This is a genomic window from Paenibacillus glycanilyticus, from assembly GCF_051200795.1.
Classification (GTDB): Bacteria; Bacillota; Bacilli; order Paenibacillales; family Paenibacillaceae; genus Pristimantibacillus; species Pristimantibacillus glycanilyticus.
The window spans coordinates 1,571,315-1,628,985 of record NZ_CP195155.1; the positions used below are offsets into that span (position 1 = coordinate 1,571,315).

Sequence of the window (57,671 nt, forward strand, 5' to 3'; positions counted from 1 at the left end):
AGACGACATCCTCTTTCCCGCGGATCATGGCAATAACGGCTCCGATCAGAATGGCGAAAGTCGTGACCTTAATGCCGCCGCCCGCGGATCCCGGGGAGGCCCCGATAAACATCAGAATAATAAGCAGGAATTGGCTCGCATTGCGCATATCGGCGATATTCAGCGTATTCGCGCCGCCGGACCGCGGCGAGATCGACTGGAACAAGGAGCTGTACAGCTTGCCCGCAAAGCTAAGAGGCTCCAGCGTGTTTGTATATTCGAATATAAAGAGGAGAACCGCTCCTCCCAAGAACAAGAGGCCGGACGTATACAGCACAACCTTGGAGTGTAACGACAGCTTGCGTATCTTCGGATAGTCAATCACTTCGGCCAGAACGATAAAGCCGATCCCGCCAAGAAAAATAAGCAGCATCAGGACTGCGTTAATAATCGGATCGTCCACATGATTGGTAAAGCTGTTAAAAGGACCATGAATCGGTCCCATTATATCGAGGCCTGCATTCGTGAACATGGATACGCTATGGAAGACGCCGTAATATAAGGCTTTGTCAAACGGCATCATAGCCGACCAGCGCAAGGTAAGGAGCAGGGCACCGGCGAATTCAATCGTAAACGCGTAGATCAGGACGCGGCGGATAAAACGGACAATCCCTTCAAGCGAGGTATGGCTCATCGATTCCTGCAGCCACAGCCGTTCCCGGAGCGAGATCCGTTTGCGGAAGGCGAGAGCGAATAAGGTGGCCATCGTCATAAAGCCAAGTCCGCCGACCTGCATCAGCATCAGGATGACAAGCTCGCCGAAGGCAGAGAAATGGGTCCCGGTATCGACAACGACAAGACCGGTTACGCAGGCCGCCGTTGTGGCGGTAAAGAAGGCATCGATAAAAGGCGTTTGCATGCCGTCTTCCGAAGCGTAGGGCAACGAAAGAAGGATAGAGCCGATCATAATAATAACAATAAAGCCTGCGGTCAGAATTTGCGGAGGACTGATTTTGGTTAGCATGGATTTCTTCAAGCCGTGTATCACCTTTCATGGAAAGCCTAGGACTTATGCGAAAATTCTAAGTTCCCGACGTTATCTGGTATAATTAGTATAAAGCAAACGGTACAGGAGGACTACAGCTACTATGAAATCAAGATACATTGCGAGTTTGTCATTGGCCATTATGTTTATCGGCTTTATCGTAACCAGGTTGTGGCTGCCGGACAATTGGTGGACGCGGCTCCTCGAGAGCGGCTTTGAAGCCGGTCTTGTCGGGGGAATTGCGGATTGGTTTGCGGTTACGGCTTTGTTCCGTCATCCGTTCGGCATTCCGATTCCGCATACGTCCCTGCTGCTGAAGAACAGGGACAAAATCGTCAATTCTCTCATATCGGCGATGGAAAACGAGCTGCTGAACAAGGAAAGCATCAGCAAAAAGCTGAAGGAGCTGAAGCTGTTCAGAGGATTGGCATCGGGCATTACGGGACTGATCGGGAAGCGCAAATTGAGGGTTGGCATTCTGCGGTTCGCCCAGTCCTCGCTTGAAGAGGTTCCGCTCGAGAAGCTGAGCGCCAAAATTCAGGAGCTTGCCGTGGATTATATCCGCAAGCAGGATATCGTTCCGATCGTAGACAAGCTGACGGACAAATTCGTCTATGAAGGCTGGGACGAGAAAGCATTGGATTTCGTTCTTGCGCAAGGACAGGAATGGGTGAAGAAGCGGGAAACCGAGCAATTCTTCGGAAGACTGGCGCATAGCAAGATGGAAGAATTGCAGGTAGGAGGATTTATGGGCTTCGCCGTGCAAGCCTTTGTTGGCTTTATGAGTCCGGAGAAGCTGGGGCCGATCATTCAGGGCATGCTGCTCTCGAGTATCAAGGAGCTTGGCACGCCGGGCAATCCGAACAGGCAGAAGCTGCTGGATGAATTGAAGAAGCATGCTTTGGCCTTGTCTTCCAATGAAGAGCTGATGACCCGCTTGAAGGCTGGACTGGAGTCCGGCGCGGAGAGCGTTGGAGTGGAACGGTTTATCCATCTTCGTCTGGAAGAGCTCCGTCAGCTGCTGCTCGATAAGCTGGAGGAGGAATGTCTGAACGGGGGACGCATTCTCGTCAAAGCCTTCCGCTTCCTGGTCGAGCAGGCGAAGAGCAGAGAAGAGTTAATCCATCGCTGGGAACAGTCTATTCTGGCTTATTTGGTCAGCTGGATCGAGAAGAACCATTACCGGATTGGCGTGCTGGTGCGGGATAACGTCAACCAAATGGATGATCAGGCGCTCGTTCAAATGCTGGAGCAGAAGATCGGCAAGGACCTGCAGTGGATTAGGGTGAACGGCGCGGTGTGCGGCTTTATCGTCGGCATCATCCTTTCCTTCTTCTAATGAGGGCGTATTGGAGGATAAATAAGTGACCGTATTGCTGGTAAATGAAATGGCAAAATCCAAGTTCGATAACCGTAATGAGTGGCTGTTCACCGGCGTTACGGCAGAGATCCGGCCGGAAGACCGGATTGTTCTGCTAGGAGGCTCCGGCCAAGGGAAAAGCACGCTGCTCCGTATTCTTTCGCTGCTCGAGCCTTTCGATAAGGGCGACCTTCAATTGGATGGGCAGACATTCGCGGAATGCAAGCCGCAAAGCTGGCGCAAAAAGGTTACCTATGTGGCGCAGAAGCCGGTCATGCGAAGCGGCACGGTTGCTCACAATCTCCGTACGGTCAGCGAGCTGCATAATAAGCCTTTCGAAGAAGAACTGGCCCGCAGCTATATGGAGGCTGTTGGCCTAGGGAAGATGGATTGGGACAAGCAGGCTTCGGATCTCTCCGGCGGCGAGCATCAGCGGCTTGCGCTTGTCCGTTCCCTGCTGCTTCATCCCGAGCTGCTGCTGCTTGATGAAATTACGTCTTCGTTAGATCCGGCAAGCAAGAGAGCCGTCGAGAAGCTTCTAATGGATTGGGCGGCTGGACAGGCCAATGGATTGGAGAGAGCATACCTGTGGATTACGCATGATCTGGATCAGGCACGCTTGATCAGCAATCAAGTCTGGTTTATGGCCGAAGGAAGGTTGCTTGAGAGGAGCGCTACAGAGGTGTTTTTCGAAAATCCGGCTACGGAACAGGCGGGCTTGTTTATACACAGCTTGCAGGAAACAGGGGGGAGAAGCAATGAATAATATGGCCCTCCTATGCACCGTATGCTTTGTTGCGGTTGCGGCCTTAATCTCCATGAAACAGAAGCTTGGGCTCGAGAAGGAAATTCTGATCGGCACGATCCGGTCGGCGGTTCAACTGCTGTTTATCGGCTACGTTCTTCATTTCGTTTTCGAAACAAGCCATCCGGCTTTCATCATTATTATTATTTTATGCATGATTATGGTTGCCGCATGGAATGCGGGAGCCAAGGCCAAGCACGTCCGGGGGATCCGCAGCCGGATTGCTATAGCACTGGCCTGCACGGAAGGGGTAACGATGGCGATTCTGCTTGGCCTAGGCATTATAGATCCAACGCCGCAATATATCATACCTGTCAGCGGTATTATTATTGGAAGCTCGATGATCGTATGCGGCTTGCTCTTGAACCAGATGAAGAGGGAGATGGAGACGGCCAGGGGCGAGATGGAGATGCTTCTTGCCCTGGGGGCAACGGAAAAGCAGGCGGTCCACGGTTCCTTGCGCCGCTCTGTCAGAGCCAGCATGATTCCGACGTTAGACGGCATGAAGACGGTTGGACTGGTGCAGCTTCCCGGCATGATGACAGGGATGATTGTAGCGGGAGCGGATCCGATTGAAGCGGTCCGTTATCAGATCCTCATTATGTTCGTGCTGGCCTCCTCCGCGGCAATGACCGCAATGGTGCTCAGCTTGATCAGTTACCGCTTATGGTTTACGAAGGATGCCAGGCTGCTGCCTATGCTTCCGGAAGATAATTGAGGTTAAGAAAAAGAATTTGTAAATTATATTGAAAGTTGCGAACATGCGTTCTATAATTAGGGGGCGGCAATTCTTATAGAAGAAAAAAAGCCTGCCTTTTCCGTATCGGAAAAGACAAGCCGTAACCAAAACTACATTTATTCAGAAAGGGTCGCCGCCTGTTCCTCCAGGCTTATCCACTCCTGTGACCACTTCTCGATTTCCCTTACAACAGGCTCTAGTGCACGGCCCTTTTCCGTTAGGGAATATTCGATGCGGACAGGAATTTCCGGATAAACAACGCGGGTAACGATTCCTTCAGTCTCCAAATCCTTGAAACGTTCGGATAACAGCCTGCCGCTGATCGGAAGCGCGGCTTGAACAGCGCAGAAACGCTGCGGGCCGGCTAACAGCTGATAAATAATTAGGCCGATCCAACGTTTTCCAATGAGATCCATCCCTTTCTGCACGCGCGGACAAAGGTCAGATTGCTCCATAACGATCACCTCTGGTTCATTTCCATTCCATTATAGTCACATTGTTAAATGAATACAAGCAAACTTTTGTTAGGCTTGTAACTTGACGTCACTTCATTATGAAATTATAATTAGTTACTATTAGTAACGAAGAATTCTGATGAAGATATCCCTATTCCAGCCTACATGGGCGAATGCGAGGATGGACCAGCAGCCTGTTGCGCTATGGCTTCATTCTCAATATACTGGTATCTACTGCAAGAATTTGGTCAATTATTCGTGGTTTATTATTCAGCTAAAAAGAAGGTGCGGTAAACATGTCTAATGAACATATCTTATCGATATTAAAAAATAAAATTAAAACCATCGACAAAGGCGATCATGCGATCCATGTCGTAGGTCCAATCAAGCTTCCCGTCGAGCTGGACGGTGAAACGGTAACATTCCAATGGTACAGCTGGCTCCGCCGCGATATTCAAAAGAGCGAATCCGTGGAAGAGCTGATTACGGAGCTTAATCAAGTTCATTATGCGGACTTTCAGCAGTCGAGCGTTCTGGTATACGGCGACTTCGAGCATGAGGAGGAAGTGCTTATCCGCATGCACAGCATCTGTCATACCGGCGATATCTTCGGCAGCCAGCGCTGCGACTGCGGCTTCCAGCTGAAGCAGTCGATGCGGATGATTATGGCCCACGGAGCAGGCGCATTGTTCTATCTGGCCAACCATGAGGGACGCGGTATCGGACTATTCAGCAAAGCGATGGCTTACCTGCTCCAAGAGGAAGGCCTTGATACGGTAGATGCCAATCTTGAGCTTGGTTTTGCCGAGGACGCTCGTGACTACAGCGAAGCTATTGACGTATTGAAGCTTCTTCGCCAAGCGCCAGTATCCATCATTACGAACAATCCGCGCAAGGTGGAAGCCCTTCGCGACGCGGGGATGAACATCACCTCCCGCGTGCCGTTATGGGGAGAGGCATCCGTTCATAACGAGAAGTATTTAACTACCAAGGTCGCCCGTTCCGGTCATTTCGAACGGGAGCTGGCGGTAAAATAAGGAACAGGCCGAGCAGTCGGCCTGTTTTTTTTGCGCAATGACCGAAACCAATCGATCTATCCTGTCGTCTAATGGATATGCTCAATCTGGCATACACTATATGGAACGGAAGGTTGGGTGTAAATGAACTCTCGTCTAAAACAATTCTTATATAGACTATTTACCGTCTGCATCGTGATCGGATTAATGGGGTGCAGCAAAGGGGAACCAAATGATAATGCAGCCCGGGCTGACCGGGCTGTCAAGCAACCCGCAACCACGGAAGCCGTTGAGAAAAGCTCTGAGCAGGATGCTCTCATACATAAATTCAAGACGGTGGTCAGCACGGCGAAGGAAGCTTCCGATATCGTATCCTTTCTGAACGAGAATTTGAACAAAGCGGGGCAGAATAATGCGGACCAGATGGTTAGGGAGCTTTACGCCTTTTACGCGAAGGATCTGCCGACCTCCCAGGAAGCTTTTTTTGGCGATAATGTTCAAAATGTGCTGACGCAAATGGACTGGCCGATCACCTCGGCGAACGCGGCGTCCATTACCGACGAAGCGGTCAGGCAGCTTGTGGTGACCAAGCTGTCCGGCGGTTACAAGCTGGTATGGGTAGAAGGCACCATCTATCCGATTGTAGACTATAGCAACCAGCAGAAATACAGCATGTATCTGTCCAAGCCGTTAAACAGCTATATCGCTTTGAAAGCCGCGGAATCCGACGAACCGGCTGCCATGGATGCCGGGCTTGTTATTTCGTGGAACGAATTAGCGAGCAGAGCGGTGATGGCCGAGACCTTTCTGAAGCAGTATGCGGATTCCCCGGAATACACGGAGGTTGAGAGCATCTATCTGGATACTTATTTGAGAATGTATATAAACGGACTTTCGAATACGCCAATTTTCGATTCAAACCATTTGAAGATAATACCGGAAGTGAAAGCAAGTTATAAGAAAGTGGCGGCTGAAAATCCGGATACCGTTACCGGCATTATGGCGAACCGGTTTTTGGAGATATTGGCGAAGTCGGATGATGTCGGCATGATGCGCGGGCCTGCTGGTACGCAGCTGCTGCCAGAGGTGAAGAAATTCCAGAAAAACTACCGCCAGACGGCTTTAAACCTGTTGAAGGAAGCCTAGAGCGCATCCAAAAAACGACAAAATTATTTTGCGTTCCGCATCTATTTCAAGTATGATTGGATGTAACATAAACGAACCAGAAGGAGTAGGACATGAACTCGAAAACTAGCCATTGTAAAATTGTCGATTGTACGATCCGCGACGGCGGACTTGTGAACAACTGGGATTTCAGCGTTGAATTCGTTCAACATCTCTATAATACATTGAACGAAGCCGGCGTAGACTATATGGAGATCGGCTACAAAAACTCGCCAAAGCTGCTGAAAGGCGCCGATTCGGCTGGTCCTTGGCGTTTCCTGGATGACAACTTCCTGAAGCAAGTCATCCCTAACAAAGGCAATACCAAGCTGTCTGCTCTTGTCGATATCGGCCGCGTAGACGAGAATGACATTCTGCCGCGCAGCGAGAGCCTTCTTGACCTCATCCGCGTAGCCTGCTACATCCAGGATGTAGATAAGGCTCTGCAATTGGTTCAACTGTTCCATGAAAGAGGTTACGAAACTACTCTTAACATCATGGCGCTCTCCAACGTGATGGAGAATCAGCTGATCGATGCCTTTGAACTGATCAAGGAAAGTGTAGTGGACGTTGTCTACATCGTAGACTCGTACGGCAGCCTGAAGCCTAACGATTACAGCTACCTGATTGAGAAATTCCAGCATCATCTGCCTAACAAACGCCTTGGTATCCATACGCATAACAACATGCAGCTTGCTTTCGCAAACACGCTGCTTGCCGCCGAAAAAGGCGTAGAGCTGCTTGATGCTTCCGTATACGGCATGGGCCGCGCTGCAGGCAACTGCAACACGGAGCTGCTTGTCGCTAACCTGCAAAACGCGAAATACAATGTGCGTCCGGTTCTTGACATGATCGAGAAATACATGATTCCTCTCCGCGAGAAGGAAGAGTGGGGCTACATTATCCCTTACATGATCACAGGCATGCTGGATGAGCATCCACGCTCGGCGATGGCGCTTCGTGATTCCGAAGACAAAGATAAATGCGTTGACTTCTACGATCGTTTGACGACTCCGGAAGTTGCTCATAGCAAATAATGGTGGGGCTGCCTTGGTTTAAGGCAGCCTTTGTTTTTTAGGGATGAGTGCATGCTCAGGTTGGATCATGCTGCGCTGCGTGTTGCTCAGGTTGGGAATGTTTCTTCTTCCAGCTCACCGAATTGCAATAGTAGTAATTCACCCTACAGCAATTCGTTGTTACTGTTGTTCCTCTGAATAATGAACTTACTCATCTGATGAGTATTCAGAGGAACAAAGGCAGGCGCTTCGCTCTTCCAGAAGATACATTCCCTCTCTTCGCTCACTCCGCGTGTTTCCCAACCTTCGCACTGTTCCCACAAAGGGGCTGCCTTAAAAATAGGCAGCCCCTTTGTGGTGGGGGCGAGGAGGCGCCTGGTGGATTCCAGGCGCCGTGCCGGGACAAAAAACATATAGTGCGACTTGTGGATAAAGTTGATTTTCCGTGCCTGAAGGATAAAGAAAATCATAACCGACTAGGCGCTAATGAAACGTAGTATCGTTATTTGAGGTAAATGGGCGGTTTTGGAATTCTAACGAAACGACATAGCGTTATTTGCTTGATTTGAAGGGAATACGAGGATGAAACGGGTGAATAACGATACCAGGTTTCGTTAGAACGCCAGGAGCGGGTATTTTGTATAAATAAGGTTACCAGGGTTCGTTAGATGTAAAGAGTGGCGCATGAGGAGCAGCTGTAGGTGGGAGTGATGAACAGGGCAGGTTATTGTTAGTGTCGAAAGTGCCGAAGTTTGGCTCCTATTGCAGGAGCTCGGCTTAACGAGATTATTAAAGTATCGGGGCGCATGGCGAGTGGAGAATGGGAAGCGGCAGATGGTAGATGAAAGGGCAGTGGAAAGGCAATGGAAGGGGAAGCACAACTAGTAGGTACGGGAGGGCAAACGAAGAAAGACAACCTTGAGAGACAGGCATTGATTGAAAAAGGTATAGAAAGTTGCGGAAAAACAAAGTAGAAAGGAGCTGCCGGCTATGACAGCTCCTTTCTGGTGCAACAGGGATCTTAAAGTGTTTTTTTCATGGTTACGTGAGGGATGCTCTCTTCCAGGAATACGTCGGAGACGGTGCGGTAGCCCAGCTTGGAGTAGAAGGCTTCCGCATGCGTCTGGCCGTTAAGCTTTGCTTCCTTGAGTCCGTCTTCGCGGGCAACCGACTCAAGTGCTTCCACAACGGCGCGGCCGAGTCCGTATTTACGGTGGGAGGCAAGGACGCAAATGCGCTGCAGCTTTGCTACGCCGTCAACCACTCTTACGCGGCCAGCGGCTACGGGCTCATTGTTGTAAAGGACCAAGACATGCTTGGACGATTCTTCGAATTCATCGTATTCGTTCTCGGCAGGCACGCCTTGCTCGTCCACAAAAACTTTTTTGCGGATGTCGTAAACCGCCTTCAGATCTTGTTCACTGGCAACCAATCTTGAAGTAATTGTCATGTTGTTCTCTTTCTCCTTCCCTATGTACAAGAGACTAGGATTGGCGCAGCTCGCCGTCGCCCCGGATCGCTGCGGCCTGATGCGGCTCGTTCGGGTGCAAATAGGCGGTCCCGTTAAAGGCTCGTCCGTCGGTTGCCGTTGCGTATAATTCGACCCGGATATCCTCGCTTTGTCCAAACCATTGAAGCAGTTCGGTATCTTTTACTCCGTTAACATCCACATACCATAGCTTTGATCCGTAATCCGACACTAGCACAAGCTCAGCGGATCGGAACAGAAGCTCCTTCATCTGCTGCCGGTATACAATCTCAATGTTCTTAAGTTGAATAGTTTCCATTATTGCAGCCCTCCATGAACTGGCATAAAACGGCCCGATCTTCAGCCGGGATGCCTGCTTCTGATTGTAATGTTGATTGCCGGTTAATGCAACAATCCCTTCGTTCCCTTCGTCTATTTAGAAAATAAAGGGGGTTATGGAAAATGATTAAAAACCAAACAAAAAACAAGCTCATGTCCATGATCGTTTCAATGCTCGTTATGTTGCTTATTCTGGCCGGCTGTTCGTCAAGCCGGAACGATAACGCCGCTGACCGGGCGGCTCCGGATCGCGGGACGGATAGCAGTAAAGCTGAATCTTCAGCGGATGACCGGGGGAACCGGGTTGAGAATAGGGCTGAAGAACCTGAATCCCACCGGGAAGAGGTGCGCCGTCAAGGGCGGACCGACGCGCCAATTCGGGCAGGCCAGCTGACTGCCGGCGAGTGGGATGATCTTGCCGCATGGGACCGGTTCAATAATTTGCTTAATAGTTATGAAGGCAGCGACAGCTCCGCGCATTGGGGCTTTGAATATTTTAACCGGCTGGAGGTATCGGTGACCTCTGACGGCCGTGCCGTGTCCGATGCAAGGGTAAGGCTGATCGGTCAGCAGAATCAGACGGTCTGGGAATCCAAGACAAATGCCGAGGGCAAGGCATACGTATTCGCGGGATTGTTCCGGGATAACGAGCAGCCTTATCAGAGAACGCGTTATTCGGTTGAGGTAATGGCCGACCAGCAGAAGAAAAAGGTATCGAACATCGAGGTGCCCGGTCAGGGAGCCTTGAAGGTAGATCTGGACGGGGAGCTGCCGGAATCTAATCAGGTAGACGTCATGTTCGTGATGGATACGACCGGCTCCATGCAGGATGAGATGGATTATTTGGAAGCCGAGCTGAAGGATGTGATCACCCGAGTGGGCGAGAAGCATGCCAATCAGCTGGATATCCGGATGAGCACGAATTTTTACCGGGATACTCATGATGATTATGTGGTGAAGGCAAATCCTTTTACAGCCAATATCGATCAGGCGGTAAAGCTTATTGCCATGCAAAAAGCGCAGGGCGGCGGGGATTATCCGGAAGCGGTGGAGCAGGCATTGCGCAATGCGGTCAGCGATCATAAATGGAGCGAGAACGCGCGGGCAAGGCTTCTGTTCCTTGTGCTGGACGCGCCGCCTCATCATGAAACCCAGATCATGCAGGAAATGCATAGCGTATTGGCGGAAGCGGCCAAGGCAGGGATTCGCATTATTCCGGTTGCCTCAAGCGGCATTGATGTGGATACGGAATATTTGCTCAGGTTTGCCGCGGTTGCAACCGGAGGCACCTATTTGTTCCTGACCGACGACAGCGGCATCGGCAGCGATCATCTGGAACCGGCGGTAGGCGAATACGAGACGAAGCTGTTAAATGATCTGTTGGTTGAAGTCATTAACCGGTATGTTCAATAGGTAAAGGATAGAGCCTCTGACGGTCCGTTTAGACGGGATAAGGGTTGTCCTCGTTGTAAAAACAAGAGTTGTCCGGATAAACGGGCAGCTCTTTTTTGTGACTATAGGATGGTCGTTATCGCGTATTTCTTTTACAATGGGGAAAAAGAGCAGAGCCGGAGGTGCTGATCATGTCTGTTCACGTAACGCCGCTTGGCGACCGCGCGCTTGTCCTCCAACAGGATACGCAGGGAGCGGACGGCTGGAAGCAGATGGCCGACCTTGCATGGACATTGAAGCAGCAAGCCGAAGCGTGGGTGGTTGATATTGTACCGGCATACGAGACGGTTACCGTCCTGTATGACCCTGCCAGGCTGTGGCGGGAGATTGAGCAAGGGCCGGAGGCTGCCGTTCTGCTGCCGTATCAGCTCGCGGAACGGAAGCTGCGTGATTTGATCGAGAATGGAAAAGCAGCCTCGGAACGAGGAGGAAAAGGCCGCAGATTCGATCTTCCCGTGTATTACGGAGGCCAATACGGTCCGGATCTGGAAGAGTCGGCCGAACGTTCGGGGCTGACGGCGGCGGAGTTCGTCGAGGAGCATTCGAGGGTGGAGTATACCGTGGCGATGATTGGGTTTATGCCGGGCTTTCCGTACATGAGCGGGCTTCCGGAGAACCTGGAGCAGCCGCGAAAGGCCGTGCCGCGTGCTATTGTCCCGGCAGGGTCTGTGGGAATAGCGGGAAAGCAAACCGGGATTTATCCGCTTGCTTCGCCCGGGGGATGGCAGATCGTCGGCTACACGCCGATCCATATGTTTGACAAGGAACGCAGCGAGCCTGTGCTGCTTCGGGCAGGCGTCCGCGTCCGATTTATTCCCGTTACCGGAGGTGACTTCCGCTTATGACGGATCGAAGCATAACCGGGATTACGGCGATAAAAAGCGAAGCAGAGAGCTTCAGTGGATTAAAGGTATTGAAACCCGGCCTATCGACCACGATTCAGGATTTGGGCAGGGAGGGCTACCGTTCTTCGGGCATTGCGGCCGGAGGGGCGATGGACCGGTATGCGCTGCGGATGGCCAATCTTCTAGTGGGCAATGAGGAAGGGGAAGCGGGACTTGAGGTAACGCTTGTTGGGCCGGAGCTGAGGGTGGATACGGATCTTCTCATTTCCGTTTGCGGCGCCTATCTGGAGCCAACCATAGACGGGGAAGAGCTGCCGATGTGGCGGCCGGTCTTTGTTCCGCGCGGCGCGGTGCTTCGCTTTGGCCGCGCCGTAAGCGGCTGCCGCGCCTACGTGGCGGCAGCGGGGGGCTTCGGCGTGCCGCGCGAGCTTGGCAGCCGCAGCACGGATGCGCGCGCCGCGCTGGGCGGGCTCGCCGGGCGGCGCCTTGCCGCCGGCGACGCCTTGCCCTGCGGCGCGGCGCATGGCGCAGCTGCCCCGTCCCGGTGGGCAGCCGCATGGGCAGCGGCGCTTTCGCGGCAGGGCGAAGCCTCCGCCGCGAAAGCGCCGGAAGGCGCGGGCCGCCGCCTGCCGTGGGCGGCCGCGCCATGGTTCGCGCCGCCGGGAGCCTACGGCGGCGACGAAGACGGCATCGTGCTTCGCGCGATGCCGGGGAGCGAGCACGGGCAGTTCAGCGCAGCTGCCCGTGAAGCCTTCTTCCGGGAGCGGTATGCCATCGCTCCCGCCTCGGACCGCATGGGGTGCCGCCTGATCGGCACCCCGCTGGCAAGAGAGTCCCGTGCGGAGCTGCTCTCGCACGGGGTAACGCCCGGCGCCGTCCAGGTACCGCCCGGCGGCGGGCCGATCATTCTGGCCGCCGACTGCCAGACAACCGGCGGCTACCCCAAAATCGCGCATGTCGCGACGGTCGACATGCCGCTCCTGGCCCAGGCGAAACCGGGCGATACGATCCGGTTCCAGCCTGTTACCCTGGACGAAGCGCAGCGGCTGGATCGCCAGCGCGAGCAGGATATCCGCTATCTGGCCGCCGCGATCCGCAGCCGTCAGCCTTAAAAGAAAGGAGCACCAGCATGGTAAACATTGATACGGACAAGCGCGCGGTAGATCTCAACTGCGATTTCGGGGAAGGCTACGGCAGCTATTCCTTCGGACAAGATGCCGAGCTTCTTCCCTATATAACAAGCGTGAATATCGCCTGCGGCTTTCATGCCGGCGATCCCCACACGATGCATGCGGCCGTGAAGCAGGCTTTGTCCGCGGGCGCCGCAATTGGCGCTCATCCCGGCCTGCCTGACCGGCTTGGCTTTGGCCGCCGGGAGATGCAGGTAACTGCAGCCGAGGTGTATGATTTTGTTTTATATCAGGTTGGCGCATTGCAGGCTTTTGTTCGGGCATTAGGCGGGGAAATGGCTCACCTGAAACCGCATGGGGCCCTTTACCATATGGCTAACCGCGATAAAGCGGTCTCTGAGGCGATTGTCAAAGCGGCCTTGGCTGTTGATGAGCGCCTCATTATTTACGGTCAATCCGGCAGCCTCCTGCTGGATACGGCCAAGCAATACGGCCTGCCTTCCGCATCCGAGGTATTCGCGGACCGGGCTTACGAACCGGACGGAAGTCTCGCTCCCCGCGGCAAGCAAGGAGCCGTTCTGCATGATGCGGATCAAGCGGCAGCCCAAGCGGTAGCGATGGCAGCGAAGGGCATTGCTTTTACGCCTGATGGCGCTCCGGTAAACGTGCAAGCCGACACGATTTGCCTGCATGGCGACGGTTCACACGCGGCTCTGTTTGCTTCCCGCATTCGGGAGGCGTTGATCCAGGAGGGGATTACTCTCCGGGCGCCGGGCAAGGCATAAGATATGTTTGTACGCGACAGGCTTACCGTGTTTGTGTATGGCTCCTTGCTCCCGGGTTTGATCAACCATTTTGTCATAGCGCCTTTTCTTATCGACAGCAGGAGCGGCATGATTTCGGGCAGGCTGGTGGACGTTGGGGCTTATCCGGCTGCGGTCAGGGATCAGTCGGCCAGAACGAACGGTGCGGTAATCGAAGGCTTATGGCTTACGATCGACCGTGCAGGACTAGCTGTGCTCGACGAGCTGGAGGAGTTTTACGGGATCGAGGAGAGCAATGACTACGAACGGGTGTGGGTCCGGGATGCCAGAAATCCAGAGCTCGAGGGCTGGGTCTATATTTGGCCGTCAGACCGCAGCTGCCCGCCGGTTCCCGGTTCATCGTGGCCGGATTATTTAAATAGCTTGACCACTAAACCAAAGCTTTCATGAAATGTAAAATTACTGCTAGACTGGAATCACATAATCTCCTAGAATTAGATATGATGTAGAGGTATGATCTAGGGCTAGGGGAGAGATTAACTATGACTGAAGATGGGATTACGGGAGAGTTTTTTGAAGGTTATAAGGTCACATTCCCTATGGGACGATATGATGTATCCGTCTATATGACAAAGGTATATTATGAAGCCTGGAAATACTTCAGAGATGCTGAAATTACGGATGTATGGGTAGAAGAGGTTAAGCTGGACTTGGTGAAGTTTCTGAAATAACACGATAAAGCTTGAACGGGAGAATGTACTTTTGGTACATTCTCTTTTTTTGTTCTTCAAAAATGTGGAAATCCCAAATTTTGTACTAGATCAAAATAGGCCAAATCTCCTAAAATAAGGACAGTTAATGAGGTTATTTATGGAAGGAGTGGAATAAAACGAAAATTCGTTGACTGTTATAAAATCCGCAGCCGTGCATGTATCCAATTACCAATAAGAGGTGTAGTTATGAAGTTGACCGTAAGCGGAAATTATTTATGGGATTTTTGGCTGTGCTTATCGTTTTGGCCGCAATCGTATTTGTCGGCTACTCCAAAATTACGACGGTTGACCGCGCCTATGGCAAGTTGATTGATGACAAGGCGAAGAAGTTGATCCTGATTCAGGAGCTAAACGTAGCGATCAAAAAAGAGCAGCTTAGCGCAAGGGGGTATTTGATTCTGAAGGATGATTCCTCCTCGCAAAATTTCAATGCTGCCCATGAAAGCTTCCTGCAGCTAAGCAAGGAGCTGAGCGCCATCGTAAAGCTTCCGAAAGCAAAGGAGCTGCTTGAGCAGCTGATTGGGCTGGAGAACCGGTTCCATGAGGCCGCCACTCGGGAGATGCAGCTGAAGGATCAGAATAAGACCGATGAATACATGGAGCTCGTAACGAAGCAGGGTCATGAGATTTCCTCGGCTTTTGACAGCAAGATGGACGAGTTGACGGATTATCAGCAGACGGTTATGGATGAGGGGCATCAGGAGACGGCGGATCTGGCAGCGAGCACAAAAACCTCCATGCTGGTGTTGGGCTTGGCCGCTAGTCTGATCGGGCTTGCGGTTGCGGTATATATAGGCAGGAAAATTAGCAGACCGGTGGTGGAGCTCTCCAAAGCTGCGGAAAAAATAGCGGCTGGCGATTTAACCTCAACGGAGCTGAACGTAACAAATAAAGACGAGATCGGAGATTTGGCCGTTTCCTTCAAGAGAATGCGCCGCAATCTGAGAGAATTGATTCAGACGGTCAATACGAATGCAAGCCAGGTAGCGGCATCGGCCGAAGAACTGACGGCAAGCGCCGAACAGACCTCGAGGGCAACGGAGCAGATTGCCGTTACGATGACTTCGGTTGCAACCGGGGTAGAGACCCAGTTCAATACGGTTGAAGAGGCATCCCGGACGATCGCCGAGATTGCGGCGGGGGCGCAGGAGATTGCCCATAGTACCCAGGTAGTGTCGGATACTACGCTGGACGCTTATTCGAGAGCCACCGAAGGGACGGCTTCCGTTCAGACGGCTATCGGACAAATGAACGCGATATCCCGCACGGTAAACGGGCTGTCACGAGTCATCGGAGGGCTTGGCGAACGTTCGCAAGAAATCGGCCAAATCAGCGGAGTAATTACTGGGCTTTCGACGCAGACCAATCTGCTGGCGCTTAACGCGGCTATCGAAGCGGCAAGAGCAGGCGAGCATGGGCGAGGATTTGCCGTTGTCGCGGCAGAGGTCAGGAAGCTGGCCGAGCAGTCGAGCCAGTCGGCGCAGCAAATCTCCGAATTGATCGCTTCGATCCAGGAGGAGACGCTCCGGGCGGTACAAGCGATGGAAACGGCGACTAACGACGTCGGCGACGGGCTTCGGATGGTTAACACGGCAGGCGAATCCTTTGATTCGATCCAGCAGTCCGTTAATATCGTATCCTCCCAGATTCAGGAGGTCTCCTCTTCCGTACAGCAAATGGCGGCGGGTGCCGAGCAGATGGTGCAATCGATGAAAGCAATCGCGGAGGTGTCGGAACATACGGCATCCGGTTCCCAGGAGGTATCGGCCTCCGGGGAGGAACAGATGGAGTCGATGAAAAATATTTCCGGCGCCGCTTTATCTCTTTCCCAGATGGCGGAGCAGCTTCAGATGCAGATTGAGAAATTTAGAGTGTAAAACAACTAACGAAACTACAACACGCTATTGCCCCGAAATTGGATTTTCTGTTGTTCTAACGAAACCTCATATCGCTATTTAGTTACTTTTTGCAGATTCCAGCCCTTATTCGGCCCAATAACGTTACTAGGTTTCGTTAGAATCCGAAAGATGTTGATTTTTGCCAAATAAGAATACGTAGTTTCGTTAGCGGAACAAACGTGGGATAGTGAATGGCCGGATAGTACGTCATGTGTGTTAAAAAAACCTCGGACACTCCTTATTCAAGGAGCTGCCCGAGGTTTTTTACAGCATTAAGCCTGAAGCGTCATGTCTTTGCGCTCCGCCAGATGCCGTTTTACCCGGATGGCCATCAGGGAAGCGAAGAAACAGGTGAAGCCAGCGATAACAAAAGCCTGCGTGTAGCTGCCAAGCCAGTCGCGCATAACGCCTGCGCCGTACGCGGCGGTTGAAGCGCCGATCTGGTGAGCTACCACGATCCAGCCGAAGATCATGCCGGACTTTTCTTTGCCGAAGGTTTCGCCGGCGAGCTTGGCGGTAGGCGGTACGGTCGCAATCCAGTCCAGGCCATAGAATACGGAGAAAATGACGAGCATAGCCGGAGTGGCGTCAAGCGCGTAAGGAAGGAACAGCAGCGACAGCCCCCTCAGACCGTAATACCAGAACAGCAGCCAGCGGCTGTCGAAGCGGTCGGACAACCAGCCGGATATCGTGGTGCCAAAGAGGTCAAAGATTCCCATCATCGCGAGCAGTCCCGCAGCGGCAACCTCCACCATCCCGTGATCCCCGCAGGCGGCAATCAGATGTGTGCCGATCAGGCCGTTTGTAGAGAAGCCGCAGAAAAAGAAAGTGCCGGCGAGCAGCCAGAACGTTTTGTTTTTCATCGCATAGCCAAGATTCTGGATAGGAGACAGGAACAGATTGCCGCGGAACGGCGTAGGCTTAACGATTTCATCCGTACCGTAAGGAGCGGCACCCACATCGGAAGGATGATTTTTCATCCAGATGGCAACCAGCACAAACACCGTCACGATACCAGCAACAGCCGTATACATCGCGGAGCGCCAGCCGTAATCGGAGGTCATTTTGGCAAGCAGCGGCAGGAACAACAGCTGTCCGGCAGCGGCGCTTGCCGTCAGCATACCGACAACCAGCCCTTTTCGCTTCACAAACCACAGGTTGCTGACGGTAACGCCAAGCACGTTGGCCATCATGCCGGTTGCAAGGCCGGAGACGAGGCCCCACAGCAGATCGAACTGCCATAACGCTGTAATGAATGGCGTAACGGCAAGGCTTGCGGCCAATACCGCTAGAGCGATAAGCACGACCTTACGGATGCCGAAGCGCAGTAACAGGGCAGCGGAGAACGGACCAACCAGACCGTATAGTAAAATGCCGATGGATGCTACGCTGGAGATTTCTCCCCGGCTCCAGCCGAATTCGTCCTGGAAAGGGATCATCAGTACGCTTGGCATGGAACGAATGCCTGCCGATACCAGCAGGGTAACGAAGGTGAGCAGAACGATTATCCACCCGTAATAAAACTTGCTCTTGACCTGATTCATGTCGCACCTCGACTTAATTTGTTTGTACATACAAACGTATGGACATAAATAGTTCGGATAAAGGAACTATGGCAGAAGCTTTGATTTAAACCCATTTCGAGTTGCAACAGTATGACTTATTGCAGTTACGGGCCGTTATTTCTCCAGCTGTTCGCTTGTTGTTTCCAGAGATAGCGTCAGCTGCGCCGCAGCTTCATTGCCAAGAATCGCTTGGTACGATTCAAGCAGCTTTTTGGAAGCGGCACGAATCGCTGGCTCCAGCTCGCGGCCTTTATCCGTCGGATAGACCAGAACGGTTTTCCCTTGCACCTTGCGCTCGACAAGCTGTTTGGCTTCAAGCTTATCAATAAAGCGGGTTAAGGTAGAAGGGGTAATATACAGCTTCTCGGATAATTCCTTTTGCGTAATGCCGGGTTTGGCGACACTGAGACGAATGACATAGCCATAACCGGGTGCAAGCCCCGTGGTAGCAAAAGCATCGTCTGCCATGCGGGTAATCGCTCTGCTTAGGCGGTTCGCCGTAAAATATAAGCAGGTATGCAGGAAAGCTTCGGGATTTTCCACTTGTTGTTCAATATCCGCAGCCGTTGCCGGGTCGATGTCTTTTGTCATATCCTATGCCCTCCTTGGGGTTTGATGACTTCTATTTTGTATGTACAACAAAAATAATTCAAATTCAATTTCCTGTCAATAGAAAAACGCCCCCATGCCCAAAATGGAGGCGTTATGAATCTACTTATGCTCGTCCTCGGACTCGTAAGCGATTAAGCTGATTGTTGAACCCATCTGGCCGGTTAGCTTTTGCTCTAATTGTCGGATCTCTTCAAGCGCTTCCGTATGGCCTTCAAGCTCAGCAAGCTTGAAATGATTATTGGTCATTGGTATTCCTCCTCTCTAATTTTCATTGTGCTCGCGGTTGAGCATTCTTATACGAATTGTTCTTTCGCAAGGTGTCTAGTACACTTGGAGGGGAGTCCACTATGCGATTACCCGGGAAATGTTATCTGCGTTAATCATTTAGAGCATTAGTGATGTGCGATCATTCATTAAGTTAATGCTTACGAATAGGTGATCGCTTACGAATCATGAATCATCACATCCAGCCTACATCAGGCTGTATAGGTGACAATTCTTTAGGTGATCGCTTACGAAGTATGAATCATCACGAGCAGCTTTTAAGCTGCTTGTGTTCTAATTCATTTTAGGAGATGCAAAAATGTCCTACAAATCCCTGAAATTTTTAATATTATGGATCCCTACTATCGTCGTTGGTTTATGGGAGTACGTCCGGCACGTCTTTCTGCTTCCGTACGTTTCCATGGAGCTGGGGAATTTTTTGGCGCCGGCTCTTGTATTTCTGTTTACGTTAACTTTATTGCGCGGATTGTTCGGCAGGCTGGAGCAGACGCAGGAAGCCCTTCAGCGGGAACGGGTGTCCAAGGCGTCCTTTCAGCAGCGGGAGCAGCTGGCCCGCGAGCTGCATGACGGCATCTCCCAATCGTTATTCCTGCTCTCCGTTAAGCTGGATAAGCTGGAGCGTATGGAGCTTGGAGATGATGCAAGGGACACAACCGTTCAAATCCGGCAGACCGTTAAGCATGTGTACGAGGATGTCCGGCAGTCCATCGCAAATTTGCAGTCCCCGGCTGTAGTCGTTGACGATTCATGGCTGACCGCGATTCATGGCGCGGTGAATGATTTATTGCAAAACAGCGGCATTCGCGCAAAGCTCGATTGGCAGCTGCAGGAAGGCGTATTATCCAACAAACAGCTGGTCGAGCTGCAGTCGATTATTCGGGAAGCGCTTATGAACGTCAGCAAATACGCGCAGGCGACCGAGGTTCGGGTCATTAGCCGGCAGCAGGGCGATGAGGATTTTGTATGCGAAATAAAGGATAACGGGGTTGGGGCGGAACCTAGCCAGATCGATGCAAAGGATCGATACGGCATTCGCATGATGCGGGATCGCGCTGAGCAAATGGGCTGGCTGTTTGACATAAAAAGCGCGGTCGGCGAAGGAACAACGGTACGCATTCAATCCGGAGGTGAAGGGAAATGAGTGAAGCAAACGGGCAGATTCGCGTTTTTTTGGTCGATGATCATCCCCACGGAAGGGAAGGTATGCGGGAAATTATCGGAGCGGATCCGGAATTTACGGTTGTCGGAGAAGCGGCCAGCGGCGAGGAAGCCATCGCCCGCATCGATGACGTGCTGCCCGATCTGGTGCTGATGGACATCAACATGCCGGGTATGGGCGGGCTTGAGGCGACGCAGCAGCTGAAATACCTCTATCCGTCCCTGAAGATTGTTATGGTGACCGTCTCCGACGACATAACCCATCTGTTCGAAGCGATCAAGCGGGGAGCCCAAGGTTATCTGTTCAAAAATCTTTCTCCTTCCGCCTGGAGGGAATATCTCCGGGCCGTTGTGGATGACGAGGCGCCGATGTCGAAGGAAATTGCCTTCAGGCTGCTGCAGGAATTTACTTCGGCTGCTTCGTCCAACGGGACAAACCCGGCAAAGACCGGTGCAAGAACTGGCGTTGCCAGTGATGCTTCGGCAATGACAACGCCGCTTACTTCCCGAGAGAAGGATATTCTTGAACGGGTGGTGACGGGAGAATCGAATAAAGAGATTGCGGTTGCCTTCGGATTGTCCGAGCATACGGTCAAAAACCATTTGAAGAACATTTTGCAGAAGCTTCATCTGGATAACCGCGTTCAGCTTACCCGTTATGCCTATGAACAAGGGCTGCTCGAAAAATAAATTTGCCTTGGCAGCGAATGGTTGCAAGGAAATAAGGAAATGCATATAATATAGATTATTGTGTCCAAGTGTAAAAATGGATGAAAGCTTTGATGGAGATAAGTAAGCAGGGCTTCCGTACAGGGAGAAGACGCCATGGATTGCGAGCGTCTTTACGGGATTAGGCTGCCGAAGTTCACTCCGGAGCAGACGCCTGAACCGCTGCAAGCCGCTAATGGCTTACGGCGAATTAGGGAAGGTCCGGTTCCCGCCGTTAACGGGATTTGAGGGGTTGCTGTTATTATGGCAATCCGAATTAGGGTGGTACCACGGTCTTTCGTCCCTTGCGGGGAGAAAGGCCTTTTTTTGTTGCTATTTTGTTTTAAATTCCACAGTGGAGGCGAGATTTTACGATGAAAGAACGTTTGGAAGCATTGCGCGTAGAAGCGCTGCAAGAGCTGCAGCAGGTTGACAGTCCGCAGCAACTGAATGATTTGCGAGTAAAGTACTTGGGTAAAAAAGGGGCGCTGACCGAGATTTTGCGCGGCATGGGCGGCCTGAGCGCGGAAGAGCGTCCGGTTATCGGCCAAGTGGCCAATGATGTTCGCGCCGCAATCGAAGGCGTAATCGACGAGAAGCAGAACGCGTTCCTCGCTGCCGAGACGGAAAACCGTCTTCGCGCGGAGACGATTGACGTCACGCTGCCGGGCAAAGCGTTGCCGACGGGCGCGGTGCATCCGCTGAACAAAGTCGCGCAGGAAATCGAAGACGTATTTATCGGACTTGGCTATTCCATTGCCGAAGGTCCGGAAGTCGAGACGGATTATTTCAACTTCGAAGCTCTTAACCTGCCGAAAAATCACCCTGCCCGCGATATGCAGGATTCGTTCTACATTACGGAAGACATTCTGATGCGCACGCATACGTCGCCGGTACAGGTTCGCACGATGCAGCAAATGAACGGCAAGCCGATCAAAGTCATCTGCCCGGGCAAAGTTTACCGCCGCGACGACGACGACGCGACGCATTCGTTCATGTTCAATCAGATTGAGGGCCTTGTCGTTGGCCCTAACATCCGCATGAGCGACCTGAAGGGCACACTGCTGCAGTTCGTTCAGCAAATGTTTGGAGAGCAGGCGCAAATCCGTCTTCGCCCAAGCTTCTTCCCGTTCACGGAGCCAAGCGCGGAGGTTGACGTAACCTGCGTGCAATGCGGCGGCCATGGCTGCCGCATGTGTAAGCAAACAGGCTGGCTTGAAATTCTCGGCTGCGGCATGGTGCATCCGCGCGTTCTTGAGATGGGCGGCTACGATCCGAAGGAAGTGAGCGGCTTCGCGTTCGGCATGGGCGTTGAGCGTATCGCGCTTCTGAAATACGGAATCGACGATATCCGTCACTTCTATACGAACGATCAGCGGTTCTTAAGCCAATTCGCGAGAATGTAAAGGGAGGGGAAACAAGCGATGAAAGTATCTTACCAATGGTTAAATGAATATATCGATTTGACAGGCTATACAGGCGAGGAATTAGCCGAAAAAATGACGCGTGGCGGCATCGAGATCGACAGCGTGGAATCCCTGAATAAAGGGGTTTCCGGCGTTGTTGTCGGTTACGTGAAATCCCGCGAGAAGCATCCGGATGCCGACAAGCTTAGCGTATGCAAGATCGATGTCGGTACGGACGAAGAGCTTCAGATCGTGTGCGGAGCGAAAAACGTGGACGCCGGCCAAAAGGTGCCGGTTGCGATGATCGGCGCGAAGCTGCCGGGAGATTTCGCAATCAAACGCGCGAAGCTGCGCGGCGTGGAATCGCAAGGCATGATCTGCTCCGCGAAGGAGCTTGGCATTAACGACAAGCTTCTGCCGAAAGAGCAGCAGGAAGGGATTCTCGTGCTCCCGGAATCGACTCCGGTCGGCACGCCAATCGGCGAAGTGCTTGGCATCAACGACGAGGTGCTTGAGCTGGATCTGACGCCTAACCGTTCGGACTGCCTTAGCATGCTGGGCGTTGCTTACGAGATTGGCGCCTTGACCGGCCGCGAGGTTCGCGTTCCCGAACCGGCCGTCAACCATGCGGCAGACCATGCGGACAGCCATATTGCCGTATCGATCAGCTCTCCGGAGCAATGCTCGCATTACAGCGCGCGTTACATCAAAGGAGTGAAGGTTGGCCCATCCCCGCAATGGCTGCAAAACCGCCTGATCGCGGCGGGTATCCGTCCGATCAGCAACGTGGTTGACGTAACAAACTTCGTTATGCTGGAATACGGCCAGCCGCTGCATGCTTTTGACGCGGATGCCATTACGACGGGCCGAATCGACGTTCGTCTGGCGAAGCAAGGCGAGAAGATCGTTACGTTGGATGATCAGGAGCGCACGCTTGAGCCTCATATGCTTGTTATTACGGATGGGGAGAAGCCTGTTGCCCTCGCTGGCGTCATGGGCGGAGCGAATTCCGAAGTAAACGAGAAGACGGTTAACATTTTGCTGGAGTCGGCGAAGTTCGACGGCGGCACGGTCCGCAAAACCTCCCGCCAGCTTGGCCTCCGTTCGGAATCGAGCATCCGCTTCGAGAAGGAAGTGGATCCGGCCCGCGTTATTCCGGCGCTGAACCGCGCGGCTGCTCTTATTGCGGAGCTTGCCGACGGTCTTGTGGCAGAAGGAATCGTGGAAGCGGTAATTGCAAAATCGGAGCCGGCCGTTGTTGAAGTAACGCTGGACAAAATCAACGGCTACCTCGGAACGGAGCTGTCGCGCCTTGAGGTTCAAACGATTTTCGACCGTCTGCATTTCAGCTACCGTCTGTCCGATGCCAATGACCAATTCGCTGTAACGGTGCCGACGCGCCGCGGGGACATTACGCGCGATGTTGACTTAATTGAAGAAGTAGCCCGTTTGTATGGCTACGACAATATTCCTACTACGCCAATTCACGGCGATGTGACGCCTGGCGGGCTGACCAAGCCGCAGACGATCCGCCGCGAGCTGCGCAGAAGATTGACCGATGCCGGCCTGCATGAAGTGATCACGTATTCGTTCACGGGTCCTTCCCGCACGGAGCTGTTCCCCGAATTGACCGGCAAGGATCTGAAGGCGGTGAAGCTGGCTATGCCAATGAGCGAGGACCGCAGCGTTCTGCGTACTACGCTGATCGCTCAATTGATCGAGACGGCGACGTATAACCGCAACCGCAAAAATGAATCGTCCGCTATTTTCGAGATCGGCAGCGTCTTCCATACGGAAGAAGAGCAGCTTACGCGCCTTCCGAAGGAGAAGCAGCGCCTGGCGGTATTGCTCACGGGCAACCGTGTAGACGCGCAATGGAACCGTAAAGCGGAGCCGGTTGATTTCTACGACGCCAAAGGCGTTCTGGAAACCGTGGTTGACGTTCTTGGCTTGACCTCGAAGGTTCGTTACGAATCGGCTCAGCCAACGAACTTCCATCCGGGCAGAACGGCAGCGGTTATCGTGGACACCGCTCATGGACCGGAAACGATCGGTTACGTCGGCCAGCTGCATCCGACTTTGCAGCATGAAAGCGACCTTGCCGATACGTACGTGGTAGAGGTGGAATTAGGCACGTTGTATGAGCTGGCTGATTCCGGCATCGAGTACAAGGCGCTTCCTCGTTACCCTGCTATGCAGCGCGATATCGCCGTAGTGCTTGACCAAGCTGTGCCGGCTGCGAAGCTGACGGACGTTGCTTGGGCCGTTGCAGGCGAATTGCTTGAGTCCGTTCGAGTGTTCGACGTGTTCACCGGCGAGAAGCTTGGATCCGGCAAGAAAAGCGTTGCCGTAGCGCTTGTTTACCGCCATGTGGACCGCACGCTGACCGACGAAGAAGTGACCGAGCTGCACGGCAAAGTCGTAGCCGAGCTTGAGCAATCTTTTGCCGCAGAATTAAGAAAGTAGGCAGGAAACCTTTTAAGCCGCATCGAAATAGTTCCTTGTGAACTTTCGATGCGGCTTTTTTATGCTGAAAGGCGCTAAAAAGGGTTCAAAAGATGAGTTTTTTCACATATTTGAAACTTTCGCAATCGATTTTTGTTACATAGATGAAGGCAAATGTTTGGATTTGCGTACGACTTAAAAAAACGCGAGGCGTTGAATAGGAGGATAACCCAGTATGGATGCTGACCAAACCGTAGTAACAGTTGATATATACGGACATCAATATAAGCTTAAAGGTCATAACAATGCTGATTATATAAAGCGGGTAGCCGGCACGATCGATGACGCCATGAAAAAGCTGGCGATTGGCAATCCTCGTCTCGATATGCCCAAGCTGGCCGTTCTGGCCGCCGTTCAGATGACCGAGGAGGTTTTCCGGCTTCGCCGCGAAAACGATACGCTTCACGACGCCGAGGCCAAGCGGCTTGTGCTGGTTGATTTGCTCGAGCAGGCAAGCCGCCTGGAGGTTTCGCTGCGCGAGGAGCTTGCGGCTGTTCAGCAGAAGTCCAAGGCAGAGCTGGAAGAGCTGCGGGGAGAATATGATACCGAGCTTGCCGCCGCGAAAGAGGCTGCTGCCGAAGAGCTGGCTGCGAGGCTGGAAGAAGCAGCCGAGTTGCTGGCTTTAGCCCAGGCGGAGGCGACGGAGGAAATCGAGCGCGTTCAAGCGCTTGCCGCGGAGCAGCTGGAGCGGGAGCTCGAGATTGCGCAGGCAAAAGCGGAGGCCGAGCTGGAGCGCGAGCGTGCGAGAGCGGCGGAAGCGTTAGCCGCGCAGCGGGCGGCAGCGGAGCAAGAGCTCGAGCGGGAACGAGCGAGAGCGGCGGAGGCGGCGGACGAGCTGGCGCTGGCGCAGGCGCTAGCCGCGGAGGAGCTGGAGCGCGAGCGGGCGAGAGCGGCGGAGGCGTTAGCCGCGCAGCAGGCGACAGCGGCGCAGGAGCTCGAGCGGGAACGCGCGCGAGCGGCTGAAGCTGCGGAGGAGCTGGCGTTAGCCGAAGCGCTAGCCGCGGAGGAACTGGAGCGCGAGCGCGCGAAGGCTGCGGAAGCGCTGGCGGAGCAGCTGGAGCGGGAACGAGCGAGAGCAGCGTCAAGTTTGGCGGAGCAGCAGGCGAAGCTGAACGAAGAGCTGGAGCGTGAACGTTTAAGGGCCGTTGAAGCAGCCGAGGAATGGGCGCTGGCGCAAGCTTTGGCGGCTGAAGAGCTGGAACGCGAGCGCGCTGCGGCAGCGGCAAGTTTATCTGCGCAGCAGGCGCAGGCGGCACAGGAACTGGAGCAAGAGCGCGCGAAAGCAAGCGAAGCTGCGGAGGAGCTGATTTTGGCGCAATCCCTGGCCGAAGAAGAGCTGGAACGCGAGCGCGCAAGAGCGGCGGAAGCGTTGGCCGCTTTGCAGGCACAGGCCGCACAGGAGCTGGAGCAAGAGCGTACGAAAGCATTGGAAAAGCTCGCTGAGCAAGTAGAGCGAGAGCGTGTGGCAGCTGCACAAGCACTAGCAGAGCAGCAGGCGAAGGCTGAGGAAGAGCTGGAGCGCGAACGGATCAGAGCGGTAGAAGCGGCTGAAGAATTAGCGCTGGCGCAAGCTCTTGCAGCAGAAGAGCTGGAACGCGAGCGCACAGGAGCAGCGGAAGCGTTGGCCGCTTTGCAGGCACGTGCCGCACAGGAGCTGGAGCAAGAGCGGGCAAGAGCCGCGGAAGCCGCAGAGGAGCTGGCGCTGGCGCAAGCACTTGCAGCAGAAGAGCTGGAACGCGAGCGTGCAAGAGCAGCGGAAGCGTTGGCCGCTTTGCAGGCCCAGGCCGCACGGGAGCTGGAGCAAGAACGGGCGAGAGCAGCGGAAGCCGCAGAGGAGTTGGCGCTGGCGCAAGCTCTTGCAGAAGAGGAGCTGGAACGCGAGCGCGCAAGAGCAGCGGAAGCGTTGGCCGCTTTGCAGACGCAAGCTGCACAGGAACTGGAGCAGGAGCGTATGAAAGCCGCGGACGTACTAGCCGAGCAAGTAGAACGCGAGCGTGCTCGGGCTTCGCAAGCACTAGCAGAACAGCAAGCGGCGGCAGCGGAGGAGCTTGCCTTGGCGCAAGCCTATGCCGCGGAAGAATTGGAGCTGGAGCGTGCTAAAGCCGCAGTGCTTGCGGAACAGCTCGAACGCGAACGCGCGAAAGCGGCTGAAGTCGCAGACGAGCTGTTGTTGAACCAAACGCTTGCCGCGGAAGAGCTTGAGGTTGAACGTATTAGAGCGGCGGAAGCTTTGTCCGCCCAGCTGGAACAAGAACGCTCTGTATCGGCGCAAGCCCTCTCGGAACAGCAGGCGGCAGCGGCACTTGAACTGGAACGCGAGCGAGCGAAGGTAGCGGAAGCCGTAGACGAGCTTGCCTTGGCCCAAGTCATCGCTGCAGAAGAGTTGGAGCAGGAACGCGCAAAAACGCTGGAGCTTATACAGTCGAAGGAGCAGCAGTGGCAAGAGCAGCTAGCTCAGCTGGAACAATCGCTGAAGGCCGATTTCGAACGCCGCCGCAATGGCTGGATTGAAGAGCGTACCAAACTTCTTACGAAATTGTCCGAGCTGGAGCAGGCTTGGAATCAGGATAAACAGCTGCACGAGCTTCGTCTTGAGGCTGCGGATGAACACCTGATGCAAGCAATGGAGCAGGAAGAAGCGCTGCGTGCTTCTATCCGGACGATGGAGCAGCAATCGAATGAGCTTGATCAGCAATACGCTGAGGTAAAAGAGCAGCTGGAGGAAGTTTCTCAGCAGTATGCGATATCGCTTGAGAAAATCGGGCAGTTGGAGCAGCAAGCTTCCAAGCAGCTGGAATTGCAGACGGCCATTGAAGTACTTGCCGCGGAACAAACCGAGAAGCTGCAGCAATTGCAGGAGCAATTCGATCTTCTTCAGGATGAAATGGTGAAGCAGCAGCGCCAATTCGAAGCAGAACGCTCTGTTGTCGAGCAGCTTCACGCGGACCGATACAGCGAAGCGGAACGCCGACTGGAGGAACAAGCGCGTCAGTTGACAGAAGCATCTGCTATTTTTGAAGAAAAAGAGCTTGAACTGGAACTTCAATACGAAGAGGACAAGCACAAGCTGGAGCGTAAGTATCAAGAGCAGCAGGAGCAGCTTGAGCTGCGTTTTGCCGAGCAGCAATTTGAATTGAAGGAACGCTATGCGCAGCAATACGATGAGCTGAAGCAGCAGCTTGAAGCCGTTCAGTCGACGAATCGGGAGCTGGAAGACCGGCTGCAAGCACAAAATGCCGCCATGGCAGAGCAGCAGGAGCAGCAAATTGCCGAGCTGGAGCAGCGTCATCAAGAGCAGCTTCGTTCCCTCGAACGGCAGTTCACCGATCAGAATGAATTGCTAGAGCTTCAATACATGGAGCAAATCGAGCTGTTGGAACGTCAGCAGCAAGAGCTCAAGGCAGAGTGGGACGAACGGGAGCAGGAGAATAACCGTAAACTCGAGCAGCAGCGCCAGCTGTATGAGCAACGCTACGAGGAGCGTCTATCGGAAGCGGAAGATCGTTACTCCGAGCTTCTGGCGAAGCAGGAAGAGCAGCAGCATAGCCTGCGCTCTCGCATTGAAGAGTTAGAGTCTTTACTGAAAGAGACGGAGCTGCGCAGTCTTGAAAAAGAAGAACAGCTTGCGGATTCAACAAAACGCGAAAACGAGCTTTTGGAACAGCTGGAATATACCGCTGCTCGCGAACGCATTACGGTACAGCAGATCGAGGTTGCCTCGCAACAGATCAAGGAGCTTAACGAGAAACTGCGGGCTGAGCAGCAGCTTGCGGAGCAAGCGAAGCAGGAAGCGGAGCGTCTGACGGAATCGGAACGTGCCTCCGAAGCAGCAGAGAAGTCTCTTCTTGAGGAGCTCGAAGCGGCACGGAAAGAAGCGGCTGCAGCTGCGGATCTGCGGGTATTGCTGGATGAACAGGCACAAGCATTGGCGGCTGAGCATCAGGATGCTTCCGGGGAAACGGAAGCCCTCCGCGAGGAACTCCGCGTACTTGGCGTGAAGCATGAGAAGCTGGAAATCGAATACCGCAAGCTTCAAACGGAATACAATGAATGGATTGAGCTGATCGAGCACAGTTAAGCCGTACTAACAAAAGAGCCGCCTGCTAAAAATGCAGGCGGCTCTTTTATGCCTATTGGTATAGGGGGTGGAAAAGGATCGGGGCGTTTCCGGCAGGCTTAAAGATGCGCGACATCGTAAAGGTATAGTGAAAACGGCCTTTGCGAGAGCTTAACGATGCGGCGCATCGTTAAGAGAGCTGCTAGGGCTCGATTCGAAGCAAATTCGGCCGTTACCGGCAAGCTTAAAGATGCGAGACATCGTTAAGCTGCAGTGAAAACGGCCTTTGCGAGAGCTTAACGATGCGCCGCATCGTTAAGGGAGCTGCTAGGGCTCGATTCGAAGCAAATTCGGGCGTTTCCGGCAAGCTTAACGATGCACCACCGAATTACCGGACGCAGAGAAAAAGCCGCCTCAATGTCACAGCATTGGAGCGGCTTCTTCTCTGTTGTTATCCGTAGCTGACAATCGTTCCGGTAGGACCGCCTACCGGAAGGCTGGCCAAGCGGATGAGGTCCGGGGTGACGACCGCCGGATCTTTGCCGGTGGCGTGCATTTCGGTACGCAGCGTACCGGGATTGTATAAATTAACAAGAATGCCGTGCTCATGCTCCTCGTCGGCGAGCGTGCGGGTCAGCGATTCCAGGCCGGCTTTCGCTGCGCTGTAGGCGGCATAACCGCCTGCTCCGTTCCAGGACAAGCCGGAGGTTATATTAATAATGCGGCCGTATTTGCTTTTGCGCATGGTTGGCAGAACGGCCTTTGTAAGCAGAAACGGTCCTGTCAAATTGGTGGCCACTTGCGCATGCCAATTCTCGGAGGTTAATTCCAGCACGGAACCGGGCTCGAATACGGCCGCATTATTTAATAACACATGGATGGAGCCCCATCGATCGATGACCTGCTGGACTGCGGATTGAATTTGGCTTTCCTGTGTAATGTCGGTAGGGATGATCAGCGCTTCGCGGCCCGTATTCTGTTTGATCAGCTCGGCTGTCTCCTGCAGCTTGCTTTCACGGCGGCCTAACAAAGCAACCTCGGCTCCTTCTTTCGCGAACGACAGGGAAGCTGCTCTTCCGAGTCCCGAACCTGCACCGCTTACGACGGCAATCCGTCCGTTTAATAAGCTCATGGATCATACCCCTCCTCAAAAGAATAATTTATGAATCATCTTATCAGACCGGAAGGCGGTAGGGGAAGAGTTCATAGCATCAGTCTTTCTTACCCTTTTGTAAAGGAATCATTATAATTCATATGTAGGCTGGCAAGCAGGCATGTCGCGGAAAGAAAAAAAGACCCCTTCAAAATAAAGAGGTCTTTGCGGTAATAAGGCTTAAGCAGCTTCAACAATAAGCTTGGCCGACATTTTCGAATGTCCGCCGCCGCATGGAATGTTGCATTTGATTTCGTATTCGCCGGCATCAAGCGTGATGGTTTTTGCTTTATTCTGAGTCAGTTTCACGTTTGTCTTCTCAATCTCGACGCCGTGAACGCCATCGATGAGCTCGAGCTTAATAGTCTGACCTTTTTTGATATGGTATTCTGGCTGATCGAATTCCCAACTGCTCGCTTTAATCACAACGTCCGCAACCGTAGAGCTTGCCGCGTCCGATCCGGAGTTATTGCTCTTGCTGTTGGAGCCGCAGGCAGCTACGACAAACACAAGGCAAAGCACGGATGCAAATATGAGCCACTTCTTCATCTTCATACCCCTTTCATAGCCAAAAGCATACAAATTTCAATACTTTTCCTATTGTAGCTTATCCGCATCCAATTTGCAGTGACAGTCCCGTGACAAATGAAAAAGCCCCTGCCCATCGTTTCCGACAGGACAAGGGCTTCAAAGCTTATTTGCTGCTAGTCGCGGTTGCGGTAATCGCTTCTGCCTGCTTCGTACGGGGTGCTGACCGGAATGAACAAGTCGATAATCCCGATAACGAGAGCGGCTAAGATTGCGCCAAGCCAAGTGACGGATACGCCGCCCACGATAAACTGTGCAATCCAGATGACAGCCGCGCTGGCGATAAAGCCAACGATACCGCGTCCAAACGGGGTAACTTTTTTGCCGAAAATACCTTCAATGATCCAGCCCAGCGCCGCGATAACAAGCGCCAGCAGGAGGGCGCTCCAGAAGCCGCCGACACTAAATTGCGGAACGATCCAGCCGACTACCATCAGAACGATGGCTGCAACGATAAAACGGACAACATGACCAAGAAAACTCATATCATTAGCCTCCTCATGTTAGGTTAGCCTAAGTATGGTGCGTTTCCTAACTTATTATGACCATTAATCAGGGAAACATGTATGAATCAAGCGGTGATGTCGTGCATCCTAAACCCCGATCAGCTATAATATAAGGGCGAGAGGAGTGTTCACTTGGACAGCAAAATTTTATCCACTTTGGAATTTCATAAAATTACGAATAAATTAGTGCATCATGCCGCTACATCGCTAGGGAAAAACGTGTCGGGGCAGCTTGCCCCGGTCTCCGATCTGGAAGACGTCAAGCATATGCTGCAGACGACCGATGAAGCGTACAAAGCAGACAGGCTGAAGGGCAATGCACCGTTTGGGGGCGTTGTGGACATCAGCGCTTCCCTTCATCGCGCAAGAATCGGAGGAACCCTGAACCCCGCCGAGCTGTTGGATATCGCGGCAACGGCAAGAGGCGCACGCCGGGTTAAGAAGCATATCGACAATCTGCATGAGGATGATCCGATACCGCTTTTGTTCCAGCTGACTGAGCAATTATCCGAGCATAAGCCGCTGGAGGATGCCATCTTTGACTGCATCGACGACCAGGCGGAAGTCATGGACAGCGCGAGCCCTGAACTCGCATCCATCCGTCGCGAGCTGCGGAGCGGAGAGTCGCGGATCCGGGAGAAGCTGGAACAGATGATCCGTTCGTCTTCGGTGCAGAAGATGCTGCAGGATTCCATTATTACGCTTCGGAACGACCGTTACGTCATACCGGTTAAGCAGGAGTACCGCTCGCATTTTGGCGGGATTGTCCACGACCAGTCCGGTTCCGGCGCTACCCTGTTTATTGAGCCGGAAGCTATTGTATCGATGAATAACAAGCTGCGGGAGACCAAAGCCGCGGAGCTTCGCGAAATCGAGAAAATCCTGCAAAAGCTGACGGCCCGCGCGGCAGAGCATGTAGAGGATCTGCTTTACAACCAGGATCTGCTCGGCAAACTGGACTTTGCCTATGCCAAGGCGCGGCTTGCCCATGAAATGAAAGCGACTTTGCCGCGCATGAACGACAGGGGCTTCCTCAAAATCAAACGCGGACGCCATCCGTTGATCGCTCCGGACAAAGTTGTGCCGCTTGATGTGGAGCTTGGCAATCAGTTTACGGCTATTATCGTTACCGGTCCGAATACGGGAGGTAAAACGGTATCCCTAAAGACTGTAGGTCTGCTCAGTCTGATGGCGATGTCGGGTTTGTTTGTACCGGCTGAAGAAGGAAGCCAGCTTTGCGTGTTTGACTCCATTTATGCCGATATCGGCGATGAGCAGAGCATCGAGCAAAGCCTTAGTACCTTCTCCAGCCATATGACGAATATTATCCGGATTCTGGAATCCATGACGTCCAAGAGCCTTGTACTGCTCGATGAGCTTGGTGCGGGAACGGACCCGGCCGAAGGCTCGGCGCTTGCGATTGCCATTCTGGAGCATATCCATAAGCTCGACAGCCGCATTATTGCGACTACGCATTATAGCGAGCTTAAGGCTTATGCTTATAACCGCAAAGGCGTCATTAACGCCAGCATGGAGTTCGACGTTGCAACGCTTAGCCCGACTTACCGCCTTCTTGTTGGTGTTCCGGGACGAAGCAATGCGTTTGCCATTGCGGAGAGGCTGGGTCTCAGCCAGGCGATTATCGATCATGCCAAGGGCGAGGTCAGCGAAGAGGATCAACGCGTTGAGAACATGATTGCCTCTCTGGAGGAAGATCGTCTAAGCGCGGAATCGGAGCGTAATACGGCAGAGTCGATGCGGCGCGAGATGGAAGCGCAGCGCAAACGCCACGAAGCGGAGCTGGAGCGCTTCGAGGAGCAGCGCGACAAAATGCTGCAGAAGGCGCAGGAAGAAGCGCATGAGGCAGTTGCGAAGGCCAGACGCGAAGCGGATCAGATTATCGCGGATCTTCGCAAGCTGGCTCTGGAGGAAGGCGCTTCCGTCAAGGAGCATAAGCTGATTGAAGCCAAGCGCAGACTGGAGGAAGCGGCACCGGAGCTTGCCGCGAAGAAGAAGCGTCCGGCAGGCGGCGGAGCGAAGAAGCCGGCGAAGATTGGAGCCGGCGATGAGGTTATGGTCTACAGCCTCAATCAAAAGGGTATCGTTGTAGAGATAGGCGCATCGGATGCTACCGTTCAGCTTGGCATTATGAAGATGAAGGTCGCGCTGGATGATCTTGAGCTGATTAAGCCGGTGGCGCAGCTCAACAAGCAGCAGCAGCCTAAGCAGACGGCAAGCCTGAAGCGCTCCAAGGAAGATAGCCTCCGCATGGAGCTGGATCTGCGCGGGGCGAACCTGGAGGAAGCTATTATTGAAGTGGATCGTTTCCTCGACGAGTCGTATTTGGGCGGGCTTGGTCAAGTATATATCATCCATGGCATGGGTACCGGCGTATTGCGTGCGGGAATCCAACAATATTTACGCAAGCATAGTCTTGTGAAGGCGTATCGTCTCGGAAAATACGGCGAAGGCGGCGCAGGCGTAACCGTGGCGGAGCTGAAATAGCTTCGCCGTTAAGCTTGTGCGGCACGGCAAGCAAGCCTTTGGGAGTGATAAGGATGGGTAATGAAGTCGATCGTTTGCTCAGCAATTCTTATGCGGCATCTCTCGTTTATGTATCGCTGGTTGTCCTGTCGCTTATCGTCTTTTTGTCCGTGTTTGAGCTTGTGACCCGTTATAATTGCTGGAAGGAAATCAAGAACGGCAACGTAGCGGTAGCTATGGCGACAAGCGGGAAAATATTCGGGATATGCAATATTTTCAGGTTTTCCATTGAAGCGAAGGTTTCCGTGTACGAAAGTCTGATCTGGGGGATATTCGGCTTTATCATATTGCTTGCCGCCTATTTCTTGTTTGAGTTTCTTACGCCGGTGTTCAAGATCGATGACGAAATCGCTAAGGATAACCGTGCGGTAGGATTTATTGCCATGATTATTTCCATTTCTTTGTCTTATGTTATCGGAGCAACGGTTATATTGTAAGCGGCATAGGCTTGCGTAATAAGAATTGCTCTGCAATTCTTATTTTCAGGAGGGCAGTCATGAAGTATTTATGGGGAATTTTACTCGCGATTGCAATTATATTTTTTGGATTAGGCGTTATCTATATTTTGAACAATTAAGCTTGTGGAGGGTTTTGGAATGGAAGAGCAAACAATTTGCCCATGGTGCGATACCGAAATTGTATGGGATGAAGAGATTGGGCCGGAGAAGCATTGTCCGCATTGCGAGAATGAACTAAGCGGCTATCGTACGATGCAGATCGGGATCGACCGCGATGAAGACGAGCAGGACGACAACTGGGACGAGGAGCAGGAAGAGCAAAAGCAGGATGATTCCTATAACGATGAATCCAACGAAGGCTTCCGTCAAATGAATGTATCCTGGCTTGCGGCGGAAGAAACGATCCGTCAAATAACGGACAGTCAGGAAGAAGCGCCGGAATGTCCTTCTTGCCGTGAATATATGCTGGAAGCGGGTAAACAAACGGTATCGCTTCAGCCAACGGTGCATGCCGTAACCGGTAAACCCGTTATCCAATCGCCGTTTGAGACCGTAACTTATATCTGTCCGTCCTGCTTCCAGACTTCGACGGTTCTAAGCGAGAAAGCCCGGAACCAGATGCTGGAGCTGCTTGCGCCAAAAGAGTAATTACTGGAAAAACGGCATGCGGCCTGCTTAATTGGGAAACCTAACGGAACATCACTGTTAGGAGGAATCGGATTGAAGCAGAGTCATCATGGCGTTAAGACCGGCGGGCGTATGCCTGGCAAATCAGTCGGCCGCGTTGTCCCGGGTTCACGCCACGGCGGGGCGATGGATGCGCAGGCCATCCTGCTGCTGACGGTACAAGGTCTGTTTGGCGTGGCAAGCGCACTGTCCGGAACGTTCATCCCGGTCTATCTCTGGAAAGCAAGCCAGTCCTTTATGCTAATTGGCTGGTACACGCTTGGACAATACATAACAAGCGGCATCATCTTTTGGCTGGCAGGCAAATGGGTGAAGGAACATCATAAAATGTACAGCCTCCGTCTTGGCATCGTGCTGTCGGGGGCGTTTTATTTTACGGTACTCATGCTGGGCCAGCAGGCCAAAACCTACAGCATACCTCTCGGCATGCTAAGCGGTATGGCATTAGGCTTTTATTGGATGGCTTATAATGTAGTTTATTTCGAAATTACCGAGCCGGATAACCGCGACCGGTTTAATGGAATAGCAGGCATTTTAGGATCATTGTCGGGGATTATTGCCCCATGGGTGTCGGGTTTCCTGATTACGACGCTGCATGGCGAGCGCGGTTACAAGCTTATTTTCACGATTTCCCTTGTTATCTTTGGTCTGGCCGTTGTCGGCAGTTTCTGGCTGAAGAACCGCGGCGTTATAGGAGAGAAGTACAAATGGTTCCTTGGACTTCAAGAACTGAAAGAAAAGGGAAATCCATGGCGGCGGATGTTTGGTGCTATCGTCGCTCAAGGCGTTCGCGAAGGCGTCTTTATGTTCCTGATCGGACTTGTCATCTATATCGCAACTAAAAACGAAGGGAAATTGGGGAATTTCTCGCTGATTACTTCCCTTGTTGCCCTCATCAGCTTCTGGTTTGTCGGCAAGCGCCTCAAACCGAGCAACCGCAGAATCGCGATGCTGGCAGGTACGATCATGATTGGTCTGATCATTCTTCCGTTGTTCTATAAAGTCACCTATAGTACATTGCTGATCTTCGGCATAGGCACTTCCTTGTTTATACCGTTGTACATTATCCCGATGACATCCCGGGTGTTCGACCTGATCGGCCACTCCGAGGAAAGCGCCGTTAACCGCGAAGAGCTAATCGTTCTTCGCGAGGCCGGCCTCATTATTGGCCGTGTCATCGGCCTAGCCGCTTATCTGGTTGTCGTATCCCAGACGCAGACGCCGGCGGCTATCGTTACCCTTATGTTTTGTGTTGGTATCGTTCCAATCGCCGGATGGTTTTTTATCCGGCCGTTCCTTTCGGCCAACAATAAATTTCGTTAAGTGCTTTTTAAAGGTTTCAATCGTCCTAGAGCGCGGAGCGAGTCTATCATGAATGAGAAGCGTTAGCGCTCGCCTTTGTCCAGGAATTTCAACCGCTAAGCGGTTTAATTCAAAGAAATTCAGGGACAACAGCGATCGAATCATGATAGACTCGCGCAGCATGGGCTTGATGGAACGATTGAAGTCTTTAACTGACACGAAAAGGAGAATTTATGCCACGTATAGTATCCACCATCATCGACCTCATCGGCGAAACGCCCGTCATCAGGCTTAACCGGCTTATTCAACCGGGAAGCGCGGAAGTGTGCGTTAAGCTGGAGCGGTTCAATCCGAGCGGCAGCGTGAAGGACCGCGCCGCGTCGGCTCTTATCGAAGCGGCCGAGCGTCAAGGTTTAATCTCCCCGGGCAGTACCATTATCGAGCCGACCAGCGGCAACACCGGTATTGGCCTAGCGATGAATGCGGCTGCCAAGGGCTACAAGCTTATCCTGATCATGCCGGACAATATGTCGGCGGAGCGAATCAAGCTGCTGCAGGCATACGGGGCTGACGTTGTTTTGACCCCGGCCGCGGAAAGAATGCCGGGAGCCATTCGCAAGGCGCTGGAGCTGCAAGCCGAAATACCGGGCAGCTTTATTCCGAACCAGTTCGAGAATCATGCCAACCCGGACATCCACCGGACTACAACCGCGGTAGAGATCCTGGAGCAAACGGGCGGCAAGCTGGATGCCTTCATTGCCACTGCCGGAACGGGCGGGACCATTACCGGCACAGGCGAGACGCTGAAGGCCTCATTGCCTCATATCCATATCGCGGTTGTCGAACCTGCCGGTTCTCCCGTTCTTTCGGGAGGCCAGCCCGGTCCTCATAAGCTGGTTGGCACAAGTCCCGGATTTGTACCCGCGATCCTGAACACGGAAGTTTATGACGAGATTATTCAGGTAGCCGATGAAGATGCCATTCGGACGATGAGAGACCTTGCGCGTCTTGAAGGATTGCTGCTTGGACCGTCCTCGGGCGCTTCCGTTTGGGCGGCTATGCAGGTTGCCAAGAAGCTTGGAGAGGGCAAGCGTGTTTTATGCATCGCACCGGATACCGGCGAGCGGTATTTAAGCATGAATCTATTTTAAAAGAGTCCGAAAAGAAAGCCCTTAAAGCTTATTTCCAAGCTTTAAGGGCTTCTTTAATAAGTCCGCGGCGTTCTCTTACATAATCGAGTATAAAAGAAGGCTCGTCGAGAAACGTGTCGTAGCTGCTTTTGCGGGTAAAATCATCACGGATTGCCGGCGTGATCTCTTTGTATAAGCGGGTAATCATAGGATCGATCCGCTCAACGGTAAAGGCTGTTTTTAATAGTCTATGCAGGATTGCGCGGTATCTTTGGCGGCAGGAAGAGAATTTAAACAGCTTGCCGGTCAGACTATTATACCCCTGCAGCCTTACAAGATCGCTGCCGCATGGCTTCCCGTAGCAGTTTCTCCCCCAGGTTCCCTCGTAATCCCAAGGAATAATTCGATATTTGCTTGTTTTCTTATGCTCATAGAGGGCATAGTTTTGATCAAAGCCGTCGTAGTTGCCGGTAAGAACCGCTCCGGCCAGCCACAATAAATATTGATTGATATCCAGCCGTTTGGCCGTATAGACGCTCAACTGTCTGCTAGGGAGGGAGTTGATATTGCGAATGAAACGGACCAGCCGGTATTTTGTGTTTGTTTGTCCGTTCACGATTTCATATCCGTCAAACAGCGAGTCTTTTTTCGCATTTGTATTCTGATCGACAAGACTGAAATCCGCGCTGTCATTAACGGCATAGATCAAGGAAGTATAACCGATACCTCTTTTTCTAAAGAACCGCCGGTCCACCGCTTCAATCTCCAAATAAACCCCTTGCTCATAACCGTTAATCTCGACGGAGATATGCTGGGTTTCCGGGGACGGCACTCCAATGAGGTTGAAAAACTGAAAGGATAAGGCGTTGCGGATCATGGAGGGATCGTCGAATTCCGCGTTCCAGTGCAGCGTTTTGCCCCCGTCTAGCCTGATCTCGAACGATTTCTTCGTGTAATTGCGCGTATGGCCGCCCCGAATGCCGCAAGTCCCCGAATAGCTTTTTCCATCTATTTCGATATGGATGGGTTTAAACGATTTGCTCCAAGGATTGTTCTTCAGATCCCATAGATCATCCTCGTCAATTTCAATTTTACGTATAGGCAGCTGTGCCACGGGCTTCACCCCTTAAGACCGAAGTCAAAGCCTATCGTGGCCGATAGGCTCCTGTGCTTATTTACGGTATTCGGGAAAGGGGGAGAATGACACCCGCAAGTGATGAAATTGTTTATTTCTTCTTTTTGTCCGCATAAATGGTTACTAATCTAGTACCTCTCCTATACGGGTTACATATAAATATATTACAAACCGTCACCAATGGTAGATGACTAGATAGCGAAACACCAGGAAGTTCAGCCTATTAGTGGTAGAAGGTCAATTGGATGGCACGGTTGTAAATCTATTAAGAGAAAGTTATCGGAGGGATTTATTACATGTACGGATGCAATTGGCAGCAAGGTAGCAACAACAGCGGCGGACACCAATGGCACAGGAGTCACAAAAGCCACAGAAGCAATGGCAAAAGCACAGGAACAGGCACCACAGGAACAGGCAACACTGAACTTAGAAACTTGGTAGGCGAAACTGTCCGAATCAACCGTGGCGGTCCGGAATCTCTGGAAGGCAAGCTGCTCGCCGTTAAAAACGATTACCTGGTTCTTTCGACAAAAGAAGGCGTTGTATACGTTGACCTCAGCCATGTAAAAAGCGTAACCGGATTTGCTACAAGCAAAAGCGGCGGTACTAGCACGGATTATATCAACGCGAACAACTTCAGAGGCGTTATTAATGCTTTAACGAAAGAATTCGTGCAAATCAACTGGGGCGGACCGGAAAAGGTAGAAGGCTTCCTCGCTGAAGTACAAGGCAACACAGCACTCGTTGTAGCAGCAAATAATCAAGTTGTTTATCTCCTGGTTGACCACATCAAAACAATCAAAAAACTCGGCGGCAAATCCGGCGGCAACAAGAGCGGAGGCAACCAAGGCGGCAACCAAGGCGGTAACAAATCCGGCGGCAACAAAAACAACAACAAATCGGGTAATAAAAACAACAACAAATCCGGCGGCAACAAATCGGGCAACCGTACCGGTGCTCAAGCTCAAGGGCAGTCGACAGGCAACAAATCGAAAAAATCCGGTAGCAGCAACCGCTCGAAAAAAGGCTAATCGATAGATAGAAGCCGGGCATTTACTTTAGTGTCCGGCTTCCTTAATAGATGAAGCTTTTGAAAAGGAGGTCGAGCAGTTGAAGAACCAGCATCCATTCCTCGATTCACAGGTTGAGCTTGTTATTTCCGGAAGAGCGGGCATACGCGGCAAGCTGATTGATTTTGGCCCCGATATACTTGTGCTTTATAACGGCACCCAGTTTTTTTACGTACCGCTGATCCATTTGCAGCAAATGAGAATTGTGCAGGATGAAAATCAAAACTACAGCAGTACGCCGGAGCTACCGTTCGAATCGTATAACGACTCCATATCTTTCCGCAAAATTTTATTGAATTCCAAAGGCATGTTTTCGGAAATTTATATTACCGGCAATCAATCCATACATGGCTATGTGACGGCAGTCATGAACGATTTCTTTGTTTTTTATTCGCCGGTCTACCATTCCGTCATGATCTCCATGCGGCATCTTAAATATCTGGTACCGTATAACGCCAATGTTACCCCTTACTCGTTGTCATCCGAACAATTTCCGCTCAAGCCAACACCCTTAACCCTTGCCCGTACCTTTGATCAGCAGCTGCGCAAACATATCGGACAATTCGTCGTTCTTGATCTGGGGGAGAATCCTAGAAAGACAGGTGTCCTCAAAAATGTCGATTTGAACCTGCTTGAACTTGCGGATGCGAGTGGATCATCGGTGTTTATCCATTTTGATCACGTCAAAACGATTCACCTGCCATAAACGGTAAAGCCCTTTTGATCGCGTCCAGCAAATCAAAGGGCTTTTTTCCATGGATAAGGAAATGCATCACTTTTCTTCCTAAGGGGAATGCTGGAAGCGAAGGTGGTGAATTCTGTGCAGCTAAATGCGAAGCCTATCGGTTTATGGCCAATTGTTATGATGACTCTGCTCAGCGTTGGCCTTGTCAATCACGTCATCGTTGTTCCCCTGCTGCTTGCCGAAGCGAAAAGAGATGCATGGCTGAGTATTCCGGTTGCGCTTATTATCGCGCTACCCATTGCCGTGTTTCCTTTGCAGCGCGTGATGTTCAAGATGAACAGAGTACGCTTTGACGAATGGCTCAGGCAACGTGTCCCGGCTTTTTTTGTATGGTTGATTCTCGCAATTATTAATTTGGCTTTGCTTTTCGTCGCTTTCGGATCTTTGGTAGACGTTGTCGCCTGGACATCGAATACCTATTTGCCGTTGACGCCGCAATACGTGGTTCTGTTTATTTTCTGCTTTATCTGCATGTTTGCGGCTATGAACGGACTGCGCACGATTGCTTATGTATCCTGCATTCTGCTTCCAATCGTTGTAGTGCTGGGAGACTTTGTCATGTCGGCCAACATGCCGTCCAAGGATTACCGGTACTTGCTGCCGATGTTCGAAATGGGGATATACCCGATATTCAAAGGGTCTGTCTATTCCCTCAGCGCTTTTATGGAACTGTCCTTCCTGCTTCTTATCCAACATGAAATGAAGAGAAGCTTTAAGAAGTGGCATCTCCTGCTGCTGACCATTATGCTCATGCTCTTGACCCTGGGCCCTACGGTAGGTGCTATTACTCTGTTTGGACCTGAAGAAGCAAGCATGATGCGTTATCCGGCTTATTCGCAATGGCGTCTAGTGCAGATTGGCAAATATTTCGAGCATGTTGATTTTTTTGCCGTGTTTCAATGGCTTTCCGGAGCGCTTATCCGGATATCGCTGCCACTCTATCTCATTCAGCTTTACGGACCGTTCAGGAAAATTAAGCGAAAATGGATCAGCATGCTGATCACCGTTTTTGTTTTGGCTATAGCAAGCTTTACCGTTCTGATGCATATGAAGTGGTACATGATCCTAATGCACGCTTACTTTCAGGTAGCTTGGATTCTGTTTGGCGCCGTTCTTCTGCTGCTATGGATTCTCACGTTCCGCAAACCAAAAAAATCAGCTCAGCCGGAAATGCAAGGAGGTTACCGCAATGAGTCATGAACCGGACAAGCAACATCGCAAACGGGATCGTTTGGACCGAATTTATGAAGAATTGGCCGGTTCAGGAGACATCGTTATTCAAACGTTGGAGGTTGGCAAAGAAGAGCAAAAGCGGGTATTCCGCATTCTGATGTGCAGCGGCATGGTGGATATGCAGACGGTATTTATCGCCTTGCTGCCGCAGCTCGACAAGCTGGCCGAGAGTTTAAACAAAAACTTCGGAGCGCTGGATCAGCCAGAGGCTGCGCGGGAACCGGTTGTGATGGACAAGAACAATCTGCACAAGGAAGGCCATTCGTTTGGCGCGCGTCTTTCGCTCGATAATGAACGGGAGGTCGCTTTCTTTTTTTCCAACCTTTACTCGGGCAGCGTCATCGTTATCGACGATGCTACGCGCTCGGTATATTCCTTCGATATCGCAAGCATTCCGGGGCGCCAGCCCGAAGAATCAACGATGGAGCTGTCGGTCAAAGGGCCGCGGGACGGGTTTGTGGAAAGTCTAGCTACCAATATTGCGCTTATCCGGAGAAGACTGCGCACGCCGGATCTGAATGTGGAATATATGAAAATCGGAACCGAGTCGCAGACGGAAATTTCGATGATGTTCATGAGAAGCAAAGCGGAGCCGTCCTTGGTCAGAGAAGCTAAAAAAAGGCTGGGTGAGATTCATATCGAAGCCTTGTACAGCTCTTCCGAGCTGGAGGAGCTTGTGTCGGACAGGCCAAACAGCCTGTTCCCGCTCGTTGATTACATAGGCCGTCCCGACTACGTCGTTCAATCGTTAATGCAAGGCAGAGTCTGTCTCCTGGTCGATGGCAATCCTTCCGTCATTATCCTGCCGGGTAATCTGACGCTCCTGGTAAAATCCCCGGAGGATGCCCATCTTCCTTATTACTATGTAACCCTGGAGCGGCTGCTTCGTTTTATCGGATTTGTGCTGGCTATTTGTCTCCCGGGCTTTTGGGTCGCTTTATCGGCCTATAATACGGATCAAATACCGTTTACGCTGCTAGCTACCGTCACGAACTCCCGAATCGGCCTGCCGATATCGGCCACGATGGAAATGTTTCTCATGATGGGGATGTTCGAGTTGTTCCGGGAAGCGGGCGTGAGGCTGCCTCGGCCCGTTGGCCAAACGGTGTCCGTCGTTGGCGGGCTCATTATCGGGGATGCTGCCATACGGGCAGGCATAACCTCTCCGACGATGCTTGTGGCAGCTGCTATTACGGCAGTCTCTACCTTTACGCTGGTTAATCAGACTTTAAGCGGAACCGTCAGCATATTACGATTTTTCGTGTTGACCCTCTCGTCGATGTTCGGGATCTTCGGCTTCTTTGTCAGCGTGTTTTTAATCCTGATCTATATGTGTTCGCTTGAAACGTTTAATCAGAATTACATGCAGCCCATTGCCCCGATTAAATGGAGGGAATTAGTGACGGGATTATTCCAGAAGCCTTGGAAGTCCAGAGCAAAAGGTGAGAAGCCATGACGGTTCATGCGAAAATTCGAAGCTATGCGAAAGCGGCTAAAGCCGCTCTGGCCGTTTGCGTGATGCTTGTAACAGGCGGCTGCTGGGACGAAGTGAATTTGCAGGATGTCAGTTACATATCGGCTATCGGCGTCGACTATGTTGACGATAAATTCGTTGTGTACGCCCAAATGATATCGTTTGGCGTCATCGCCAAGCAGGAAGGCGGCGCACCGCCGCCAGGGAGCCCGATATGGATAGGAAAGCATGAAGGCAATACCAATCTTGCCGCGGTGTTTAATTTAATGGATTCTTCCCAGTACAAGCTGTCGCTTAATCACTTGAAGTCGGTCGTGATCCACGAACGCGCTTTCAAAGAAATGAAGCAAATCATCGACAGCCTTAACCGGCTTAGCTCCACCCGATTCAATTCCTTTATATTTGGAACCAAAACAGACATTAACGAGTTGTTTACGATGGATATGCTGTTTAACAAAACGCCGCTGACAACGCCGCTTTACGCACCTCAAATCGAGAATAACCAGAACAGCTATGTCGATCCGATGACCCTGCAGTCATTCGTGCGCGATGCTCTTGAACCGGCTATGTCCGTCAAGCTTCCTTCGCTTTCGATTCTGCCGGATGACTGGGAGAACAATAAAAAAAAGCTAAACTTTTTAACCATTGATGGCGTGTTTTTATTCAATGAGAAGAAACCGTCCGGTTATATGTCCAGGGCAAAGTCCGAAGGGCTAATCTGGATTGACGAAGCATTCAAACGTTCCCTCATTCCAATTCAGGTTGAAGACAAAAGAGCCTCTGTTGTTGTTGATTCGGCAAACTCGAAGGTAAAGGCCAGCATGGATAATAACAACCCTCAATTCGTATTAAAGGTTAATCTGACCGGGCATTTAATTGAAGCATCAAGCGATATGACAGACGAGGAGCTTATTGAGCAAGTGGAGAAGACCGTAAAAAAACAGCTCAAGGACACTTACGCTAGGGGATTAGCCCTCAATGCCGATATTTATGATCTGGAGCATCAGCTGTACCGTCATCACAATAAGGAGTGGAAGCGCCTGGTTAAAGAAGATTGGAGGCCCGGTCCAAAAGATTTGACCTTCGAAGTGAAGTGCAAGATTACGAAGGAATCGGAGCTCCGCACGAAATCCGAACTCGAGCTGCATACATAATTCATGGGAGTTACGCCCATAATACGTATGCTATCCCAAACTTGGCATGAAGGAGACGAAAACATATGCTTCAAGCTCTAACCGCGAAGGAACTGGAATATATCGCGGACTCGTTGTCCAATGAAGACCTGCTGATCAAGCAAAATGCACTGCTCGCGTCCCTCGCGACTAACCCGACATTAAGGCAAGCCGGCATGGCGGAATTGCAAACGCATCAGCAGCATTATCAAACGTTGATGCAAGCACTGCAGCAGCATCAGCATTTGGCGCCAACGCAACCACAATAACTACTTACGAAGCATAAGCGGCTTCGCAATTTATTTTAGGAGGGTCCATCAACCATGTACCAACAACAGCATCATTTGCCGGATGAAGATTTGGCGTATACCGTACTTGCCGATCTGAAACGGGTTGTACGCGAGTATGCGACGGCTGCGACGGAATCGACTTGCCCGGAAGTGCGTCAAATGTTTACCCATCTGCTGAACAGCACGCTGAAGCTGCAAGGGAACTTGTTCCAAGCGATGCAGTCTCAAAATATGTACAGCACGGCTTCTTCCGCGCTTCGTCAGGAAATCGACAAGCAAACGAAGGAATATCAGCAAACCCAGCAAAAAACGACTCAATATTTGCAGCAGCGCATGGGCAACTCCCAGCCGTCGTTCCCGCAGTACGGCCAGTTCCAGCAACAGCAGCAGAACCAGTCGCATCAGCCTTTCTACATGTAAAGACCCTTCGGGGTCTTTCGTTTTTTTTCTTTGCAGGAACCTATAATTCGTTGTAAAATATTTTAATAACCGCAGTTTTGGAAGGAGTTTGACGATGAACGAACTACAGCTGAAAGTGCTGGAGCTGCTCAAGGAAGACGCGCGACGCGACGCCGACCTGATTGCCGCCATGCTGAATGAGCCGGTGGAGAGCGTGAAGCAGGCAATCGCCTACATGGAAGAAGAACATATCATCGTTAAATATGCCACGGTAGTAAACTGGAGCAAGGTTGATGACGAGAAGGTTACGGCATTGATCGAGGTTCAAATTACGCCTGAGCGCGGACGCGGCTTTGAAGGCATCGCCGAGCGCATATACTTATATCCGGAAGTGAAATCGGTCTATCTGATGTCCGGGGCATACGACTTGCTTGTCGAGATTGAAGGTAAGAATCTGAAAGAGGTTGCCTCTTTTGTTTCCAATAAACTATCACCGATCGACAAAGTGCTGTCGACAAAAACGAACTTTATTCTGAAAAAATACAAACAGGACGGAATTATCTTCGAGGAGCATGAAGGTGACCATCGATTGATGATTTCGCCATAAGAGGGTGATGGCTATGATTAAAGACGAGGTAACATCGAATCATCGCCAATCAATGGCTGATTATTTGTCGCCGCTTGCTCGGAGCATCAAACCGTCAGGCATCCGGCGCTTTTTTGATTTGGTTAGTACCCGTAAGGACGTAATTACGCTTGGCGTAGGCGAACCGGATTTCGTAACGCCATGGCATGTGCGCGACGCTGCTGTGTACGCGCTCGAGAAAGGCAAGACGCAATATACATCCAATGCCGGCATGCCGGAACTGCGCGAAGCGATTGGTCAATATTTGAACGATTCCTTTGCCGTTTCCTATAATCCGGCTAACGAGGTTCTGGTAACGGTCGGCGGCAGCGAGGCGATTGACCTTGCCCTGCGGGCCTTGATCAGCCCGGGCGACGAGATTCTTATTCCGGAGCCCTGCTATATTTCCTATTCGCCAATTACGACGTTAAGCGGCGGGAAAGCCGTTGGCATCGAGACCTTTGCGAAGGATAATTTCAAGCTGAAGGCGGAATCGCTGCGTGCGGCGATAACGCCAAAGTCCAAGGTTCTTATTTTATGTTATCCAAGCAATCCAACCGGCGGTATTATGACTTATGAGGACTGGCTGCCAATCGCTAAAGTTGTCGAAGAAAACGACCTGATCGTTATTTCCGACGAAATCTACGCGGAGCTTACTTACGGCTCCAAGCATGTGAGCTTCGCTGCTATCCCCGGCATGAAGGACCGGACGCTGCTTGTGAGCGGCTTCTCCAAAGCTTTTGCCATGACCGGCTGGCGGATGGGTTACGCATGCGGTCATCAGGATCTGATTGGCGCCATGCTGAAGATTCATCAATATACCGTTATGTGCGCGCCGATTATGGCTCAATATGCGGCGCTTGAAGCGTTGACTCCTCATGGCCTGGAAGAAAAGGATCGGATGATGGAGTCTTACAACCAGCGCAGAAGGCTTGTTGTGAAGGGCTTCCGGCAAATCGGACTGGAGTGCCACGAGCCGGAGGGAGCGTTTTACGCTTTCCCATCCATTACGTCAACGGGTCTAACCTCCGAGCAATTCGCGCAGCGGCTGCTGGAGGAAGGGAATGTCGCTGCTGTTCCCGGCGATGTATTTGGCCTGGGAGGCGAAGGACATCTGCGCTGCTCCTACGCAACATCGGTTGCCCAGCTTACGGAAGCACTTGACCGGATTGGACAATTTGTCCATAAGCTGAAGCAAGGCTAATAGCAGTAGAGGAAAACAGGCAGGGCGCGCCCTTGCCTGTTTTTTTGCGAAATGAACAAGCAGATATATGGTATAGTGAAGGGAACTATACCCTTAGGAAGGGCTGATTGGTATGAAAATTTATACTCGTACGGGCGACAAGGGCCAAACCTCGCTTATTGGCGGGCGGGTTCGCAAAGACGATATCCGCGTTGAAGCTTATGGCACAATCGATGAGCTGAACTCCTTTGTCGGGCAGGCGGCAGCGGAGGCTGCCAAGCACGAGGAATTGAAGGATATGGCCGCGCTCCTCGTCGATATTATGCAGGAGCTGTTTGACTGCGGCTCGGACCTCGCCTATGCAAGCCCGGGGGCTCCGCTTAAAGTGACGGGAGAGGCGGCAGTCAGGCTTGAGGCGATGATCGATCAATATACCGACGAGGCGCCTGAGATTACAAGATTTATTTTGCCGGGTGGCAGCTCCGTATCGGCTTTGCTGCATGTATGCCGGACCGTATGCCGGCGGGCGGAACGCCGCGTCGTTACGCTTGCAGCGGAGCATCCTGACAATCCGGCTAATCCGGAAGTGCAGAAATATTTAAACAGGCTGTCGGACTTTTTCTTCGCGGCGGCAAGAGCGGCGAACGCGAAGCTTGGCGTGCCCGATACCGAATACGTACGGAGTGCGGAAGTGTTCCGCAAGAAATCGAAATGACAGTAAAAGATATAGCGGGTTATTACAAAGCGCTGGCCGTTGAGGTCGGCGCTGATCTGGCAGGAAAAGACGTCAGGACGGTGCTGGAGCGGAAGCTGGGCGTATCCCGCTCGCTTCTGTCCCGGCTCAAGCTGACTGAATATGGCATTACCATTAACGGAGTAAGGGCATACACCACGGCGAAAGTGACCGAAGGAGATTTGGTCGCCATCCGGATGGAGGAAGAGATCTCGGAGGATATTTTGCCGCAGGATCTGCCTTTATCGATTGTGTTCGAGGACGATTATCTGCTTGTCGTGAACAAGCCCGCGGGCATCATCGTCCATCCGACCAAAGGACATTACACCAACACGCTCGCGAACGGGATCGTCTATCATTGGCAGGTTAACGGTGAACGCGTCCGGTTCCGTCCGGTACACCGGCTGGACGAGGATACATCGGGACTTGTCGTCATTGCCAAAAATCCGTACATTCACCAGCAGCTGTCCGAACAGCTGCAGGCCGGAACCATAATGAAAATGTATTGCGCCTACGTTTACGGTGCGCCATCCCCGGCAGAAGGAACGGTAGATGCGCCAATTGACCGCGACCCGGAGGATCCGCATGTTCGAATCGTAACGCTGGAAGGTTATCCTTCCGTTACGCATTACAAGACGACGGATGTATACGGCGAGGGACAGGCAGCAAGAGTGAGATTAAAGCTGGAGACGGGGCGCACTCATCAGATTCGAGTCCATATGAAGCATATCGGCTGTCCGCTGATTGGCGACGGCATGTACGGACGGCAGTCCGGCAAGGTAGACAAATGGGAGACAGCCGCCGGACGCCAGGCGCTTCATGCGGAGACGCTGGGATTGACGCATCCGATGACGAAGGAATGGATGGAGTGGACGGCTGCGCTGCCGCCTGATCTTGAGAAGCTGGAACTGGCGCTAAGAGAGTGCTAATAGGAGGATTTACACAGATGAGCAAGCTGATCATATATCAATATCCGAAATGCGGTACATGCCGCCAAGCCGTCAAATCGCTTCAAGCAAAGGGCAATGAGCTGGATCTGAAGCATATTGTGGAAGAGACGCCAACTCCCGCCGAACTGAAAGTGCTCGTACGAAACAGCGGATTGGAACTGAAGAAATTTTTTAATACTTCCGGCGAAGTGTACAAGGCGCTTGGCTTGAAGGACAAGCTTGGCAGCATGAGCGAGCAGGAGCAGCTTGAATTGCTGGCTTCCCATGGCATGCTGATCAAACGCCCAATCGTAACGGACGGCCAAAAAGTAACGGTTGGGTACAAGGAAGAACAATACGAGCAAGTATGGAACGGGTGACGGGATGAGGAAATCGTGGCGTTCTGAACGGTTGTCGCAGCTAGGCTCTTCGATCTTCGCCGAGGTCGCGGAGTGGAGAAAGGAAGCAGCCGGCAAAGGCAGGGACATTATCAACCTTGGCATCGGCAGTCCGGATAAGCCTCCAACGGAGGCAGTAAGAAAAGCGCTAAGCGAAGCGGCGCTGCGCACGGATATTTACGCTTATCCGGGTACGCATGGAAGTACGGGTTTTCGTAGGCAGGCAGCCGCCTGGATGGAGCATCGGTTCGGAGTAAAGCTGGATCCCGATCATGAGCTGGTCTCCCTGATGGGCTCGCAGGACGGCTTGTCGCATTTGGCTATGTCATTGTGTAATCCGGGAGATGTGGTTATCGTGCCCAATCCGGGCTATCCGATTTATACGGCGGCACTGGCGTTGGCAGGCGTGGAGCCTTATTTGCTGCCGCTGAAGGAAGAGAATCATTTTCTCCCTGATCTCGATTCCGTGCCGGTTGAAGTGTGGGAACGCGCAAAATTTATTTTGCTGAACTATCCGGGCAACCCTGTTTCGGCTGTTGTTGATCCTGCCTTCTTCGAGCGATTGCTCGCTAAAGCGAGGCAATACGGAGTGCTGGTCGTCCATGATGCGGCATACTCCGAAATGGCCTTCGACGGTCATGAACCCCCAAGCATATTGGCCGTTCCGGGAGCATTGGATGGAGCGGTAGAATTCCATTCTTTGTCCAAAAGTTTTAATATGGCCGGCTGCCGCATCGGTTTCCTTGCGGGGAATCGAGAAGCGGTTGGAGCGCTGCGAGAGCTGAAAGAAAACATCGACTATGGCGTATTTGGCGCAGTTCAGGAAGCGGGCGTAGCGGCACTGCAGGAGGCGATGTCCGATTCTGCGCCGCCTAAAGCCGGCGTATTATATGAACAGCGGCGGAATTCGTTTATCGAGGCATTGGCCGCTGAAGGCTGGGCTGTGGAAAAGCCGAAAGCGACCATGTTTGCGTGGGCAAAGCTGCCGGAACGCAGCGATGGCACAACATGGACTTCCCGCGAGTTCGCCCGCGGTCTGCTGGATCAGACGGGTGTTGTAGTTATACCGGGCGAAGCGTTTGGCAGCGAGGGCGAAGGGTATGTGCGGATTGCTTTGGTCGAAGACGAAGCAAGGCTGCGTGAGGCTGCTCGGCGGATCGGCGCGTTTCTTAGAGGCTAGGATCCTGATTGCGATGCGGCACTACGCAAGCCAATACTCTTCCGATCGCCATTGTCCCCGAATTTCTTGTTTGTAATCCGCTAGCGGATGAAATTCGGGGGACAAAAGCGAACGTTTCACTTCTCCAGAGTATTGGCTTGCTTCGCTTCGTCCAGCAATTTTATAGGGGCCGTTTGCATCACTCGTAACCTGAGTGATGCAGGTTCTTTATATGTCATCACTCGGAATACGAGTAATGGATCTTCAATAGTTTGTCATCACTCGGGAATTGAGTGATGGAGTACGGTCCACGGCCGTACACGGTTTTGGCTTCATCTTCATGCAAATTCAGCGGCATTAAGAGAGGTTGGGAGCGAAGAAACGGAGCGAGTAAAGAGGTGGGGAGCGGGAAGCGGAGTAAGGGAATGTTCTTGAGAAGCGTAGCGTTCGCCTTTGTTTTCAAAGTTTATCATCCGACAAATTATAATCCGAGAAACTTTGAAAACAACAGCGATCGAAAGAATATTCCCTTACGCAGCGACCCCAGCGACCCATCCTCCCGAGAAAGCTTTTGCAGTGACCAGCCAGCGACCTAGCATCCAATGCCAGCTTTTGCATTACAATGAACGCCAAAACTGCTGTACAATAGAATTATATTATGGTGTAGAGGATGGCCTTTCGAATGAACGAAAATAAAATTCTTATCGTAGACGGAATGGCGCTGCTTTTCCGGGCCTTTTTCGCTCAGCAATACAGCGCTAGAAGACTGGCGGACGGTACGCCTACCAATGCGATCTACGGTTTTATGCAATATCTGTTTGACGCGGTGAACCAGTTCCAGCCCACCCACGTGGCGTGCTGCTGGGATATGGGGAGCAAAACGTTCCGAACCGAGATGTATTCGAATTACAAAGCGAACCGGCCGGAAGCTCCGGACGATTTGATCCCGCAGTTCTCGCTCGTGAAAGATATCGTAGCCGCGCTTGGCATTCCGAATATCGGAATCGAGGGTTACGAAGCGGACGATTGTATCGGCACGGTATCGAAGCAGCTTAGCCAGATGGCTCATGTGTACATCCTGACGGGCGACCAGGATATGCTGCAGCTGGTTGAGGAACGTATTCATGTTGTCATTATGAAAAAAGGCAGAGGCAATTATGCGGTCTATGATCTAGGTTTTCTTAAAGAAGACAAAGGTATCCATCCTTTCCAGGTGATTGAGATGAAAGGCCTGACCGGCGATACAAGCGATAACTACCCGGGTGTCAAAGGGATTGGCGAGAAAACGGCTTTGAAGCTTCTTCAGGAGTTTGAGTCAATCGATGGCATTTTGAGCAATCTGGACTCTGTGTCCAAGAGCATTAAAGCGAAGATTGAAGCGGATCTGGATATGCTGCATTTGTCCCGGACGCTGGCGCGAATTAACATCGAAGTGCCGGTTGCATGCAGTTTGGAAGAATGCGTATGGAGCGTACCTGCCGAAGCCGAAGTTGTATTTGAAAAATATCGTCTGGCCTCATTATTGAAAATTATCGTTTAACTTGAAGGCAGCTGCTTCTGCAGCTGTCTTATTTTTTTTGCCAAAAAATACTAAGTTTTTGTTGCGAAGAAAGGAAACCGGAAAGAAATGTCGAACTGGTAACGAAGACCTATATTGGCTAAAAATAAGCAACTTCTCATGTTAGCATTGCCCATTGGTGATAACAGGGTGGCTGGGCAATTGAGAGGGTTTTTGGCGCGCGAAAACCGGCGGATCTGCTAGCGACGGAAGGGAACAAACGGTACGGGGCAGGGGTCATCTGAACAAACAAGGAGGCGGATTATGAAAGGTGTTTTACGAAAAATAGGAATGGCGGTTATGTCGGTTATTCTGGCATTAATCGTGTTCAGACTGCTGCCCGCGCAAACGGGTTATGCGGCAGCGCTGGCTCCTATTCCGGCAAGCGTGGATTATTTCCACGATAATACAGGTTATTATTTTAACGGGGATGATTCCGTAGGTCCGGGATATAGCTGGATTGGAACTTATTTTGATTCGGCGTATGGAAATTCCGTAACGGTAATGCAATTTGATTTGGGCAATATACCCGTTAACGATACCGTTACGAGCGCAATACTAAAGCTTTACGTGCCGTACGTAGACTACGATCATACAGACCCAACCCCATTATTTGTGAATGTCTACGGTTCAAATGACGATACGATTTCGGAAACTTCCCAAAAGATCCCGACCAAAGACGTTACCATCATTAATGGACAGACCGGCATTGTGCAAAATCAGTTTTTGCTGCTAGATCTTACTTCCTATATTAAGACCCAGGCTACGGGCGACAGAAAAGCGACTCTTGTGCTGACCAGCAAGGATACGCCTGGAAAAAGCAATCAGTTCGCCATCAATTCCAACAACGCGCCTTCCGACAAACCAGCGCTGGTAGTGACTACGGCAACAAACGCAAAAGTACTGTCGGTGACGACTCCGCCGAATGGAACCTACACTGCCGGGCAAAACCTGGACTTTACGGTGAATTTTGACCGAATCGTCAATGTAACGGGGGCGCCTTCCATCCCTCTGACAATTGGTTCGACGACTGTACAGGCAACTTATGGATCTGGTACCGGCACTACCGCCCTCACCTTCCGCTACGCCGTAGCGAACGGTCAGCTTGATACGGATGGTGTGCAATTAGGCGGTTCAATCAGCCTCAACGGCGGCACCATTAAAAATCTATTGAATGAAGACAGTATTCTTACCCTCACTAATATCGGCTCTTTAAGCAATGTAAAGGTAGACGCGGCAGCTCCGACGGTAGGCTCAGTCAGCGTGCCGGCTAACGCGACCTACGGCAGCGGACAAAACCTCGCGTTTACGGTCAATTTCAATGAACCTGTAAACGTAGCGGGCGGAACGCCTAGCCTTGGCCTTACTATCGGTTCATCAACCGTGCAAGCCAATTACTTAAGCGGTTCGGGAACAAGCTCGCTTGTATTCCGTTACGATGTGCAGGACGGACAATCGGATGCTGACGGAATAACGGTAAATTCGCTTGCCCTCAATGGAGCAACCATCAAAGACCTGGCAGGAAATGCGGCTGCATTGACTCTAAATAGCGTTGGCAGCACGGCAGGCGTAAGAGTTGATGCCGTAGCACCAACCGTCAGTTCGGTAAATCTGCCTGCAGGAGGTACCTATAAGACAGGCGACCCACTTAACTTCACCGTCCATTACAACGAGAATGTAAACGTAGCGGGCACTCCCTATTTGCCGGTTACAGTTGGCGCATCTTCGAGGCAAGCAGCCTATGTTTCCGGATCAGGAACGCAAGACCTTCTGTTCCGCTACACGGTCCAAGCGGGAGATCTTGATGCCGACGGAGTTCAGCCAGGGGCAAATCTGGCGCTGAACGGGGGGAGCATTCGGGATGCGGCAAACAACAACGCAAATCTCGCGCTCTCCGGCATCAGCGCCAATATCGTACTGGTAGACGCGGTTGCCCCAACCGTCAGCAGTGTAACCGTGCCAGCTAACAAAACGTATCTCGCCGGGCAAGAGCTCGAATTCACGGTTCAGTACGACGAGCCGGTGGCGGTTACGGGAACGCCTTATTTACCGTTAACGATCGGCAGTAAGGCCGTTCAAGCAACCTATGTTTCCGGATCGGGAACAGCAAACCTCTTGTTCCGCTATACCGTTCAGGAGGGAGATTACGATGCTGATGGAATTGCGATTACTTCAACCCTGAACTTGAATGGCGGTACATTAAAGGACGCCGCCACGAACAATGCCAATCTAGCCTTAAATAATGTTGGAAGTACGGCGGCGGTCTTGGTGGACGCGACAGCCCCAACCGTTAGCAGCGTTGACGTGCCGTTGAACGACACCTACGGCCCAGGGGATAATCTGGACTTTAGGGTTCATTTTAGCAAAAAGGTGGTCATTGCTGGGGGAACGCCTTCTATTCCGTTAACGATTGGATCCTCTACGGTACAGGCGCAATATTTATCCGGAACGGGTACGAACACGATAGTATTCAGCTATGTCGTGCAAGCTGGCGACAATGATAATAACGGCATTGAAGTCGGCAGCACTATTTCCCTGAATGGCAGTACGATAAAGGATGAATCGGATAATAATGCCGTTTTGACTTTGGCTGGCGTGGGCAGCACCACAGCGGTCTTGGTTGATACGACGGCACCGGCCGTTGCGAGCGTAGATGTACCTGCAGGTGGCAGCTACAAATCAGGCTCCATTCTGGATTTCACCGTTCATTATTCCGAGAATGTTGCGGTTACGGGGACTCCGACATTGCCAGTCACCATTGGTTCTTCAACGGTCCAAGCCGCGTATGTATCCGGTACGGGGACAAACGCCCTTTTATTCCGGTATACGGTGCTTAGCGGACAGGTAGATTTGGATGGCATCGAAGTTGGCAGTGCACTGGCGCTGAATGGCGGAACGCTGAAGGATGAATCGGACAATGCGGCGGTTTTGACCTTGGCAGCGGTTGACGATACCAGTGAAGTGCTTGTCGATGCGGTAGCTCCATCCATTACTAGCATTGATGTGCCGGCGGCTGGTATATATAAATCCGGCAGCAGCTTGAGCCTTACGATTCACTATGATGAAAAGGTTGCCGTAACCGGTACGCCTTATATTACGTTAACGATCGGAAGCACTGCGGTCCATGCCGCTTATACGTCCGGATCGGGTACAAAGGATATTACGTTTACTTATTCCGTTCACGCCGGCGACGAGGACACAGACGGAATTGAATTAGGCACCGTAGTGTTAAACGGAGGAGCGCTGAACGATGCAGCCGGTAATACGGCTAGCTTATCGCTTGTTGCAGCGGGCAGCACCAACGGGGTGCTGGTTGATACCACAGCACCAACTATCGCAAGCGTAGATTTGCCGGACAACGGCATTTACAAAGCCGGGGACAAGCTCGAATTTACCGTTCATTATGACGAGAAGGTTACGGTAACCGGCGGAGCGCCTTACCTGCCGGTAACGATAGGATCGGCCACGGTTCATGCCGTTTACGCGTCGGGTTCGGGTACAGGCGCGTTGCTGTTCGAATACGAAGTGCAGGCGGGAGATAATGACCTGGACGGCATTCAAGCAGGCAGCTCCATCCAATTAAACGGGGCAGCACTTCAAGATGCGGCAGGCAATGCCGCCGTTCTGAGCTTGACAACAGGCAGCACCAGCGGAGTGCTGGTGGATACCGCCGCGCCTTCCGTCACAAGCGTGCAAGTGCCTAGCAGCGGTTATTACAGCGAGGGTTCGGCTCTAAACTTTACGGTTCACTATAATGAGAAAGTAACGGTTACGGGTACGCCGACCCTTCCGATTACGATTGGTTCTTCAACTGTTCAGGCGGCATACGTAACGGGAGCGGGAACGGATTCTTTGGTTTTCACCTATACCGTGTTAACGGGTCAGGTGGACTTGGACGGAATCTCCGTGGGCGCTTCGCTCAACTTAAATAGCGGAACGATCGCAGATACGGCCGGAAATGCGGCGGCTCTGACGCTCGCTTCGGTAGGCAGCACAAGCAACGTCTTAGTCGATGCGATAGCTCCGTCGATTGAAAGCGTAGACCTGCCCGCAAATGGTTTCTACGTGGCAGGCGATCATCTGGATTTTACGATTCATTACGACGAGGCGGTAACGGTTACCGGAACGCCTTCGATCGCAATTACGATTGGTTCTACTACGGTGCAAGCCCAATATGATTCGGGTACGGGGACAACAGATCTGCTGTTCCGCTATACCGTACAAACCGGCGACAATGATGCGAACGGCATTGAAGTTGGAGCCTTGAGCCTAAACGGCGGAACGCTGAAGGACGCAACCGGCAACAACGCCGAAGCGGTTCTTGGCGGCCTAGGCAGCACAGCGGGGGTAAGGGTTGATGCGGTTGCCCCAGCGGTAACAAGCCTGGATGTTCCGGCAGACGGAACGTACAAAGCAGGCGAGGCTTTGATCTTTACGGTTCATTACGATGAAGTTGTTCACGTTTTTGGAGGAACGCCATATTTGCCCGTAACGATTGGGACTACGCCAGTAGAGGCTTCTTACGTGTCCGGAACCGGAACCAATGCGCTGGTATTCCGGTACACGGTAGTAGCCGGCCAAGAAGATACGAATGGCATTGAAGTTGGCAATGCGGTAAATCCGAGCGGAGCTTCCATTGTGGATTTGGCAAGCAATGCCGCTGGCCTTGCTCTTGCGGGAGCAGGCAACATTAGCGCGGTACGCGTCGATGCGATTGTACCAACCGTTGCAAGCGTTGCTGTTCCGGTAAACGGGACCTACAAAGAGGGAGAACAGCTGGATTTTGTGGTTTACTTCAATGAGAACGTAACAGTCAGCGGCGGAACGCCGTATTTGACACTTACGCTTGGTTCGACTGCCGTCCATGCGGAGTACGTATCGGGCACGGGAACAAGCGAATTGTTATTCCGTTACACGGTTCAAGCCGGCGACCTTGACGGAAACGGCATAGAAGTAGGAAATGCCATTGCCTTGAGCGGAAGCGCGCTGAAGGACGCGGCCGGCAATGCGGCAGACTGGACGCTGGCTTCCGTAGGAAGCATAAGCGCTGTCCTCGTGGATGCGATAGCCCCATCGATTGAAAGCGTGGATTTGCCTGCGAACGATGTTTACGTGGCAGGCGATCATCTGGATTTCACGATTCATTACGATGAGGAGGTAACAGTCAGCGGAACGCCTTCGATCTCGATTACGCTTGGTTCGACTGCGGTGCAAGCCCAATATGTTTCGGGTACGGGGACAAAGGCATTACTGTTCCGCTACACCGTGCAGACCGGGGACAATGATGCGAACGGTATTGAAGTCGGAGCCTTGAGCCTGAACGGCGGAACGCTGAAGGACGCAACAGGCAACAACGCCGCAGTGGTTCTCAGCGTTCTGGGGAGTACGGCTGGAGTGAAGATTGACGCCGTTGCTCCAAGCATTACGCAGGTTGATGTTCCGGCAAGCGGCTCTTACAAAGCGGGTGCAAACCTCCAGTTTAAGGTTCATTTCAGCGAGAATGTTCTTGTAACCGGCGGTAACCCGGAGCTTGATGTGAAGCTTGACGGTAAAACCGTTCAAGCGTCGTATGTTTCGGGATCGGGCACAAACGCTCTTGTATTCCAATATGAAGTGCAAGCCGGAGATACCGATTCGGATGGCATTGAGCTTGCTGCGGCAATCGCCTTGAAAGGCGCTGTAACAATCGCAGACCAAGCAGGCAATGCGGCTGTACTTACTCTTGCAAGCGTAGGCGATATTAGCGCGGTACTGATCGATACTGCGGCACCTGTTGTGAGTCTGGTCAGCGTACCTGCTGACGGAACGTATCATGCAGGGGCAAGCCTAGATTTTATCGTTAAAGCAAGCGAACCGGTTATTCTGAATGTTACAGCCGGAAAACCATACCTTGAAGTACAGGTTGGATCCGCTGTCGTTAAAGCGGAATACCTTGAAGCTGTATCGTCAAGCGAGCTCAAGTTCCGTTACACGGTACGTCTGGAGGATCAAGATGCGGATGGCATAAGCGTGGATTCCGGAGCATTAGCCTTAAACGGAGCCGTTATTTCGGATGCTGCAGGCAACGGCTTCAGCACAACGCTTAACCATATCGGCGCTACCCAGAACATCAAGGTCAGCAACAGCCTCTCGATTACGCCGAGTGAAGCAAACTGGACGAATAAAGACGTAACGGTGACCATCACGACTGATCCTGACAACGAGATAGAGTACAAGCTGGGCAGCAGCGGGACATGGACGAGCTATACCGTTCCCGTAGTTGTAACTCAGGAAGGACTAACAGCCTTTTACGCAAGAGTCATCGACCCTGATCATCACATTAGCGAGGTCAAATCAGTCGAAGTGAAGATCGACAAGACGGCCCCGGTTATCGTGCTGAACGGCAATGATACGGTTATTGTTTATAACGGCAGCACCTATACGGAGCAAGGGGCTAAAGTGCAGGATGCGAATCCGGCAGCTCCTCTTGCTACGGTTACCGGAACGGTGAATACGACGGCGCTTGGAACTTACACGCTGCATTATAACGCGGTTGACCTTGCAGGCAATCAAGCGGTAGAAGTCATTCGTACCGTAAATGTGGTCAACAGACCGGTCAGCAACACAAACGTACGCCAAGTGACGGTTGAAGTCGGAGACCCCAATCATCCGCAGGT

The 57,671-nt window shown here is 52.1% G+C and carries 49 protein-coding genes and 1 other annotated feature (2 of these 50 running past the window's edge); of the genes, 38 read left to right on the plus strand and 11 right to left on the minus strand.

Annotated features, from left to right (window positions below):
- Window positions 1-1,003 carry the 5' portion of a TrkH family potassium uptake protein gene (locus tag ACR9FF_RS07120; protein WP_127491075.1) on the minus strand. 329 nt of this gene lie to the left of the window's left edge, so the window shows 1,003 of its 1,332 coding nt (coding positions 1-1,003); the start codon lies at window positions 1,001-1,003; the stop codon falls past the left edge of the window.
- Window positions 1,004-1,127: 124 nt separating this feature from the next.
- Between ACR9FF_RS07120 and ACR9FF_RS07125 the strand changes: the two genes are divergently transcribed.
- The 3 genes from ACR9FF_RS07125 to ACR9FF_RS07135 are packed head-to-tail and all read left to right on the plus strand — an operon-like array spanning window position 1,128 to window position 3,907.
- Window positions 1,128-2,363 carry a DUF445 domain-containing protein gene (locus ACR9FF_RS07125; RefSeq protein ID WP_435169966.1) on the plus strand — a complete coding sequence of 412 codons (1,236 nt, stop codon included), beginning with the start codon at window positions 1,128-1,130 and terminating at the stop codon, window positions 2,361-2,363.
- 25 nt (window positions 2,364-2,388) lie between these two features.
- Complete coding sequence (locus ACR9FF_RS07130; protein WP_435169968.1) at window positions 2,389-3,150, plus strand: ABC transporter ATP-binding protein; 762 nt, start codon at window positions 2,389-2,391, stop codon at window positions 3,148-3,150.
- A complete protein-coding gene (locus tag ACR9FF_RS07135) occupies window positions 3,143-3,907 on the plus strand; it encodes an ABC transporter permease (protein ID WP_201006426.1) in 765 nt (254 codons plus the stop codon). Before ACR9FF_RS07130 ends, ACR9FF_RS07135 begins: the two co-directional genes overlap by 8 nt.
- Window positions 3,908-4,044: 137 nt before the next feature.
- Here ACR9FF_RS07135 and ACR9FF_RS07140 read toward each other — a convergent pair whose 3' ends face one another.
- Window positions 4,045-4,383, minus strand: coding sequence for a winged helix-turn-helix transcriptional regulator (locus tag ACR9FF_RS07140; protein WP_127490778.1), 339 nt, complete (start codon window positions 4,381-4,383; stop codon window positions 4,045-4,047).
- A 296-nt stretch (window positions 4,384-4,679) separates the two neighbouring features.
- On the opposite strand from ACR9FF_RS07140, the gene ACR9FF_RS07145 reads away from it, so the two are divergent.
- The 3 genes from ACR9FF_RS07145 to ACR9FF_RS07155 all read left to right on the plus strand — a co-directional run bounded on the left by ACR9FF_RS07145 (window position 4,680) and on the right by ACR9FF_RS07155 (window position 7,600).
- On the plus strand, window positions 4,680-5,420 hold the full coding sequence (locus ACR9FF_RS07145; RefSeq protein WP_127490777.1) for a GTP cyclohydrolase II: 741 nt from the start codon (window positions 4,680-4,682) through the stop codon (window positions 5,418-5,420).
- A gap of 123 nt (window positions 5,421-5,543) precedes the next feature.
- Window positions 5,544-6,545 carry a hypothetical protein gene (locus tag ACR9FF_RS07150; RefSeq protein ID WP_435169972.1) on the plus strand — a complete coding sequence of 334 codons (1,002 nt, stop codon included), beginning with the start codon at window positions 5,544-5,546 and terminating at the stop codon, window positions 6,543-6,545.
- 92 nt (window positions 6,546-6,637) lie between these two features.
- On the plus strand, window positions 6,638-7,600 hold the full coding sequence (locus tag ACR9FF_RS07155; RefSeq protein ID WP_116393901.1) for an aldolase catalytic domain-containing protein: 963 nt from the start codon (window positions 6,638-6,640) through the stop codon (window positions 7,598-7,600).
- A 1,000-nt stretch (window positions 7,601-8,600) separates the two neighbouring features.
- On the opposite strand, the gene ACR9FF_RS07160 is transcribed toward ACR9FF_RS07155, so the two are convergent.
- Window positions 8,601-9,029, minus strand: coding sequence for a GNAT family N-acetyltransferase (locus ACR9FF_RS07160; protein WP_435169975.1), 429 nt, complete (start codon window positions 9,027-9,029; stop codon window positions 8,601-8,603).
- 34 nt (window positions 9,030-9,063) lie between these two features.
- Entirely contained in the window at window positions 9,064-9,366 is a 303-nt protein-coding gene (locus tag ACR9FF_RS07165) for a hypothetical protein (RefSeq protein WP_127490774.1), read from the minus strand.
- 143 nt (window positions 9,367-9,509) lie between these two features.
- Between ACR9FF_RS07165 and ACR9FF_RS07170 the strand changes: the two genes are divergently transcribed.
- The 7 genes from ACR9FF_RS07170 to ACR9FF_RS07200 all read left to right on the plus strand — a co-directional run bounded on the left by ACR9FF_RS07170 (window position 9,510) and on the right by ACR9FF_RS07200 (window position 16,227).
- Window positions 9,510-10,799, plus strand: a complete 1,290-nt coding sequence (locus tag ACR9FF_RS07170) for a VWA domain-containing protein (protein WP_435169978.1) — start codon at window positions 9,510-9,512, stop codon at window positions 10,797-10,799.
- A 170-nt stretch (window positions 10,800-10,969) separates the two neighbouring features.
- A complete protein-coding gene (pxpB, locus tag ACR9FF_RS07175) occupies window positions 10,970-11,683 on the plus strand; it encodes a 5-oxoprolinase subunit PxpB (RefSeq protein ID WP_435169981.1) in 714 nt (237 codons plus the stop codon).
- Window positions 11,680-12,795 carry a biotin-dependent carboxyltransferase family protein gene (locus ACR9FF_RS07180; protein ID WP_435169984.1) on the plus strand — a complete coding sequence of 372 codons (1,116 nt, stop codon included), beginning with the start codon at window positions 11,680-11,682 and terminating at the stop codon, window positions 12,793-12,795. The genes pxpB and ACR9FF_RS07180 overlap by 4 nt, the downstream gene beginning before the upstream one ends.
- A gap of 17 nt (window positions 12,796-12,812) precedes the next feature.
- Complete coding sequence (locus ACR9FF_RS07185; protein ID WP_435169986.1) at window positions 12,813-13,598, plus strand: LamB/YcsF family protein; 786 nt, start codon at window positions 12,813-12,815, stop codon at window positions 13,596-13,598.
- A gap of 3 nt (window positions 13,599-13,601) precedes the next feature.
- Window positions 13,602-14,027, plus strand: coding sequence for a gamma-glutamylcyclotransferase family protein (locus tag ACR9FF_RS07190; protein ID WP_435169988.1), 426 nt, complete (start codon window positions 13,602-13,604; stop codon window positions 14,025-14,027).
- A 92-nt stretch (window positions 14,028-14,119) separates the two neighbouring features.
- The gene (locus tag ACR9FF_RS07195) at window positions 14,120-14,308 is read left to right on the plus strand and encodes a hypothetical protein (RefSeq protein WP_015842998.1); all 189 of its coding nucleotides are present in this window, start codon (window positions 14,120-14,122) and stop codon (window positions 14,306-14,308) included.
- Window positions 14,309-14,565: 257 nt separating this feature from the next.
- Entirely contained in the window at window positions 14,566-16,227 is a 1,662-nt protein-coding gene (locus tag ACR9FF_RS07200; protein WP_435169991.1) for a methyl-accepting chemotaxis protein, read from the plus strand.
- 293 nt (window positions 16,228-16,520) lie between these two features.
- On the opposite strand, the gene ACR9FF_RS07205 is transcribed toward ACR9FF_RS07200, so the two are convergent.
- The 3 genes from ACR9FF_RS07205 to ACR9FF_RS07215 form a co-directional block, all read right to left on the minus strand.
- The gene (locus ACR9FF_RS07205) at window positions 16,521-17,792 is read right to left on the minus strand and encodes an MFS transporter (protein WP_116393894.1); all 1,272 of its coding nucleotides are present in this window, start codon (window positions 17,790-17,792) and stop codon (window positions 16,521-16,523) included.
- Window positions 17,793-17,927: 135 nt separating this feature from the next.
- On the minus strand, window positions 17,928-18,404 hold the full coding sequence (locus ACR9FF_RS07210; RefSeq protein WP_116393893.1) for a MarR family winged helix-turn-helix transcriptional regulator: 477 nt from the start codon (window positions 18,402-18,404) through the stop codon (window positions 17,928-17,930).
- A gap of 120 nt (window positions 18,405-18,524) precedes the next feature.
- The gene (locus tag ACR9FF_RS07215) at window positions 18,525-18,671 is read right to left on the minus strand and encodes a hypothetical protein (RefSeq protein WP_162862759.1); all 147 of its coding nucleotides are present in this window, start codon (window positions 18,669-18,671) and stop codon (window positions 18,525-18,527) included.
- Between the two features lie 337 nt (window positions 18,672-19,008).
- On the opposite strand from ACR9FF_RS07215, the gene ACR9FF_RS07220 reads away from it, so the two are divergent.
- The 5 genes from ACR9FF_RS07220 to ACR9FF_RS07240 all read left to right on the plus strand — a co-directional run bounded on the left by ACR9FF_RS07220 (window position 19,009) and on the right by ACR9FF_RS07240 (window position 28,565).
- Window positions 19,009-19,851 carry a sensor histidine kinase gene (locus ACR9FF_RS07220; RefSeq protein ID WP_435169994.1) on the plus strand — a complete coding sequence of 281 codons (843 nt, stop codon included), beginning with the start codon at window positions 19,009-19,011 and terminating at the stop codon, window positions 19,849-19,851.
- Window positions 19,848-20,558: a response regulator gene (locus ACR9FF_RS07225; protein WP_201006467.1), complete on the plus strand. Its 711-nt coding sequence runs from the start codon at window positions 19,848-19,850 to the stop codon at window positions 20,556-20,558. Before ACR9FF_RS07220 ends, ACR9FF_RS07225 begins: the two co-directional genes overlap by 4 nt.
- Before the next feature lie 80 nt (window positions 20,559-20,638).
- Window positions 20,639-20,885, plus strand: a binding site (T-box leader).
- A 65-nt stretch (window positions 20,886-20,950) separates the two neighbouring features.
- Entirely contained in the window at window positions 20,951-21,982 is a 1,032-nt protein-coding gene (gene pheS / locus ACR9FF_RS07230) for a phenylalanine--tRNA ligase subunit alpha (RefSeq protein ID WP_116393890.1), read from the plus strand.
- 18 nt (window positions 21,983-22,000) lie between these two features.
- Window positions 22,001-24,448 (plus strand): phenylalanine--tRNA ligase subunit beta, encoded by a 2,448-nt coding sequence (pheT, locus tag ACR9FF_RS07235; protein ID WP_435169997.1) that lies wholly within the window; start codon window positions 22,001-22,003, stop codon window positions 24,446-24,448.
- A 214-nt stretch (window positions 24,449-24,662) separates the two neighbouring features.
- Complete coding sequence (locus tag ACR9FF_RS07240; protein WP_435169999.1) at window positions 24,663-28,565, plus strand: hypothetical protein; 3,903 nt, start codon at window positions 24,663-24,665, stop codon at window positions 28,563-28,565.
- A gap of 430 nt (window positions 28,566-28,995) precedes the next feature.
- On the opposite strand, the gene ACR9FF_RS07245 is transcribed toward ACR9FF_RS07240, so the two are convergent.
- The 3 genes from ACR9FF_RS07245 to ACR9FF_RS07255 form a co-directional block, all read right to left on the minus strand.
- Window positions 28,996-29,676, minus strand: coding sequence for an SDR family NAD(P)-dependent oxidoreductase (locus ACR9FF_RS07245; protein ID WP_127495040.1), 681 nt, complete (start codon window positions 29,674-29,676; stop codon window positions 28,996-28,998).
- A gap of 201 nt (window positions 29,677-29,877) precedes the next feature.
- Window positions 29,878-30,246: a cupredoxin domain-containing protein gene (locus tag ACR9FF_RS07250; protein WP_015843009.1), complete on the minus strand. Its 369-nt coding sequence runs from the start codon at window positions 30,244-30,246 to the stop codon at window positions 29,878-29,880.
- 155 nt (window positions 30,247-30,401) lie between these two features.
- Window positions 30,402-30,770: a phage holin family protein gene (locus tag ACR9FF_RS07255; RefSeq protein WP_116393886.1), complete on the minus strand. Its 369-nt coding sequence runs from the start codon at window positions 30,768-30,770 to the stop codon at window positions 30,402-30,404.
- Between the two features lie 153 nt (window positions 30,771-30,923).
- Here ACR9FF_RS07255 and ACR9FF_RS07260 point away from each other — a divergent pair, with 153 nt between their 5' ends.
- The 5 genes from ACR9FF_RS07260 (at window position 30,924) to cysK (ending at window position 36,933) form a co-directional block, all read left to right on the plus strand.
- Complete coding sequence (locus ACR9FF_RS07260) at window positions 30,924-33,296, plus strand: endonuclease MutS2 (RefSeq protein ID WP_435170002.1); 2,373 nt, start codon at window positions 30,924-30,926, stop codon at window positions 33,294-33,296.
- A 53-nt stretch (window positions 33,297-33,349) separates the two neighbouring features.
- Entirely contained in the window at window positions 33,350-33,772 is a 423-nt protein-coding gene (locus ACR9FF_RS07265; RefSeq protein WP_116393884.1) for a DUF350 domain-containing protein, read from the plus strand.
- A 159-nt stretch (window positions 33,773-33,931) separates the two neighbouring features.
- On the plus strand, window positions 33,932-34,441 hold the full coding sequence (locus tag ACR9FF_RS07270; protein WP_127495038.1) for a hypothetical protein: 510 nt from the start codon (window positions 33,932-33,934) through the stop codon (window positions 34,439-34,441).
- Between the two features lie 72 nt (window positions 34,442-34,513).
- The gene (locus ACR9FF_RS07275; RefSeq protein ID WP_435170005.1) at window positions 34,514-35,803 is read left to right on the plus strand and encodes an MFS transporter; all 1,290 of its coding nucleotides are present in this window, start codon (window positions 34,514-34,516) and stop codon (window positions 35,801-35,803) included.
- Window positions 35,804-36,015: 212 nt separating this feature from the next.
- Window positions 36,016-36,933 carry a cysteine synthase A gene (gene cysK, locus ACR9FF_RS07280; protein WP_201006479.1) on the plus strand — a complete coding sequence of 306 codons (918 nt, stop codon included), beginning with the start codon at window positions 36,016-36,018 and terminating at the stop codon, window positions 36,931-36,933.
- Window positions 36,934-36,961: 28 nt separating this feature from the next.
- Here cysK and ACR9FF_RS07285 read toward each other — a convergent pair whose 3' ends face one another.
- Window positions 36,962-38,026 (minus strand): CotH kinase family protein, encoded by a 1,065-nt coding sequence (locus ACR9FF_RS07285; RefSeq protein ID WP_435170007.1) that lies wholly within the window; start codon window positions 38,024-38,026, stop codon window positions 36,962-36,964.
- A 317-nt stretch (window positions 38,027-38,343) separates the two neighbouring features.
- Between ACR9FF_RS07285 and ACR9FF_RS07290 the strand changes: the two genes are divergently transcribed.
- The 15 genes from ACR9FF_RS07290 to ACR9FF_RS07360 all read left to right on the plus strand — a co-directional run.
- Window positions 38,344-39,078, plus strand: coding sequence for a hypothetical protein (locus ACR9FF_RS07290; RefSeq protein WP_201006483.1), 735 nt, complete (start codon window positions 38,344-38,346; stop codon window positions 39,076-39,078).
- 79 nt (window positions 39,079-39,157) lie between these two features.
- On the plus strand, window positions 39,158-39,823 hold the full coding sequence (locus tag ACR9FF_RS07295; protein ID WP_116393878.1) for a DUF2642 domain-containing protein: 666 nt from the start codon (window positions 39,158-39,160) through the stop codon (window positions 39,821-39,823).
- Between the two features lie 114 nt (window positions 39,824-39,937).
- Window positions 39,938-41,062 (plus strand): GerAB/ArcD/ProY family transporter, encoded by a 1,125-nt coding sequence (locus tag ACR9FF_RS07300; protein WP_435170010.1) that lies wholly within the window; start codon window positions 39,938-39,940, stop codon window positions 41,060-41,062.
- Window positions 41,052-42,551: a spore germination protein gene (locus tag ACR9FF_RS07305; RefSeq protein WP_435170012.1), complete on the plus strand. Its 1,500-nt coding sequence runs from the start codon at window positions 41,052-41,054 to the stop codon at window positions 42,549-42,551. Before ACR9FF_RS07300 ends, ACR9FF_RS07305 begins: the two co-directional genes overlap by 11 nt.
- On the plus strand, window positions 42,548-43,723 hold the full coding sequence (locus ACR9FF_RS07310) for a Ger(x)C family spore germination protein (protein WP_435170014.1): 1,176 nt from the start codon (window positions 42,548-42,550) through the stop codon (window positions 43,721-43,723). Before ACR9FF_RS07305 ends, ACR9FF_RS07310 begins: the two co-directional genes overlap by 4 nt.
- Window positions 43,724-43,788: 65 nt before the next feature.
- A complete protein-coding gene (locus ACR9FF_RS07315) occupies window positions 43,789-44,010 on the plus strand; it encodes a hypothetical protein (RefSeq protein ID WP_116393874.1) in 222 nt (73 codons plus the stop codon).
- 54 nt (window positions 44,011-44,064) lie between these two features.
- Window positions 44,065-44,451, plus strand: a complete 387-nt coding sequence (locus tag ACR9FF_RS07320; RefSeq protein ID WP_116393873.1) for a spore coat protein — start codon at window positions 44,065-44,067, stop codon at window positions 44,449-44,451.
- 94 nt (window positions 44,452-44,545) lie between these two features.
- Complete coding sequence (locus tag ACR9FF_RS07325; RefSeq protein ID WP_015843024.1) at window positions 44,546-45,037, plus strand: Lrp/AsnC family transcriptional regulator; 492 nt, start codon at window positions 44,546-44,548, stop codon at window positions 45,035-45,037.
- A gap of 13 nt (window positions 45,038-45,050) precedes the next feature.
- Window positions 45,051-46,259: an aminotransferase class I/II-fold pyridoxal phosphate-dependent enzyme gene (locus ACR9FF_RS07330; protein WP_127495029.1), complete on the plus strand. Its 1,209-nt coding sequence runs from the start codon at window positions 45,051-45,053 to the stop codon at window positions 46,257-46,259.
- Window positions 46,260-46,371: 112 nt separating this feature from the next.
- Entirely contained in the window at window positions 46,372-46,953 is a 582-nt protein-coding gene (locus tag ACR9FF_RS07335) for a cob(I)yrinic acid a,c-diamide adenosyltransferase (protein WP_127495028.1), read from the plus strand.
- Window positions 46,950-47,900, plus strand: a complete 951-nt coding sequence (locus ACR9FF_RS07340) for an RluA family pseudouridine synthase (RefSeq protein WP_435170018.1) — start codon at window positions 46,950-46,952, stop codon at window positions 47,898-47,900. Before ACR9FF_RS07335 ends, ACR9FF_RS07340 begins: the two co-directional genes overlap by 4 nt.
- A gap of 17 nt (window positions 47,901-47,917) precedes the next feature.
- Window positions 47,918-48,280, plus strand: coding sequence for an arsenate reductase family protein (locus ACR9FF_RS07345; RefSeq protein ID WP_435170020.1), 363 nt, complete (start codon window positions 47,918-47,920; stop codon window positions 48,278-48,280).
- Window positions 48,281-48,284: 4 nt separating this feature from the next.
- On the plus strand, window positions 48,285-49,478 hold the full coding sequence (locus ACR9FF_RS07350; protein WP_435170022.1) for an aminotransferase class I/II-fold pyridoxal phosphate-dependent enzyme: 1,194 nt from the start codon (window positions 48,285-48,287) through the stop codon (window positions 49,476-49,478).
- A gap of 661 nt (window positions 49,479-50,139) precedes the next feature.
- Window positions 50,140-50,997, plus strand: coding sequence for a 5'-3' exonuclease (locus tag ACR9FF_RS07355; protein WP_116393868.1), 858 nt, complete (start codon window positions 50,140-50,142; stop codon window positions 50,995-50,997).
- Between the two features lie 282 nt (window positions 50,998-51,279).
- Window positions 51,280-57,671, plus strand: the 5' portion of a protein-coding gene (locus ACR9FF_RS07360; protein ID WP_435170024.1) for an S-layer homology domain-containing protein. It continues 1,291 nt past the right edge of the window; the window shows 6,392 of its 7,683 coding nt (coding positions 1-6,392); the start codon lies at window positions 51,280-51,282; the stop codon falls past the right edge of the window.

Coding starts and splice junctions, on each gene's coding strand:
- ACR9FF_RS07125 (WP_435169966.1), top strand. CDS start 1,128: ATGAAATCAAGATACATTGCGAGTTTGTCATTGGCCATTATGTTTATC.
- ACR9FF_RS07135 (WP_201006426.1), top strand. CDS start 3,143: ATGAATAATATGGCCCTCCTATGCACCGTATGCTTTGTTGCGGTTGCG.
- ACR9FF_RS07140 (WP_127490778.1), bottom strand. CDS start 4,383: ATGGAGCAATCTGACCTTTGTCCGCGCGTGCAGAAAGGGATGGATCTC.
- ACR9FF_RS07145 (WP_127490777.1), top strand. CDS start 4,680: ATGTCTAATGAACATATCTTATCGATATTAAAAAATAAAATTAAAACC.
- ACR9FF_RS07150 (WP_435169972.1), top strand. CDS start 5,544: ATGAACTCTCGTCTAAAACAATTCTTATATAGACTATTTACCGTCTGC.
- ACR9FF_RS07155 (WP_116393901.1), top strand. CDS start 6,638: ATGAACTCGAAAACTAGCCATTGTAAAATTGTCGATTGTACGATCCGC.
- ACR9FF_RS07160 (WP_435169975.1), bottom strand. CDS start 9,029: ATGACAATTACTTCAAGATTGGTTGCCAGTGAACAAGATCTGAAGGCG.
- ACR9FF_RS07165 (WP_127490774.1), bottom strand. CDS start 9,366: ATGGAAACTATTCAACTTAAGAACATTGAGATTGTATACCGGCAGCAG.
- ACR9FF_RS07170 (WP_435169978.1), top strand. CDS start 9,510: ATGATTAAAAACCAAACAAAAAACAAGCTCATGTCCATGATCGTTTCA.
- pxpB (WP_435169981.1), top strand. CDS start 10,970: ATGTCTGTTCACGTAACGCCGCTTGGCGACCGCGCGCTTGTCCTCCAA.
- ACR9FF_RS07180 (WP_435169984.1), top strand. CDS start 11,680: ATGACGGATCGAAGCATAACCGGGATTACGGCGATAAAAAGCGAAGCA.
- ACR9FF_RS07185 (WP_435169986.1), top strand. CDS start 12,813: ATGGTAAACATTGATACGGACAAGCGCGCGGTAGATCTCAACTGCGAT.
- ACR9FF_RS07190 (WP_435169988.1), top strand. CDS start 13,602: ATGTTTGTACGCGACAGGCTTACCGTGTTTGTGTATGGCTCCTTGCTC.
- ACR9FF_RS07195 (WP_015842998.1), top strand. CDS start 14,120: ATGACTGAAGATGGGATTACGGGAGAGTTTTTTGAAGGTTATAAGGTC.
- ACR9FF_RS07200 (WP_435169991.1), top strand. CDS start 14,566: ATGGGATTTTTGGCTGTGCTTATCGTTTTGGCCGCAATCGTATTTGTC.
- ACR9FF_RS07205 (WP_116393894.1), bottom strand. CDS start 17,792: ATGAATCAGGTCAAGAGCAAGTTTTATTACGGGTGGATAATCGTTCTG.
- ACR9FF_RS07210 (WP_116393893.1), bottom strand. CDS start 18,404: ATGACAAAAGACATCGACCCGGCAACGGCTGCGGATATTGAACAACAA.
- ACR9FF_RS07215 (WP_162862759.1), bottom strand. CDS start 18,671: ATGACCAATAATCATTTCAAGCTTGCTGAGCTTGAAGGCCATACGGAA.
- ACR9FF_RS07220 (WP_435169994.1), top strand. CDS start 19,009: ATGTCCTACAAATCCCTGAAATTTTTAATATTATGGATCCCTACTATC.
- ACR9FF_RS07225 (WP_201006467.1), top strand. CDS start 19,848: ATGAGTGAAGCAAACGGGCAGATTCGCGTTTTTTTGGTCGATGATCAT.
- pheS (WP_116393890.1), top strand. CDS start 20,951: ATGAAAGAACGTTTGGAAGCATTGCGCGTAGAAGCGCTGCAAGAGCTG.
- pheT (WP_435169997.1), top strand. CDS start 22,001: ATGAAAGTATCTTACCAATGGTTAAATGAATATATCGATTTGACAGGC.
- ACR9FF_RS07240 (WP_435169999.1), top strand. CDS start 24,663: ATGGATGCTGACCAAACCGTAGTAACAGTTGATATATACGGACATCAA.
- ACR9FF_RS07245 (WP_127495040.1), bottom strand. CDS start 29,676: ATGAGCTTATTAAACGGACGGATTGCCGTCGTAAGCGGTGCAGGTTCG.
- ACR9FF_RS07250 (WP_015843009.1), bottom strand. CDS start 30,246: ATGAAGAAGTGGCTCATATTTGCATCCGTGCTTTGCCTTGTGTTTGTC.
- ACR9FF_RS07255 (WP_116393886.1), bottom strand. CDS start 30,770: ATGAGTTTTCTTGGTCATGTTGTCCGTTTTATCGTTGCAGCCATCGTT.
- ACR9FF_RS07265 (WP_116393884.1), top strand. CDS start 33,350: ATGGGTAATGAAGTCGATCGTTTGCTCAGCAATTCTTATGCGGCATCT.
- ACR9FF_RS07270 (WP_127495038.1), top strand. CDS start 33,932: ATGGAAGAGCAAACAATTTGCCCATGGTGCGATACCGAAATTGTATGG.
- cysK (WP_201006479.1), top strand. CDS start 36,016: ATGCCACGTATAGTATCCACCATCATCGACCTCATCGGCGAAACGCCC.
- ACR9FF_RS07290 (WP_201006483.1), top strand. CDS start 38,344: ATGTACGGATGCAATTGGCAGCAAGGTAGCAACAACAGCGGCGGACAC.
- ACR9FF_RS07305 (WP_435170012.1), top strand. CDS start 41,052: ATGAGTCATGAACCGGACAAGCAACATCGCAAACGGGATCGTTTGGAC.
- ACR9FF_RS07310 (WP_435170014.1), top strand. CDS start 42,548: ATGACGGTTCATGCGAAAATTCGAAGCTATGCGAAAGCGGCTAAAGCC.
- ACR9FF_RS07315 (WP_116393874.1), top strand. CDS start 43,789: ATGCTTCAAGCTCTAACCGCGAAGGAACTGGAATATATCGCGGACTCG.
- ACR9FF_RS07320 (WP_116393873.1), top strand. CDS start 44,065: ATGTACCAACAACAGCATCATTTGCCGGATGAAGATTTGGCGTATACC.
- ACR9FF_RS07325 (WP_015843024.1), top strand. CDS start 44,546: ATGAACGAACTACAGCTGAAAGTGCTGGAGCTGCTCAAGGAAGACGCG.
- ACR9FF_RS07330 (WP_127495029.1), top strand. CDS start 45,051: ATGATTAAAGACGAGGTAACATCGAATCATCGCCAATCAATGGCTGAT.
- ACR9FF_RS07335 (WP_127495028.1), top strand. CDS start 46,372: ATGAAAATTTATACTCGTACGGGCGACAAGGGCCAAACCTCGCTTATT.
- ACR9FF_RS07340 (WP_435170018.1), top strand. CDS start 46,950: ATGACAGTAAAAGATATAGCGGGTTATTACAAAGCGCTGGCCGTTGAG.
- ACR9FF_RS07345 (WP_435170020.1), top strand. CDS start 47,918: ATGAGCAAGCTGATCATATATCAATATCCGAAATGCGGTACATGCCGC.
- ACR9FF_RS07350 (WP_435170022.1), top strand. CDS start 48,285: ATGAGGAAATCGTGGCGTTCTGAACGGTTGTCGCAGCTAGGCTCTTCG.
- ACR9FF_RS07355 (WP_116393868.1), top strand. CDS start 50,140: ATGAACGAAAATAAAATTCTTATCGTAGACGGAATGGCGCTGCTTTTC.